This window comes from Methylobacterium longum (assembly GCF_022179385.1).
Taxonomy (GTDB): Bacteria; Pseudomonadota; Alphaproteobacteria; order Rhizobiales; family Beijerinckiaceae; genus Methylobacterium; species Methylobacterium longum.
In genome coordinates this window covers 1-57,671 of sequence record NZ_BPQS01000011.1, presented here as the reverse complement: position 1 = coordinate 57,671, position 57,671 = coordinate 1, and the positions used below count along the sequence as shown (strand labels likewise).

Below are 57,671 nucleotides of genomic sequence, written 5' to 3'. Positions count from 1 at the left end.
TTCGACCTCAAGAGCGTGCTCTGCGGATCCGAAGGGACGCTGGCGCTGATCGCCGAGGCGCGGCTCAACGTGCTGCCGATCCCGAAGGCGTCGGTCCTGGTGGCGCTCTCGTACATCGATTTCGACGCCGCGCTCCGCGACGCACAGGCGCTGCTGCCGTTCGGCGCCGCCTCGGTGGAGACCATCGACTCGACCGTGCTGGCGCTGGCCCGCAAGGATCCGATCTGGGCCGAAGTGCGGGCCTTCTTCCCCGACGATCCGGCCGGGCGGCCGGTGGACGGCATCAACCTCGTGGAATTCGTGGGCGACGACGAAGGCGCCGTCGAAGCCGCGCTCGGGCGGCTCACCGGGTTGCTGGAGGCCGAGCGCGGTACCGACACGAAGCGCCTGGGCTTCACCATCGGGCGCGGCGAGGCGATCGAGCGGCTCTGGACGATGCGCAAGAAGGCGGTGGGCCTGCTGGGCGCCGCCAAGGGCGACGCCCGCCCGATCCCCTTCGTGGAGGATACGGCGGTCCCGCCGGAACGGCTCGCCGACTTCATCGCTGAGTTCCGGGCGCTCCTCGACGGCAAGGGCCTGCGCTACGGCATGTTCGGCCACGTCGATGCCGGCGTGCTGCACGTGCGGCCGGCGATCGACCTGAAGGACCCGGACCAGAACCGCCTGATCCGCGAGGTCACCGAGGGCGTGGTGGCGCTCACCGCCAAGTACGGCGGCCTGCTCTGGGGCGAGCACGGCAAGGGCTTCCGCTCCGAGTTCGTGCCCGCGACCTTCGGACCGCTCATGCCCGCGCTGGAGGCCGTCAAGCGCGCCTTCGACCCGGGCGACCGGATGAATCCGGGCAAGATCGCCTCGGCGAAGGGGCACGACCTGACCCGGATCGACGGGGTGCCGCGCAGGGGCGAGCAGGATCGCACCATCCCGACCCCGGTCCGACAGAGTTTCGACGAGGCGCTCCACTGCAACGGCAACGGCGCCTGCTTCAGCTTCGATGCCGACGAAGCCATGTGCCCGTCGTGGAAGGCGACCCGGGAGCGCCGGCATTCGCCCAAGGGCCGGGCCTCGCTGATGCGCGAATGGCTGCGGCGCGCCGCGGCGGAGGGCGCCGATCCGACCGCCGAACTGGCGCGGCAGCGCGCCGGGTGGCTCCGCGAGGTGGCGGCCACCCTGCGGAGCGCGGTCCGGCGACGGTCCGAGACGGAGGATTTCTCCCATGCCGTCAAGGAGGCGATGGACGGCTGCCTCGCCTGCAAGTCCTGCACGGGCTCCTGCCCGATCAAGGTCGATGTGCCGACCTTCCGGGCCAAGTTCCTGGCCCTGTACCACACCCGCTATGCCCGCCCCCTCAAGGATCACCTCGTGGCGGCCCTCGAGCCGCTCCTGCCGCTGGCGGCGCGGTGGCCGCGCCTGAGCAACGCGCTCCTGAGCAATCCGATGGCGCGATTGCTCCTGGCCAAGGCCGGACTGGTCGAGATCCCCGCCCTGTCGCCGGTCGATCTCAAGGCGCGGTTGGCCGGTCTCGGCGTCACGGTGGCGACACCGGAGGTTTTGGCCCGGCTGGACCCGCAGGAGCGCGAGGCCTCGGTGCTGGTGGTGCAGGACGCGTTCACCAGCCACTTCGACGCGGAGGTCGTGGCCGACAGCTGCGCGCTGCTCATCGCGCTGGGCTTCAAGCCCTGGCTCGTGCCCTACCGCCCGAACGGCAAGCCGCTGCACGTGCACGGATTCCTGGCCCGGTTCGCGGCCGTCGCCCGGTCGAACGCCGCGATGCTCCGGGACTTCGCGCGCCAGGGCGTGCCCCTCGTCGGGATCGACCCCTCCATGACGCTGACCTACCGGTCCGAGTACGCGCAGGCGCTCGGCAGCGGAGACCTGCCGAAGGTCCAGCTCCTGCAGGAATGGCTGGCGACCCGGCTCGACCGGATCGCGCCGCGCCAGGGCGACGCACGCATGCGCCTGCTGCCCCACTGCACCGAGCGCACCAACGCGCCGGGTGCGGTCCGGGACTGGCAGGCGCTGTTCGCCCATCTCGGGCTGCGGCTCGACGTTCCGGCCTCCGGCTGCTGCGGCATGGCCGGGACCTACGGCCACGAGGCACGCCACCGCGCCACCTCGAAGGCGATCTACAACCTGAGCTGGGGCCGACACGTGTCTGAGGCTCCCGGTTGCACCCTCCTGGCCGACGGCTATTCCTGCCGGTCGCAGGCCAAGCTCGTCGACGGCGTGCGGCTGCGCCACCCGGCCCAGGCGCTGCTCGACCATGTCGGCCGGAGCGCCGTGGGCACGGCGCCGTTTCATCCCGAGCGCGCGGCGGCCGCAGCGCGATGAGCCGGACCCGCATGGACGACGCCGTCATGAACGTCGCCGTCGTGGGGGCCGGCGCGGTCGGCTGCTACTACGGATTTGTCCTGGCGAAGGCCGGCCACACGGTGACGCTGATCGGCCGCCCGGCCCTGGTCGCGGCGGTGGGGTCGGACGGTCTGGTGCTGGACAGCGCGGCGGGAACCGCCTCGGTCCCCGTGCGGGCGACCACCGAGGGCAACGGCGTCGCGGGCGCCGATCTCGTGCTGGTCTGCGTCAAGTCCGGCGATACCGAAGCGGCCGGCGCGATGATCGCGCCGCATCTCGATCCGTCCGCCACGATCCTCAGCCTCCAGAACGGCGTCGACAATGCCGAGCGCCTCTCCGCGGTCCTCGGACGGCCGGTCGTGCCGGTGGCGGTCTACGTCGCCACCGCGATGGCCGGGGCGGGCCGCGTCCGGCACAACGGGCGGGGCGACCTGATCCTCGGTGCGTCGGAGGCGAGCGAGGGATTCGCCGCCGCCTTCGCGGCGGCCGGCATCCCGACCACCGTGTCGGCACGCGCCCTCGACGCCCTCTGGGGCAAGCTGATCCTGAACTGCGCCTACAACGCCCTCTCGGCGCTGACGCAACTGCCCTACGGCCGGCTCGTCCAGGGGGAGGGCGTCGTCGCGTCCATGGCCGATGTGGTGCGGGAATGCGTCGCCGTCGCCGGAGCCGCCGGCGTAACGGTGCAACCCGATATCTTCGACGGCGTCATGGCACTCAGCGAGACGATGGCCGATCAGCGCTCGTCAACCGCGCAGGACTTGGCCCGAGGCCGCCCCAGCGAGATCGACCACCTCAACGGCTACGTCGTGCGCAAGGGGGCGGCCCTCGGCATCCCGACGCCGGCCAATCGGATGCTGCACACATTGGTCAAGCTCGCGGAGCGGAGGGGATGAGGCCGCCTCCGGTCGGGCGACCCGCGAGGGCCGCGCGGCTTCGCCGGTGCCGCTCGATCCGTCTCAGGCGCGCGCCGCCGCGTTGGCCTTCCGGGTCGCCGCGGCCTTCCTGGCGGAGGCGGAGCGCTCGGACGGCGTCCGCCCGGCGGATGCCGCGCCCCCGGTCGCGCCGCCCTTGTGGGCCGCCGGATGCCCGGTGGCCTTGCCCCGGCCCGAGCCACCCGGCTTCTTGCCGCCGCCGTCATCCTTATTGACGGTCGCCCACGCGCGCGCCTCCGCTTCCTTGTCGGGCACGCCGCGGGATTCGTAGGACTCGGCGATGTGCTCGGCCTTGCGCTTCTGTTTGTCGGTGTACTTCGACTTGTCGCCCTGGGACATCGACCATCTCCCGACGCTCAGCCCACACCGGTCGGCCCGTCGAGGATCGCCCGCACGCGGCGGACCAGCTCCGTGCGCCGGTAAGGCTTGTTGAGGAGGTCAAACTCCGAACCGCCGATATCGGTTCGCTCCAGGCTCGCCTCCGCGTAGCCGGTCGCCAGCAGGATCTTGAGCCGGGGCTGGCGACGTCGGGCCTCCCGGGCGAGGAGCACGCCGTTCATGCCGCCCGGCATGATCAGGTCGGTGAACAGGAGATCGACCCGGCCGCTGGAATCCAGGATCTCCAGCGCTTCGCGGGCATTGCTGGCCGTCAGCGTCGTATAGCCGAAATCCCTCAGGATGGTCCGGGCGAGCTCTGCCACGTCCTCCCGGTCGTCGACGATCAGGATCGTCTCGGTGCCCTGCCGGTCCACCGTGCGGAGCGCGACCTTGGAGGGCGCCTTCACGGCGCCGTCCGTGGCCGGGAACGACAGGCGCACGGTCGTGCCCTCGCCCACCGTCGACTCGACCTGCGCCGCGCCGCCCGACTGTTTGGCGAAACCGTAGACCATCGACAGCCCGAGGCCGGTCCCCTTGCCCTCCTCCTTGGTGGTGAAGAACGGGTCCATCACCCGCGCCAGCACGGCCGGCGGGATACCGGTGCCGGTGTCCCGGATCGCGATGCTGACGTAGCGGCCATCGCGCAACGGTCCGACGTCGCCACCGGAGGCGACCTCGCTGTTCTCGGTGGTGATCCGCACGGTGCCGCCGTCCGGCATGGCGTCGCGGGCGTTGATCAGCACGTTGAGGATCGCGACCTCCGCCTGGGTGGGGTCGACGCGGCAGTTCCAGAGGTCCTTGGCGAGATCGAGTTCGATCTTCACGGCCTCGCCGACGGAGCGGGCGACCATCTCGCCCATGCCCTCGACCAGGGTGTTGAGGTTGACGGCGCGTCCATCCAGCCGCTGCTTGCGGGCGAAGGCGAGGAGTTGCTGCGTCAGGGTCGTCGCGCGGTCCGCGGCCTGACGGATGTTCTCGGTGGCGCGCCCGAGGCGGGCGCGGTCGGCATCCGCCTTCTCCAGGCCGGCCGCGAGGATGTCGACGTAGCCGACGATCACCTGCAGCAGGTTGTTGAAATCGTGCGCGATGCCGCCGGTGAGCTGGCCCAGCGCCTCCATCTTCTGCGCCTGGCCGAGCGCCTCCTCGGCGTCGCGGCGGCGCGACACGTCGAGCTGGGAGCCGAAGTAGTAAACCAGCTCGCCTTCGGCGTTGTAGACCGGTGAGACGAACAGGGCGTTCCAGAACGTTGAGCCGTTCTTGCGGTAGTTCAGGATCTCGGTGGCGAATTCGCGCTTCTCGGCGATCGCCGTGCGGACCTGAGCGACGGTCCCGCGGTCCGTCTCGGGCCCCTGGAGGAACCGGCAGTTGCGGCCGACCAGCTCCTCGGGCGTGTAGCCCGTCATCGCCAGGAAGGCCCGGTTGGCGAAGATGATCGGATTGTCGGGCTGGCGCGGATCGGTCACGATCATCGGCATCCGCGTGGTCTCGACCGCCGCGAAGAAGATGTCGCTCTTGCGGTCGGTGACGTCGCTCGGCGCCCCGTCCCGGACTTGCGGACTTGGTCCGACCGGCGGGGTTTCTGGTGTCTCGGACATGGAAGGCGGTCTTTATTCCCCGGGCCGTCGAAGCAGAGGGCGCGCCGCTTCCGCCTGGCGCGTGCGACTGTAATTGTCCGGAACGCGAAGTCGACCGCACCGCTGCGTCGGCTGCGCCAGGCCTGTTGAGAGGCCGGGGGAGGCCGGTCGTCTCACGCCGCCGCCGTCCGGACCGGTCTGGGAAGCGCCGCGGTCTGCACCGGCAGGGGGCGTGCGGGGGACGGTTCCCGGCAGGCATTCAGCACGGCCGAGAGCGCCTCGTTCAGCGACGTCACGAGGAAATCGGCCGAGGTCGCCCGGCGCAGGCGGTCGAGGGTGGCCGGGTCGCGCTCCCTCCAGAATCCGACGAGGATCCGGACCCCCGGCACCGCGGCCCGGGCCTGCCGGACCGTGAAGCGGATCTGCGACAGGCTCACCGGCTCCAGGTAGGAGAAGCAGATCAGCGCGACGCCGTCCGGGTTGTCGGGACGCTCGCCGGCGCGGATCGCCGCCATCGACAGGATCTGCGAGGCCAGCCCGTGCCGGCCGAGGATCTGGCTCAGCATCAGGGTCGCAGCCTCGTCGAACGGCCCCCGGCTCGACACGCACAGGACCGGCGCCTCGCTCCGCCAGTTCGGGGCGAGATCCTCCCGGGCCAGCACGATGCCGGCCACCTGCCGGTCGGGCCCCACGGCGGCCAGCGCGGCCGCTGTCTCGGTGTCCGGGCTGCGTCCGGCGGCCCGCCTGGTCCGCCGCGCGACCGGTGCGGTGCCCAGACGGTCCACCACCGTGCGGATCGCCGCGCCGACCTCCGCCTGACGGCCGCGGTCAAGCGTCCCGCGCGAGAGGTCCTCCTGCGCGAGCAGCAATCCGGCCAGGGCGACTTCGTCGTAGTAGGTGACGAGGGCGCGCTCCTTCAGGAACTGCCAGCCCTGGTCGATCGCCTCGACGGGATCGCCGGCCAGCATGCGCTGGTAGAAGATCTCGGGGGGCGAGAGCGCGGGCTGGTCGCCGAGCAGAACGTCGAGATACCAGAGCCGCTCCACATGCCGTCCCAGCACCACGAGGCAGACGGTGAGCGGCGTGGCCAGAACGAGGCCGATCGGACCCCACAGGTAGGTCCAGATCGTCGCCGCCAGGATGACGGCGACCGGCGAGAGGCCGGTGGAATGGCCGTAGAGCAGCGGCTCGATCACGTGGCCGCAGATCGGCTCGACCACCAGGAACAGGGCCGCGGTGGCGATGACCATGCTCCAGCCGGGGTCGACCGCGGCGGCCAGGATCACCGGCAGCAGCGCGCTGATCGCCGCCCCGATATAGGGCACGAAGCGCAGGATCGCCGCGAGCACGCCGAACAGCGTCGGGCTCGGCACGCCGATGATCCAGAGCCCGACGCCGATCACCAGGCCGAAGGCGATGTTGAGGGCGAGCTGCGCCAGGAAGAACCGGCTGAGCCTGCTCGTGGCATCGTCGATCGCCGCCGTTGTGCGGCGCAGGTCGCCCGAGCCGCCCGCGAGCTTGATCGCGCGGTTCCGCAGGTCCTCGCGCTGGAGCAGGATGAAGATTGTGAAGATCAGGATCAGGCCGGTCGTGGCCAGCGGGTGGAGGACCGGGCCCACGAAGGTCTGCAGCGTGTCGACGACGCTGGTGCGGGCGGGCGTGAGCTCCACGGTGAGTGGGTGCGTGCGCGAACCGGGCTCGCCCTTGACCTCCGCGGCTGGCGGCGGCTGCAGGGTTGCGCTGAGATCCTGCACCATGTCGACGATGCGCGAGAGCGTGCCGGTCCCGGCCGTCGCGCCGCGCAGGTCCTTGATCTTCGTGCGCATCACCTGCGTGTAGCGCGGCAGGTCGGAGGCGAGCTGGGACGCCTCGCTGGCGATGAGGCTGCCGATCCCGAACAGGGCGCCGAACACGATCACCACCACAAGCAGCACCGCGGGCGCGCGCGGCACGCGCAGCCGCCGCAGCATGCGGACCGCCGGGACCAGCACGAAGCTGAGGAGGATCGCCAGCGTCACGGGCACGAGGATATCGCGCCCGAGATAGAGCGCCGCCATCGTCCCCACGACGAGGAGCAGCGAGGCCAGCGCGACGATGACCGGCAGGCCCTCCCGCAGGCGCTGGGCTGTGACGGGATCCTCGCTCAACGGGACGCTCCACTCGGCTCGGATCGGAGGACGACCGCTTCCGCGGCGTCGGGACGGGCGGCGCGGGGGCCGGGAACCAGGTCGGGAGTCATATCAGCCCGCCTGCGCGGTCTCGCCCAGGGCGGCGCTGATCTGGCTGAGGAGCTTGGAGAAATCGACGGGCTTCGGATGGTAGTCGTCGCAGCCGGCCTGGATCGCCTTGTCCCGGTCCCCCGACATGGCGTGGGCGGTGAGCGCGATGATCGGGATCGCCCGGGTGTCGGAGCCGGATTTCAGCGCACGGGCGGCCGACCAGCCGTCGAGGACCGGGAGGTTCATGTCGAGCAGGATGACGTCGGGCTGGCCCGACCGGGCTTGGCGGACACCGGCCTCGCCGTCATGCGCCAGGATCACCTCGTAGCCGCGCCGCTTGAGGCGACGGGAGAGGAAGTCCCAGATCTCTTCGTGATCCTCGACCAACAGAATCTTCGCCATCGAAAAAACTCGCACCCCCGGCCCGCGCGGCGCCGGTCGGCACCCCAACGCGCGGCATCGCACAATCGCCCAACGCACCTGCCGCGATTCCGGTCCGTCGCACCACGGCGGCCGGAACCGCGGTTGACCCGGCCCCCGCCCGGTAAGAGCGTGCTGCCGCGCGAATCGACGATACTGGCAGGGACAGTATGGCAAACAAACCCGACATTGAGTTCTATCATTCACCCAATACGCGCTCATCGGGGGTGCGCGTGCTGCTCGAGGAGCTGGGTGTTCCGTACCGGCTGCACGCGCTCAACATGCGCGCCGGCGAGCATCTCCGGGACGCCTACCGAGCGATCAACCCGATGGCGAAGGTGCCGGCCATCCGCCACGGCGAGGCCTTGGTGACTGAGCAGGCCGCCGTCTACCTCTACCTCGCCGATCTGTTCCCGGAGGCCGGTCTCGCCCCTGCGGCGACCGACCCGGCACGCGCGACCTACCTGCGCTGGATGGTGTTCTACGGGTCCTGCTACGAGCCTGCGGTGATCGACCGCCACCTGAAGCGGGAGCCGGGCCCCCGGGGCCTGTCGGCCTACGCCGATTACGACAGCGTTATCGCGGGCATCACGGGGGCGCTGACGCCGGGTCCGTACCTGCTGGGCGAGCGCTTCAGCGCGGCCGACATCCTGTGGGGCGGCGCGTTGGGCTGGACGATGGGCTTCGGTCTCGTCGAGCCCGCGCCGGTCCTGGCCGCCTATGTGGAGCGGATCCGGTCCCGACCGGCGTCCCGGAAGGTCGCGGCGGCGGATGCGCAGCTTGCCGAGACCCATGCCGCCGAAGCCAATGCCGCCGCGGCCGATGCCGCCGCGGCCACGTGAGCGCGCGGCCGGACTCTTGCTGAGGCCATCGGGAGCTCGATCCGGTGCGCGGTCGGGCTCCCGGCCGACGGATCCGGTTCTCCCACCGCGCCACTGGAACAGCCCCGCCCATGCGTCTGCTCGCTCCCGTCCTCGCCGCCCTTCTTCTCGGCACATCCGCCCAGGCGGGCGAACGCACCGGCACTCTCAGGAAGATCCAGGACAGCAACAGGTTGGTGCTCGGCGTGCGGGATACCGCGCCTCCGTTCAGCTACCTCGATCAGAACCAGAAGGTCGTGGGCTTCGCGGTCGACATCTGCCTGAAGATCGCCGAGGCGGTGAAGCGCGAGCTGAAGATGCCCGCCCTCGGCGTCGCCATGGAGTTCGTCAACTCCTCGTCGCGGATCCCGCTGATCACCAACGGAACCGTCGACCTCGAATGCGGGACCACGACCAACAACGCCGACCGCAAGAAGCAGGTGGCCTTCACCAACACCCACTTCCTGACGGCGACGCGCTTCGTGTCGAAGAAGGACCAGAATATCGCCGGGCTGGACGACCTGCGGGGCAAGACCGTCGCGTCGGTGGCCGGATCCACCAACATCCTGATGCTGATCAAGGCCAACAACGAGCGGAAGCTCGGCATCACGGTGATCGCCGCCAAGGATGTTCCGGAGGCCTTCCTCCTCGTGGAGACCGGCCGGGCGGCGGCCTTCGTCATGGACGACGTGCAGCTCAGCGTCGTCGCGGCCCAATCCAAGGATCCCGCCGCCTACGTGGTCAGCCAGGAGACCCTGTCGAACCCGGAGCCCTACGGGATCATGCTGCGCCGGGACGATCCGGCGTTCAAGGCGGTGGTCGACCGGGCGACCGCCGACCTCTACCGCAGCGCCGAGATCGCGACGATCTACGATCGCTGGTTCCTGAAGCCCGTGCCGCCGCGCGGCCTCAACTACAACGTGCCGCTCTCCTCCGCCCTGCGCTGGGCGTTCGCGCACCCGACCGACGAGGCGGATCCGGCGTTCTACGCACGCTGATCTGTCGCGCGGCGGGGTTCCGCTGCGGCGGTGGAGATGCGATGCCGCGAGTCTGGTTTAGACCGCGTCGCGAAGCGTCCCCATGACCGACAGCACCGAATCGGCGCTCACCCCCGCCGCGACGCGTCCCGCGGCGCCGGCCACGTCGATCCCGCGCCTGATCGTCGTGCTGGCCTGCGCGGGGTTCGGCAGCACCTTCGCGCTTCGCTCGGTGGAACCGCTCGTCGGCGTGCTCGCCCGGGATCTCGCGAGCGACGCCCACACGGTGGCGCTGCTCTCCACCGCCTTCGCGCTGCCCTACGCGTTCATCCAGCCGGTGCTCGGGCCGATCGGCGACGCGCTCGGCAAGGAACGGGTGATGAGCACCTGCCTGGCGGTGCTCGCCGTGGCCCTCACCCTGTGCAGCGTCGCCCCGGATATCGGTAGCCTGTTCGGCCTGCGCATGCTGGCGGGGGCGGCGGCCGGCGGCTGCATTCCCCTCTCGTTGGCGCTGCTGGGCGACCGCGTGCCGATGGAGAGCCGGCAGGTGGCGATCGGGCGGTTCCTGGTCGCGGTGATCCTCGGCCAGCTCTCGGGCTCGACCTTCGCGGGCCTGATCGAGGCGGCGATCGGCTGGCGCGGTGTCTTCGCCGTCACCGCTGTGGTGGCAGCCGTCGCCTGCGGGGCGACCGTGTTCGGCTTCGATCGGACCGGCCGGGCTCCCGCCCGGCGGCCGGCCTTCGGCGAGGCGGTGCGGCGCTATCGGACGATCCTGGGCAATCCCCGGGCGCGGGTGCTGTTCTCGGCGGTGTTCATCGAGGCCATCGCGATCTTCGGCGTGTTCCCGCACCTCGCTCCTCTGATCGAGGCCCGCGGGGAGGGCGGCCCCCGCGAGGCCGGGCTCGTGCTGGCGGGGTTCGCGGTCGGCGGCCTGCTCTACTCGGCGCTCGTCGGCCTGCTGGTGCGGCTGCTCGGCCTGCCGCGGATGCTGATCGGCGGCGGCCTGATCTGCGGCGTGTCCCTGACGGTGGTCGGGCTCGCCGGTTCCTGGCAGGTCGATTGCGCCGCGCTCACCGCCATGGGCCTCGGATTCTACATGCTGCACAACACCTATCAAACCCAGGTGACCGAGGTGGCGCCCACCGCCCGCGCCTCGGCGGTGGCGCTCCACGCCTTCTCGTTCTTCTGCGGGCAGGCGCTCGGCGTCGCGGTGATCGGGCAGGCCCTGATCGGCCTCGGCCAGTTCGGAGCGCTCGCGGCCTGTGCCGTCACCATCCTGGCGCTCGGCATCGGCACCGCCATCGCCCTGCGGCAGAAGTCGCCCCCCGTCGCGTTCCCGGGCTGAGCGGATCGTCAGGGCCGCTGCAGCGCCAACGCCTTGAGGTCGAAGGCCGGATCGGCTGCCTGTTCCGGTGTCAGCGGCGTCCCGACCGCGAGGAGCCGCCGGGCGATCATGTGGTCGCCCGCCCGGTCGACGGATTCCACCGCACTCAGGCGCCCGTCGCGGAAGCGGAACACCGAGAAGGCGTTGCCGGAACCGCGGACCACCCTGGCGTCGCCGGCGCCCGACAGCCCGGCGATCTGCAGCTTGTGCGGGCCCTGGTCGCTCCAGAACCAGGGCAGCGCCCCGTAGACGGCGGGTTTTCCGACGAGCCGGGCCGCGAGGCAGCGCCCCTGGTCGATGGCGTTCTGCACCGATTCGATGCGCACCGTGCCGTCCGGCGTGAGCCCCCGGGCGAAGGGGCTGGGGAACCGGGCGCAGTCGCCGATCGCCGAGATGGCCGGGTCGGGTGTGGCGAGGAACGCGTCGACCCGCACCCCGTCCTCGGCCGGCAGGCCCGCCTCCGCGGCGAGCTCCCGGTTCGGCAGCACGCCGATCCCGACGAGGACGAGGTCGGCGACGAGGTCCCGGCCATCGGCCAGCGCGACACCGGCCGCATGCCCGTCCCGCCCGAGGATCGCGGTGACGCCGGCACCGAAGGCGAAGCGCACGCCCATCCCCTCCTGGGCGCCTCGGAAGAAATCCCCCATCTCCGCCGAGACCGCCCGGGCCATCGGACGCTCGGCCGCCTCGATCACCGTCACGGGAAGGCCGCGCGCGGCCGCCACGGCCGCGAATTCGAGACCGATGAAGCCGGCGCCCACCACGACGATCGCCCGCGCCGCTTCGATCTCCGTTTTGAGCGCGTCGGCATCCGCGAGGCCGCGCAGCTGGTGTACGCCGTGGAGGTCGGCGCCCGGGACTGGCAGGGGCCGGTTGCGCGCGCCGGTCGCGAGCACCAGGTGGTCGTAGGGCAGGCTCGCGCCGTCTGAGAGGCGCAGGCGGCGCTCCGCCCGGTCGACCCCGACGGCGCGGATGCTCGGCCGGTGGCCGATCGCGTGCTCGGCGAAGAAGCCCGGCGGCCGCAGGAACAGCCCCGCCTGGTCGGTCTTCCCGGCGAGGTAGGCCTTCGACAGGGGCGGACGCTGGTAGGGGAGGGCGGCCTCGTCGCCCACCAGGGTGATCGGGTCCCTGAACCCGCCCTCGCGCAGGGAGGCGGCGAGCTGGAAGCCCGCCTGTCCCGCGCCGGCGACGACGATCCCGGCCGCGCTCAAGCCCGGACTCCCGTGAGCGCCAAGCCGCTCTGCGCGACGCCCGGCAGGCTGCGCGCGCCCTCCGCCATCAGGTAGGACCAGACCGCGGAAGCCGCCGGGCCCAGCACCTTGTCGGCGCGGCGGACCGCGTACCAGTCCCGCCGGATCGGCAGGCCCTTCACGTTGAGGAGCACGAGGCGTCCGCTCTCCAGTTCGGCCGCCACCGAGTGGACGGAGAGCAACGCGATGCCGAGCCCGGCCATGACAGCCTGCTTGATGGTCTCGTTCGACCCAGTGTCGATGTCGAGCGGCGCCCGCTTCACCAGGACGCCGGCCATGAACTCCTCGAAGACCATGCGGGTGCCCGAGCCCTCCTCGCGCAGGAAGAACGGCTGATCGGCGAGATCCTCCCGGTTCAGGCCGGCCCTGCCCGCGAGGGGGTGATCCGGGGGGGCGATCAGCACGATCGGGTGCGGACCGAAGGTTGCCGCCTCGATCGGGAAATCCCGGGGCGGGCGGCCCATCAGGGCGAAATCGATCTCGTAGCCGCGCAGGGCCTCGACGGTCTGGCCGCGGTTGCGCACCGACAGGCTGATCTCGACGCCGGGATGCTTCTTGACGAACCCGGCGATCACCTGCGGCGCGAAATACTTGGCGGTCGACACGACGCCGAGCGCCACGCGCCCGCCCTCGGCGCCGCGCAGGGTCCGCAGCCGGTCGGTGCAGGTCTCCAGGACAGTGTTGATGCTGTCGATGGCCCAGAGCATCTCGCGTCCGGCATCGGTCGGCTTGAGGCCGCCGGGCGTGCGGTCGAACAGCAGCAGCCCGGCCTCCTCCTCCAGTTGCCGGATGCGCGCGTAGAGCGCGGCGGAGGTGACGTTCAGCTCCTGCGCCGCCCGGGTCATGGTGCCGAGGCGGGCGACCGCAGCGACCGCCTGAAGCTGCTTGAGGGAGAGGTTGCGCATGGCGGACATCTCGTTTTTTTCGTCCTATGGCACAAGACCGAACAGAAATCTTGGCGGTCTGGACGCGGGTTCTTGTCGATCCGGAGACAGAGACCGCTATCTTGGGACCTGGACGGCCGCTACAGAGCCGGCGCGGAACGCACGATCCCGACGGACGGGATCCGAGCAGGAGGAGTAGGCCGATGGCAATTTCAGCGGCGATCGGGACGCCCCTCGAGACGTGCCTCGCGCAGGCCGTGAAAGCGGACCCGGCGCTGACGGACGCTGCCGCGGTGATCGCGGCCGTGGCCCGCTCGGCGGTCGAGATCAGCGAGCGGATCGGGCGCGGTGCGCTCGGGGGCGACCTCGCGGCGGCGGGGGACCATAACAGCGACGGCGACGTGCAGAAGGCCCTCGACGTGATCGCTCACGAGAGCGTGACGGCGGCCCTGCGGAGTGCGCCGGTCGCCGAGGTCGCCTCCGAGGAGGCCGAGGAGGTGATGCGGCTGAACCCGGACGCGCCGCTGGCGGTCGCCATCGACCCCCTCGACGGCTCGTCGAACATCGGCGTGAACATGGCGGTGGGCATGATCTTCGGCATCCGGCCGTCGATCAAGGATCCGGCCAACCCCCTGGCCTCGTTCACGACCCCCGGCTCGGCGCAGATCGCCGCCGGTTTCGTGACCTACGGCCCGGCCACCGCGCTGATCCTGACCCTCGGCGAGGGCACCCAATGCTACGTGCTGGACCGTGCCGAGGGCACGTTCCGCCTCACGAGCCCGGCCATGTCGGTGCCGGCCTCCGCGAAGGAATTCGCCATCAACGCCTCGAACGCCCGGCACTGGGATGCGCCGGTCAAGGCCTACATCGAGGATTGCCAGCGCGGCACCGAGGGCCCGCGCGACAAGGACTACAACATGCGCTGGCTGGCCTCCCTGGTGGCCGACATCCAGCGCGTCCTGACCCGCGGCGGCGTGTTTCTCTACCCGGGGGACGCGCGGAAGAACTACGCTCGCGGCCGCCTCCGGCTGCTCTACGAGGTCGCCCCCGTGGCGATGTTGATCGAGCAGGCCGGCGGCGCCGCCACCGATGGACAGACGCGGATCCTCGATCTCGTGGCCACCGGCATCCACGAGCGGGCGCCGCTGGTCTGCGGCTCCACCGAGGAGGTGGACTGCGTCGCGACCTACTACGGCGGCGGCAAGCCCGATGCCGGCCGCTCGCCGCTCTTCGGCCAGCGCGGCCTGATACGGTCTTAGGCGCAACGCGAAGTCCAGGGAGAAGTCCAGGGACATGTCCGCGCGGCACCCCATCATCTCGGTGACCGGATCCTCCGGGGCCGGCACCACCTCGGTGCGCAACACCTTCGAGCAGATCTTCCGCCGGGAGGATGTGCGGGCGGTGTTCATCGAGGGCGACGGCTTCCACGCCTTCGACCGGGATACGATGCGGGCCATGATGGCGCGCGAGCCGACCCTGTCCCATTTCGCGCCGCGGGCGAACCTGCTGCCGGAACTGGAGGCTGTGTTCCGCAGCTACGCCGAGGCCGGGACTGGCCGGACCCGCCATTACGCCCACGACGCCCACGACGCGCAAGCCTACGGCATCCCGGAGGGCAGCTTCTCCGCGTGGGAGTCCTTCCCGCCGGATTCCGATCTTCTGTTCTACGAGGGGCTGCACGGCTGCGTGGCCGACCCGGACGTCGACATCGCCCGTTACGCCGACCTGAAGATCGGCGTCGTGCCGGTGATCAACCTCGAATGGATCCAGAAGCTGCACCGGGACCGCTCGTTCCGTGGTTACTCCACCGACGCCGTCACGGACGTGATCCTGCGGCGCATGCCCGACTACGTGCAGACCATCTGTCCGCAATTCTCCTTCACCGACATCAACTTCCAGCGAGTGCCGACGGTCGATACCTCGAACCCGTTCATCGCCCGCTGGATCCCCACCGCCGACGAGTCGCTGGTCGTGATCCGCTTCAAGGATCCGAAGGGGATCGATTTTTCCTACCTCGTCTCCATGATCCACGACAGCTTCATGAGCCGGGCCAATTCCATCGTGATCCCGGGTGGAAAGCTGGATCTCGCCATGCAGCTGATCCTGACGCCGATGATCATGCAGCTCGTCGAGCGGCGGCGCCGGCTGGCCTGACCGGGGAGGCGCACCGTGGAACCACCTGAAACGTCGCTCCCACCCGGCACCTCAGGATGAGGGACCAGGTGGGGCCGGCCCGTGCGCCGAACGCCATCTCAGCCCGATTGTTGTTGGAAGATCCGTGATGCTGCCTCCCGTTATCGCCCCATCGATCCTCTCGGCCGATTTCGCGCGCTTGGCGGAAGAAACCCGCGCCGTCGACGCGGCCGGGGCCGACTGGATCCACCTCGACGTGATGGACGGCCACTTCGTGCCCAACATCACCTTCGGGCCACCGGTGGTGAAGGCGCTCCGGCCGCACAGCGACAAGTTCTTCGACGTTCACCTGATGATCGCCCCGGCCGATCCTTACCTCGCCGCTTTCGCGGAGGCCGGCGCCGACGGGATCACGGTCCACGCCGAGGCCGGGCCGCACATCCATCGCTCGCTCCAGACCATCCGCGACCTCGGCAAGCGCGCGGGCGTGGCGATCAATCCCGGTACCCCCGCGACGATGGTCGAGCCAGTGCTTGACCTCGTGGATCTGGTGCTGGTGATGACCGTCAATCCCGGCTTCGGCGGCCAGAAGTTCCTAAAGAGCAGCATGGAGGCTGTGGCCCGGGTGCGGGCCATGGCGGCCGGTCGGGACATCCGCATCCAGGTCGACGGCGGCATTGATGCCGAGACCGTGAAGGCGGCAAGCCGTGCCGGCGCCGACACCTTCGTGGCCGGCAACGCGGTCTTCAGCGGCGGCCCGCAGGCCTACGCGGAGCGCATCGCGGCGATCCGTGAGAGCGCGGAGGGCGCCTCCGGTCGCGACCTCACGTGCTGAGGGCGCTGATCTTCGACGTCGATGGGACCCTCGCCGAGACCGAGGACCTGCACCGGCAGGCCTTCAACCGCGCCTTCGCGGCCGTCGGCCTGCCCTGGCACTGGGATGCGGCGCTCTACGCCGACCTGCTCACCGTGATGGGCGGCAAGGAGCGCCTTGCCCACTACATCGACACGCAGCACGCGGCCGAGGCGGGCGCGCTCCACGCGCTGGCTCCCGAGATTCACGCCCGCAAGACCGCCGGGTATGGCGAACTCCTGTCGGAATGCCGGTTGCCCCTGCGCCCCGGGATTGCCCGACTCGTCGCCGAGGCCCGGGGGGCCGGGATCCGGCTCGCGATCGCCACCACCACCAGTCGGCCGAACGTCGACCAACTCCTGGCCGTCAACTTCCCGCCGGGTGCCCAACCCTTCGACGTGATCGCGTCCGGCGACGAGGCGAAGCGCAAGAAGCCGGCCCCCGATATCTTTCTGCTGGCGCTCGCCGGCCTGGATGTCGCCGCCACGGAGGCGGTGGCGTTCGAGGATTCGACTGCCGGCATCGCCTCGGCCCGCGGCGCCGGCCTGCCGGTCCTCGCGACCCGCAGCCGCTACACCGAGAGCCACCGGCTCGACGGTGCCTTCTCGGCGGTGTCCGATCTCGGCGAGCCGGGTCGCCCTCATCGGCATCTCGCCGGGCTGGCATGGCCGGGTCATGTGGTGACGCTGGCGGCCCTGCAGGACTGGCACGCGGGCCGTCGGTAAACGCGGCCGGCGCGGTCCCGACCGATCCTCCCGGGACGCCCGACGATCGTTCCGACGCCGCAGCTGTGCCGATCATCGACGTGCAGACGGCGATCAAATATTGCTCGAATGGACCGAAAACTTCTGAACATTCGCAGATTGAGTATGGTGACTTATAGCATCAGAATAATTTAGATCCGCGATACCTTATTAGATATCATGAATTTTCTCTTGATGATAAAGATCATTCAAGTTAAAAACATGGGATCGTTGTTGATCCTAAGTTTGTCGGATGATCGCGATGCGCCTCTCGATTCGGTTCGTCCTGATGTCTATTCTGATGCTCGCGAGCGTCATGGCCATCGCGATCGCTGCCTTGGACGTCGCGCGCAGCAAGACACGGCTCGATACTGCGGTCCGGGCGGCCGAATACGTGGAAATCGATCGCAACCTGTTCGCCAGTTTGAATCAGCTCCGCGCCGAGCGGGGCTGGTCCCTGAACGCGCTCCTGCTCGAACCCGATGCCGGCCGTGTCCAGCGCCAGATCGCGCTCGAAGCCCGCGATATCTTCGATGCCGCCGTCGACGATGCGCTGGCTGAATTGGACCGCCTGGGCGATGCCCCCCTGGCGGCGAAGAGCGCCGAACTCCGGATCCACGTGGACGACTTGCGGCGCCTCCGCCCAGCCCTCGACGCAGCGTTCGACCAGCCCGCGGCGGCACGCGATCCGGTATTGCGGCAGACGCTGAGCGACGCCGGACTCAGCGCGCTGGTCGCGTTCGAGGCGGCGTCCGATGCGGCGGAAGCCGAGATCCAGGCGACGGAATCCGATTTCGGCAGTTTCCTGGATGCGCGGGCCGCGACCTGGCTCACCCGGACGACCAGCAGCCGCGTCGCGTCCCAGGTGAGCGAACTGCTGACCATCGGCCGGCCCGCCACGCCGGCCGACTGGACGCAGCTGAATGCGGCCGCTTCCGAAGCTCGGTCGGCCTGGACGCTCGCCCGCCGCGTCGTCGCGACCGCGGACTTCGATCCCGCCGTGAAGGCGGCTTACGACCGGGCGGACGCCGTCAACTTCACCGGGAGGCTGGCCGAGATCCGGCGGGTCGCCCTCGCCGACGTCGCCGCCGGGCGTGAGATCTCGATTGCGAGCGCGGAGTGGGACGAGACGATCCTCGCCCAGCAGACGATCGCCGACGCGGCGCTCGCGGTCATCGATTCGGCCCTGGGCCGGGCGCGGGCGGTTGCGGCCCGGGCCCGCTGGGGCTTGCAGCTCGCCGTCGCGGCCATCCTGATCGCGGCGGGCCTGGTGGTGGCGGCCATCCTGATCGTGCAGTTCCATGTGGTGCGGCGGCTCTTCGGCTTAGCCGACACGATGCGCCGGCTCACCGCGGGGCACCTCGACACGCCCGTGCCCGGCACGCGGCGGAACGACGAGATCGGCGACATGGCGGTCGCCGTGCAGGTGTTCAAGGACAATCTGCTCCGGACCCGAGACCTTGAACGGGATGCGGTCGAGAACCGAGGTCGCGCCGAGGCGCAGCGCCGGGCGGCCATGCACCGGATGGCCGATACGTTCGAGCGGGCGGCGGGCGAGATCGTCGGGATGGTCTCGTCCTCGGCGGGCGCCTTGCAATCCACGGCGCAAAACCTGGCCACCACGGCGGCCGATACCGCGGACCGGTCGACCCAGGTCGCGGCCGCCGCCGCCGAGGCCGCTTCCAACGTCGGAACCGTTGCGGCCGCCGCCGAGGAACTCGGTGCCTCCGTGAAGGAGATCGGCCGGCAGGTCTCCGGGTCGGCCGACCTGGCCCGCGCCGCGGTGGGCGAGGCGGATCAGACGGCTGCCCTCGTGCAGGCTCTCAGCGGGAGCGTCACCAGGATCAGCGACGTCGTGGGGCTGATCTCCGGCATCGCGGCGCAGACCAACCTGCTGGCGCTCAACGCCACCATCGAGGCGGCCCGCGCCGGCGAGGCCGGTCGCGGCTTCGCGGTGGTGGCCGCCGAGGTCAAGGCGCTGGCCGACCAGACCGCGAAGGCCACCGACGACATCGGCCGGCAGATCGGTCAGGTGCAGGGCGCGACCGGCGAGGCGGTCTCGGCGATCGGGGTGATCGCCGCCCGCATCCGAGAGATCAGCACCGTGGCGGCCATGATCGCGGCCGCCGTCGAGGAGCAGGATGCGGCCACGCAGGAGATCGTCCGCAACGTCGAGCAGGCGTCGATCGGCACGAGCGCGGTCACGGGCACGATCGCGGGGGTGGCCGGGGCGGCGGAGAACACCGGGGCGGCGGCCGGAGCGGTGTTGACCTCGGCGACCCAACTGTCGCTCCAGTCCGAGCACCTCACGGACGAGGTGGAACGCTTCCTGGCGACCGTCCGGGCCGCCTGACGCAATGGGGCGCCTATCGGCGGGGAACCTGTCCCCGTTTGCCGCCGCACCCCTGGGCCTCGGTGGCGAACAGCATCGATCCGGCGACGAGCCCCAGGGCGGCCGCGAGCCCGAGCCTCAGCCAGCGCGGGCCGGCCGCGCCCGCGGGCGCGCCGGGATCGGCGGCGGACGGATCGCGGATATCGCCGCGGCTGGCCGTCCAGGTCTTCACGCGCGTCATCCCTCGCTCCCGGTCGGATACCAACGGTTCGATCGGGAACGCCCGGGCGGTGCGATCTTTCCCGCGCGGTCCGATCCGCCGCTCCGTGGGCCGCGTTGCCTCGCCGGAAGGGGGCGTCCTATAACGCCTCGACCTCGCAGCCGCGCGGACGGGGTCTCGGACGCCCGCCCGCGCCAACGAACAAAAGTCTCCCCGCCATGGCAGGCCATTCGCAGTTCAAGAACATCATGCACCGGAAGGGCCGGGTGGACGCAGTCCGCTCGAAGGTGTTCGGAAAGCTCGCCCGCGAGATCACCGTGGCGGCCAAGCTCGGCACGCCCGATCCGGCGATGAACCCGCGCCTGCGCGCGGCGATCATCGCGGCCCGGGCCGAGAACATGCCCAAGGACAACATCGAGCGCGCCATCAAGAAGGCCGCTGGGGCCGACGGCGAGAACTACGAGGACATCCGCTACGAGGGCTACGGCCCCGGCGGCGCCGCGCTGATCGTCGAGGCGCAGACCGACAACCGCAACCGCACGGCCTCGGACGTGCGCTCGGCCTTCACGAAATCCGGCGGCAGCCTCGCCGAGACCGGGGCCGTGGCGTTCATGTTCGACCGCGTGGGGGTGATCGCCTTCCCGGCCAAGGTCGCGGATGCCGACACGATGTTGGAGGCGGCGATCGAGGCGGGCGCCGACGATGTGAGTTCCAGCGAGGACGGCCACGAGGTCATCTGCGCCCAGGATTCCTACGGCGAGGTCGCCAAGGCGCTGGAGACCCGGTTCGGCGAGCCGACCCGCACCGGCCTGATCTGGAAGGCGCAGAACACGATCGACGTGGACGACGAGACCGGTGAGAAGCTGATCCGCCTCGTGGAGGTCATCGAGGATCAGGACGACGTCCAGAACGTCTACGTGAACTTCGCGCTGTCGGACGCGCTGATGGCCAAGCTGCAGGCCTGACAGGCCGCCGCTCGGGCCAAGCGCTCGGATTCCGGGGCCGCCGCGGTTCCGGAATGTGTTGGCCACATCCCATCATGATCGCGGGGCAGCGCAGGGGGCCGGGAAGCGCGGACGGAGCGCCGCCGAGCAGGCTTCGAGGCTCTGGTTCCCGGGTCCTGCCGCGCAAACCCGGACTGACGGGCAGCAGACCGGGGCGTCGCCCGTTCCGGTGGACCCGGAGGACCGGGCGCTCACGCGCCTGCGGCCGCGAGTTCGGCGCCGAAGCGCTCCTGCGCGTAGCCCTCCACCGAGAAGGTGTCGTCGGGCAGCTGGACCATGAAGCGCTCGGCCACCTCGGTCAGCACGATATCGGGCCGAACGCGCTCGACATACGACCAATCGAGCGCGGTGCTCCAGACGAAGTGCACCTCGCGGAACGTCTCCGCCAGCATGATCGTCAGCATGTACGGCATGACGTGCGAGAACGAGTCGCCGAACAGTGCCAGCCGGCGCGGATCGGTGGCTTTGGCGTTGCCGTAGACGACATGGGCGCCGACATGCAGCGTGTGCAGCAATCCGGCCCGCTCCCGCGCCTCGACGATCGGGCTGCCGTAGGTCCGAACCGCGTCCTGCTGCATCAGCACGGTGCGGGACCGGGCCCGGCGGGGCGGATCGAAGGCGCTGCCCAGGTCGCCGTCATGGTCGGCCTCGTAGGACGGGCGGTCCCGGAGATCGACCCGGGGCTCGGTCCCCAGCGCCCGGCAGATTTCCGCGTAGGCGAGATAGCAGCCCTCGAAGGACCAGTGCGTGTCGGTCCGGCAGTACAGGTCGGCCGCATCGCGCTGGGCACGCATCGGCGTCACGAGGTCGATGCAGGTCTCCCGCCAGCGCTTCCGGCGACGCCAGGCGGCGTAGAGGGCAAATGGGCTGCGGCCCAGCGGCGGCTCGCTGTGGAGCAGCCGATAGGCCGGCGACGCGGCCGGCCGGATCGCGATCCCGTCGAGTCGATGGTCGTAGATCATCAGCTTCTCGGGGGCGACCACGTGCCGGTACAGGATGCCCAGGGCGCGCAGGCGCCGTTCGCGGGTGGCGATCAGGCTCCGCCACTGCCAGATCAACTCCGTCGTCGCCTCCGGCCGCTCGTATTGGCCGAGCACGTCGTTGGTCCCGGTCTTAAGGAACAGCCAGCCGTCCTGTCCGACATGGATGTGGTCGGGGATGCTCGAAGCCATGGCGCACTCGCGAGATCGACGGCCCGCCCGGAGGCCGGCCGCCGGATTCGGCAGCAAGGAGCGGGATGCGGGGCATCCGGCGGGGCGGCAGGGTGAGGGACGAACAGCACCCTTCGTCGAGCCTCGTCATGCCCCTCCCCATCGCCCGCGCCAAGCCGCATAGTGCCGACGCCATGAGCCAGGTTCCCGGGCCCGACCCCGAAGACGTTGAGCGCTGGGCGGCCCTCGCCGCCCGGGACGCGCGGGCGGACGGCCGCTTCGTGTACGCGGTGCGCACCACCGGGGTGTATTGCCGCCCGAGCTGCGCGTCGCGGGCGGCGCGGCCGGAGAACGTCACCTTCCACGGCACCTGCGCCGAGGCCGAGGCGGCCGGTTTCCGGCCGTGCCGCCGATGCCGTCCGGACGAGCCGGGCCTGGCCGGACGACGGGCTGATTCGGTCGCCCGCGCCTGCCGCCTGATCGAGGCGGCCGAGACCATGCCGTCGCTCGCGGAACTGGCCCGCGCCGCCGGCCTGAGCGCCTACCATTTCCACCGGGTGTTCAAGGCCGCCACCGGCGTCACGCCGAAGGCCTACGCCGCCGCCCACCGCGCCGCCGTTCTGGCCGCGCGGCTGCCGGGCGCCGCCTCGGTGACGGAGGCGCTGTACGAGGTCGGCTACGGCGCGGCGAGCCGTTTCTACGAAGAGGGCGCCCCGCGCCTCGGGATGGCACCCGCCGCCTACCGGACGGGGGGAGCCGGTCTGCGCATCCGCTTCGGAATCGGCGACTGCTCCCTGGGTGCGATCCTGGTGGCGGCGACCGATCAGGGTGTCTGCGCGATCCTGCTCGGCGACACTCCAGATGCGCTGGTGCGCGACATGCAGGATCGGTTCCCCGCCGCGGCGATCGAGGGCGGCGACCCGATCTTCGAGACCTGGATGGCCCAGGTCATCGGCCTCGTGGAGGCCCCCGGCGGCGGGCTCGACCTGCCTCTCGACATCCGCGGAACCGCTTTCCAGCAGCGGGTCTGGGAGGCGCTGCGCAGGATCCCGGTCGGGTCGACGGCGAGTTACGCGGAGATCGCGCGCGCCATCGGCTTGCCCGCCGCGACGCGGGCCGTCGCCCAGGCCTGCGGGGCCAACCCGATCGCGGTCGCAATCCCCTGCCACCGGGTGGTGCGCTCGGATGGCGCCCTGTCGGGCTACCGCTGGGGCGTCGCCCGCAAGCGTGACCTGCTGGCCCGGGAAGCGGAGCGTTGACGCCTCGCACCCAGCCCGCTTCTTCCCGACACCGTTCAGGAACGCGTCCTGACATGTGCCCGAGAGCGGCTCCCCGAGGCCGCAGATAGGGCGTCCCGGCGCGCGGCGGGGGTGGCCCGGCAGCGCGTCATCGCTGGGCTCGTCCGGCGGGATGGTTTCGTGCGCCTCGCGGCAACGAAGGTGATGGCGCCGCGCCGGCCTTCGCCGCCGGTCCTCGGCCGGACGGGCCCAAGGCCGGCCTGGACCAGGGCTACAGGGACCCGACCGACGGCGCCGTGACGGGGCCGGCCGGTCCGGCGGCGTCCATGGCGGCTCCCACGGGTCCCGCGCACCGGCCTCCCCCTTCGCTCTGCCCGGAACGGACGGGACCAGTCACGCGCCGGGCGGCGGCGTCGAGTGCGCCGCCGCCGGAAGGCTCTTCGGCAAAGTCCAAGCGTTGTATGTCCACCCCGGCCGCGGCTTCACAGGAACGATATACTACAACGCCGCCGCACCGCTGTATTGCAGTGCCGGCAAACAGAATTTGCGTTTCGCTGTGGTGCGCTCCGGTGCGGATTACCGATTTTAGACACTATCGGGTATGTCGGAGCTTGACGGCTCAATCAGGCTGCGTTGCTATCCCGGGTGTTCGGCACCCAGATTCGGCCGACCGCTCGCGCCCCTCCGCGACCGGCGGGGGGATCGCCGGTTCCGGATGCCGCGGGGGTTCGCCCGTGCGGCTCAGGAGGTCTCTCCGACAGGACCGGTCGTGAACGCTCCCAGACCGACCCGCGCCACGACGGCGATTCTCGTCCTCGCGTTCCTGGCGTGCCACGCACCCGCACGGGCACAGGAGATCGTCCCGCCCGGGCCGTCCGGCCGGGGCGCCTTCCTGATCCACGGAAACTTCTGCGGGCCGGGAAACCGGGGTCCCGACTACGGACCGATCGACGCGCTGGATTTGGCCTGCGCGCACCATGACGCCTGCTCGACCGATCCGAATTCGGGGATCCTGACCGCCTGCGCCTGCCACCGGCGTCTTCAGGTCGAGGCGGGGATCGTGGCGCGCGACCCGCGCACGCCTGCCCGAACGCGGCAGACGGCGCAGTTCATCTCCGACTTCGCCTCGACGATGCCCTGCCAGTAGGGCGCGCCGACGCGGTCGTCAGGCGGCGTCGGCCGGGTTGGCAGCGGCCTTCGGGCCACCCTTGGCCACGCCGACCAGGGCCGGGCGCAGGACACGCTCGCCGATGACGTAGCCCGCCTGCACGACCTGCACGACGGTGCCGGCCGGCACTTCCGGGTTCGGGACCTCGAACATCGCCTGATGGCGGTTCGGATCGAACTTCTGACCTTCCGGCTCGACGATCTTCACGCCGTGGCGCTCGAGGGTCTTGCCGAGGTCGCGCTCGGTGAGTTCGATCCCGTCGATCAGGCCCTTCAGCGCACCGTCGGCCGTCGCCTTCGCGTCGGCCGGAACGCTGTCGAGGGCGCGGCGGATGTTGTCGGCGACGTTGAGGACGTCGCGGGCGAAGTTCGTCACCGCGTAGGCGCGGGCATCCGCCACCTCGCGCTCCGTCCGGCGGCGCAGGTTCTCCATCTCGGCGAGGGTGCGCAGCGTGCGGTCCTTCAACTCGTCGCGCTCGGCCGTGAGCAGGGCGAGGGTCTCGGCGATCGGATCGACGGAAGACGCTTCAGCGCCCTGGCCGTTCGGCGCCGTGTCCTGCGAAGCGCCGGCGCCGGCTTCGACCGTCGTCTGGCGCTGGTCATCCTGGGGCATGTCGTTGCTCGTCATCGCGATTCAGTCGTCGGAACGGGGTGGTTCGGGGGCCTTCGGGACCGGCGCTGATATCTGGCCCCGGGCTTGCGAAATCAACCCGCCCGTCACGCTTCGCGCGGCGGCGGCGCCGCGACGAGGGCTTCGAGCCCTTCGGCCTTGAGGGCGGCGACGTCACCGGCGAAGACCTCCATCACGGCCCCGCGGATCGCCGCCTGCCGGTCGGGCTGCGTCACCCGCGTGCCGGTGAGGTCGGTGACGTAGAAGACGTCGACCGCCCGCTCGCCGAAGGTCGCCACATGCGCCGAGGTGATGTTCAGCGACAGCCGGCCGAAGGCGGAGGTCAGCTCGTAGAGCAGGCCGGGCCGGTCGAGGCCCGTGACCTCCACGACGGTTTCCCGGCTCGACAGGGCGTTGTCGATGATCACGTCCGGGGGCACCGGGAAGGTCTTCGCCCGCGCGCTGGTGGAAGGGTGCTTGTCGGCGACGAGATCGGCGATGCGGATCTCGCCCTTCAGGGCGCGCTCGATCGCCGCCGTCACGCGCTTGGTCCGGCGCTGCTCGTCCTCGTCGCGCTCGAAGGCGCGGGAGATGAAGATCGTGTCGAGGGCAAACCCGTCCGTGGTCGTGAAGATCTGCGCGTCGACGATGTTGCTGCCCGCCGCCGCGCAGGCTCCGGTGATGATGGCGAGCAGGCGCGGGTGGTCCGGCGAGTAGATCGTGATCTCGGTGACGCCGCGCACCGGGTCCAGCGCCACGTCGGTGGCGCTGGTGCGGCCGTCGCGGACCGCATTGCGCAGGAACTGCGCGTTCTTGAGCTGCCGCGTCGTGTCGACCTTCAGCCAGTAGGCCTGGCCATGGCGCGCCGCGTAGGCGTCGAACTCCTCCGACGCCCAGCCGGGCAGCTGCTCGCGCAGGCTCATCTGGACGAGGCGAACCCGGTCGGTGCGGGCGATCTCGGAATGACCGCCGGACAGATAGACCTCGGTCTCGTCGTAGAGGGTGCGGACCAGAGTGCCCTTCCAGGCCGTCCAGACCCCGGGACCCACCGCCGTGATGTCGGCGACCGTGAGGATGGTCAGGAGCTTCAACCGTTCCAGGCTCTGCACGCTCGCGGCGAAGCGCTCGATCGTCTTCGCGTCGGAGAGATCGCGGCTCTGCGCGGTCATCGACATCAGCAGGTGATGCTCGACGAGCCAGCACACGGTCTCGGTCTCGGCCTGGTTCAGGCCGAAGCGAGGGCACAGCTTCTCGGCGATGGCGGCGCCGGCGATCGAGTGGTCTTCCGGCCGGCCCTTGGCGATGTCGTGCAGGAGGATCGCGACGTAGAGCGCCGTGCGGTTGTGGATCGTGTGCACGAGGCGCGAGACCAGCGGATAAGTCTCCTGGCTGCGGCCGGATTCGATGTCGGCCAGGACGCCGATCGTGCGCAGCAGGTGCTCGTCCACCGTGAAGTGGTGGTACATGTTGAACTGCATCATCGCGACGATGCGGCCGAAATCCGGAATAAAGCGGCCGAGCACCCCCGCCTCGTTCATCTCGCGCAACGCCTCCTCGGGGGCGTTCCGGGAGGTGAGGATGTCGAGGAACAGGCGGTTGGCCTCCGAATCCCCGCGCAGCGACGGGTTGACGAGGCGCAGGGACCGGCTCGCCAGCCGCTTGGCGTCGGGATGGATCGCGAGGTTGTGCCGGTCCGCGAGCCAGAACAGGCGGATCAGGTTGACCGGATCGCGCTCGAAGGCGTCCTCCGCCCGCAGGTTCACCCGGCCGTGATCGATCCAGAAATCCTCCGCCTCCATGGCGGTGGCGCGGAAGCGGTCGCGGAACCGCCCGATCCAGCGATCGAGCACCGGGGTGCGTTTGGCGTGCCGCGCCTCCAGCTCCGCGCACACGATGGCGGTCAGGTCGCCGACATCCTTGGCGATGCGGAAATAAGCCTTCATGAACCGCTCGACGCCCGAGAGCCCGCCCCGGGATTCGTAGCCGAAGCGCTCGGCGATCCGCGGCTGCAGGCCGAAGGACAGGCGTTCCTCCGCGCGCTTCGTCGCGAAGTGCATGTGGCAGCGGACCCGCCACAGGAATTCCTCGCAGCGCTCGAACAGCGCGTACTCCTCCGGCGTGAACAGCCCGGCGCTGACGAGTTCGATCTGGTCGCGCACCCGATAGGTGTACTTGGCGATCCAGAACAGCGTGTTCAGATCCCGCAGGCCGCCCTTGCCGTCCTTGACGTTGGGCTCGACGAGGTAGCGCGAGGTTCCGGCCTTGGAGACGCGCAGGTCGCGCTCGCGCAGCTTCGCGTCCACGAACTCGGAGGCCGAACCGACCACCAGTTCGGCGTCGAAGCGCGTCACCAGTTCCTCGTAGAGGACCCGCGTGCCGAACAGGTACCGCGCCTCCAGCAGGGACGTGCGGATCGTCATGTCGGCGCGCGCCTCGCGCATGCACTCCTCGACGGAGCGCGTGGCATGGCCGACCTTCAGCTTGAGGTCCCAGAGGACGTAGAGCATGCCCTCCACGACGCTCTCCGACCACGCGGTCTGCTTGTAGGGGAGCAGGAACAGCAGATCGATGTCCGAGCCCGGCGCCATGGTGCCCCGGCCGTAGCCGCCGGTGGCGACCACGGCGAGCTGCTCGCCGGTGGTGGGGTTGTCGTTGGGATAGAGCCGCCAGACCACGGCGTCGTGGATGGCCCGCACGACGGCATCCGTGAGGGCCGAGAGGGCCTGGGCGCAGCGCAGACCGTTGCGGTCTTCCAGGAGCTGGGCCTCGGCGGCGCGGTGGCCCTCCTCGATGACCCGGCGCAGCTGCGGCACCAGCGCGGCCCGGAGCTTGGTGGGCTCGCGGGCCTCGCGGTCGAGATTCTCCAGGACCGTGGCGAGGGCGGCGACGGGATCGTACATGGCTCCCGTTAGCATGATATGCCTACGCCGCCAGCCATGCGGTCCCCCGCTCCGAGTCGCGGGCGTCGGAACCGATCACTATTCCGCTGCCGGTAGGTCGAGGGCCAGTAACCGCGCCGTCCGGTTGCGCTTGGCGGACCGGGGCTCGGCCTCGCTGGTCTGCCGCCGCGCATCGGCGATCGCCGCGTGGACCCCGTCCACCGCCAGGATCAGGGCGCTCACCGTGCGGGCGTCGATGCTGCGCTCGCGGGCGTAGCAGACCACGTCGGCCACGAGCCCATCCGTCTCGAGCGCGAGGGCATCGAGCTCGGCGCTGCTCGTCGCGGTGCGCACCTCGCGCAGGATGTCGAGCAGGCGGTCGAGGACGAAGTCGACGCGCTCCCGCCGCTTGCGGGCGAGCCTCTGCCCGATCCAGGCGAAGCCGGAGCCGATCGTGCCGCCGAAGAAGGCGAACAGGTAAATGTAATCCTCGTAGCGATCGAGGAAGGTCTGCTGCTCGCGCTCGAAGTAGTCCACCGCTCCGGGGTGGTTCGGCAGGCGCGCGGAGGTCGCCGCTACCGTCGTGTCGAAATCGGGGGCCTTCATCAGCTTCGCGACCGGTGCCGCCGAGGCGAGCCGCGAGCGCCACTCGAACAGGTGCTGCGTCGCCGAGGCCACCGCGACCCGGCTCACCGTGCCCCGCGCCATCAGGCGGTAGGACGCTCCCACCGTCTTGACCTCCTCGTCGGGGCGCTTCGGGCGCCCGCCGAAGGTGCCGGCCGGGATGGTCACCGCCTGCAGTTCGGGGAAGCGCTGCAGGATCGCGTCGCCGTCCGGAACCGACACGAAGCCGATCTTCCGCTCCGGAGAACCCAGTTCGACGGCATGCACCATCGCGGCCGCGGTCTTCGAGGCGGGGCTGCCGATCACCGCGACCGCGTCGACGCGCTTCTCGGTGAGCGCCGCCGTCACGTCGCCGATCTTCAGAGGCACCACGGCGACATGGCCGGCCGCGGCCTCGCCTTCGGCGTTTTGACGGTCTCCCGGTGCCTCCGCATCCGAATGGTCCGGCACGAGGTCGTAGAAGGACAGCAGGTTCGTGAGGAACGGCAGGTCGGCGCCGTGGCGTACGACGATGCCGAGGCGCTTGCGCGCCAGCGCGGGGATGTCGTCGATATCGGCCGCTTCGGGCGCCGCGATGATCAGGGCCTCGTCGTGGAGGATCGCCAGGGTCAGGCCGTTCTCGGGCAGGAGCACGTCCGGCCGGACGACGGCGAGGTCGGCTTTGTTCCGCTGCAGCGCCAGGGCGCTGTCGCGCACGTCGCCGTAGCGGACGACCTTGAGGCGCACGTCCTCCCGTGCCCGGTCCAGGGCGTTGGCGTAGGCTTCGATCAGCGCGGCCTCGGGCCCGTCCTGGGGACCCACCGCCACCGTGAGGGTGTTCGGACGCGACAGGTAGACGATCCCGGCCGCGGCGGCGGCCAGCCCCAGGGCCACCAGGACCAGGAGCCACTCGCGGCGCATCAGGGATGCCGCCGCGGCATGCAGGCGCCTCCGCCCCCGGTCCTGCGGGCGATCGGACGAAGAACGGTGGTTCGGGCCATGGCCGAGCCTGTCGCGTTGCGCGCGTTCCATACCCAAGTCATGAAACGCAAACCTGTCGAGATCGTGAAGAACCGGTGAAACCTCCAAACGTTGCAGGATCTGCGCCAGAGCGCCGCGACCGGGAGGTCAAACCATCCGGCCCGGTGAGCCCGGCTTGGCTCGAACGGGCCGCGCTTCACTATCTGGAGCGGTACAGCGCCTCCACGGAGATGCTGCGCCGGACCCTCGCGCGGCGCGTGCAGAAGCGGGCCCGCGCGCGGGGGGAGGAGCCCGAAGCGTTCGCGGATCTCGTCACCGCGACCGTGGCGCGCGCGGTGTCGGCCGGCCTCGTCGACGACGCGCGCTTCGCCGATACCCGCCTCGCCACCCTGCGCCGCCGCGGCACGTCGAGCCGCGGCGTCTCGGCCAAGCTCGCCGCCAAGGGCGTCCCCCGCGACGTGGTCGAGGCCGCGATGCTGGCGGAACGCGAGGCCCTCCCGGACGGGGAGGCGGAGGCGATCGAGGTGCAGGCCGCACGGGCCTACGCCAAGCGGCGACGCCTCGGGCCGCATCGCCGGCCGGAACAGCGGGACGCCTATCGCGACCGGGACCTCGCGGCGCTGGCGCGGGCGGGATTCTCCTACGCCCTCGCGCGGCGGATCGTCGACGCGGAGCCGGACGGGGAGCCCGACCCGCCGGCATGACGGGTGCGGCATCGCGGCCCGGGGTGAATGACGGGGTGGCCTTGCACCTTCGCGTCTGTCGTTCATTGTCTGTTCGATGGACGAGACCCTGGCCAAGAAGCTGCGCATCCTCGCGGATGCCGCCAAGTACGATGCATCCTGCGCCTCCTCGGCGGCGCCCAAGCGGGCGGCCGGCAAGGACGGGCTCGGTTCGACCACCGGGGCCGGGATCTGCCATGCCTACACGCCGGACGGGCGCTGCGTGTCGCTGCTCAAGATCCTGCTGACCAACTGGTGCCTGTTCGACTGCGCCTACTGCGTCAACCGGCGCTCGTCGAACGTGCGGCGGGCGAAGTTCACCGTCGAGGAGGTCGTGAACCTCACCCTGAACTTCTATCGGCGGAACTACATCGAGGGCCTGTTCCTCTCCTCGGGCATCATCAAGTCGCCGGACCACACGATGGAGCTGCTCACCCGGGTGGCGAAGTCGCTCCGGCGCGACCACGGCTTCGCCGGCTACATCCACCTCAAGTCGATCCCCGAGGCGAGCCCCTGGCTGATCGAGGAGGCCGGCCTCTACGCCGACCGGCTGTCGATCAACGTCGAGCTGCCCACCGAGGCGAGCCTGGAACGCCTCGCCCCCGAGAAGGATGGTGCCGCGATCCAGGGCGCGATGGCGCAGATCGGCGAGCGCATCGTGCAGGCGAAGGCCGAGAAGCGCCGCTTCTCGCCCGCTGGCCACTCGACGCAGGTGATCGTCGGGGCGGATGCCACCACCGATGAGGCGCTGATCCGCAAGAGCGCGCTGCTCTACGGCAGCGTCGGCCTGAAGCGCGTCTACTACTCGGCCTTCAGCCCGATCCCGGACGGCTCGGCGATCCTGCCGCCGAAGCCGCCGCCGCTCCAGCGCGAGCACCGGCTGTACCAGGCCGACTGGCTGCTGCGGTACTACGAGTTCACCCCCGACGAGGTCGCCGACGCCTCCGAGGACGGCATGCTCGCCCTCGACATCGACCCGAAGCTCGCCTGGGCCCTGAAGCACCGGGACAAGTTCCCGGTGGACGTGAACAAGGCTGATCGGGAATGGCTGCTGCGGGTGCCGGGGCTCGGCGCCCGGGCGGTGGACAAGATCGTCCAGGCACGCCGCCACGCGACCCTGCGCCTCGACGACGTCGCGCGGCTCACCTCGGGGCTGAAGCGGGCGCGGCCGTTCCTCGTCGCCGCCGATCACCGACCGGTCGGGCTCACCGATCGGCTCGACCTGCGCACGCGGCTGGCCGAGCCGGCCAAGCAGCTGAGCTTGTTCTGATGGGGATCGGGACCTCGCCCCTCCCTCGTCCCTCCGGGGGGCACGGTACCCTGCGCGGCAGCGGGGGAGGGGATCCGCATCGGCCGCGCGCCATCCTCCTGCGCCCGGGAGCCGACCTCGACGGGTTCCGCACCGCCGTCCGGAGCCTCGTCGCCCAGGACGTGCCGCCGGAGTCGGTGACTTGGTCGGTGACGGATTCGCCCGGCCTCTTCGGCGCCGACGCGGAGCAGGCTCCCGGCACGCCGCTCGTCCTGCCGAAGCCCGTCGCCGCGCTCATCCCGCAGGTCATCCCGCATCGTGATCCGGAGCGCTACGGCCTGCTCTACGCCCTGGTCTGGCGGGTCTGCCAGGGCGAGCGGCACCTGATGGAGGTCGGCAGCGATCCGCTGGTGCACCGCCTGCACCGGATGGCAAAGGCGATCGGGCGCGACCTTCACAAGATGCACGCCTTCCTGCGCTTCCGCCGCGCGGAGGACCGCGGAGGCGAGCGCTACGTCGCGTGGTTCGAGCCCGATCACCACATCCTGGAGGCCGCGGCGCCGTTCTTCGTCGCCCGCTTCCGCGGGATGCGCTGGTCGATCCTGACCCCGGAGGGGTCGGCCCACTGGGACACCGAGACCCTCGCCTTCGGCCCGCCCGGCGACCGCGCCCAGCTTCCGGAGGGCGACGGCTTCGAGGCCGGCTGGCAGACCTATTACGAGAGCACGTTCAACCCGGCCCGGACCAACCTGAAGGCCATGCGGGCCGAGATGCCCAAGAAGTACTGGCGCAACATGCCCGAGACCGCCGCCATCCCCGCCCTGGTGCGGGCCGCCGCGGGGCGCACCGAAGCGATGATCGAGAGGGAGCCGACCATGCCCACACGCCGCGAACCCGCCCGGGCCGTCGCCGCGATGGCCGACCAGGATCCCAAGACCCTCGACGAGTTGAACGCCATCATCCGGCGCACCGAGCCGCTGGTGCCGGGCGCGACCCAGGCCGTGCTCGGAGAAGGGCCGGTCGGCGCCACTGTCGCCTTCGTGGGCGAGCAGCCCGGCGACCAGGAGGACCGGCAGGGCCGCCCCTTCGTGGGGCCGGCGGGGCAACTCCTGTCCCGCGCCATGGCGGAAGCGGGGATCGACCGTGGCGCGAGCTACCTGACCAATGCGGTCAAGCACTTCAAGTTCGAGGAGCGCGGCAAGCGCCGCATCCACCAGAAGCCGACGGCCGGCGAGGTCAGCCACTATCGCTGGTGGCTCGATCGGGAGTTGGAGTTCGTGGGGCCCAAGCTCGTCGTCGCCCTCGGCGCGACCGCCGTCCTGGCGTTGACCGGCAAGGCGATCCCGATCACCCGGGCGCGCGGGCCGTTCCGCTTCGATCGGCACGACAACCGCTTTCAAGGCTTCATCACCGTGCACCCGTCCTACCTCCTGCGCCTCCCGGACGAGGCGAAGGCGGACGCCTACGCGGCCTTCGTGGAGGACCTGCGTCGGGTGGAAGACCTGAGGCGCGAACTCGCCGCATGATCCCGCGCGGCCGCGGCCCGTCCCCGGTACGCTGCGGCTGCCGATTCCCCGCGCGGCCGGATCCCCGGATGGGCACGTCGCCATCGACATCCGCCGTACAGTCGGGGCGGAACTCCGCCGCCGGGGCGTCCACCATGCGACCCCCTCCGGCTCGGTCGCGCGGGGCGACGGCGGGACGGAACGTGGGCCCGACCCGAGGATCGCGAATGATCGGGCGCGTGTGCGCGATCTCCTCACATGCGCCGGCCCGTGCCGTTGCATCGGCGATCTGTTCCCGAGGCCGGCCGACGTGGCCGACCGGGGCCGCAGGGCGCCGCGTTGCGGGGCTGACCGTCGACGTGTTCGCCGAAGACCTCCGAACCGGTGGCGCGGTGATCCGCTGACGGGCGATCTTCGCGGCGGCGGGCCGGAATCTGACGGACGACAGGTTGGGCTGGCATCCGGCACTCGCGCGGCATGGCGGGGCATCGCGCGGCGCGACATCGCCGCCGCCGGGAACATCTATCGCTACGGCTATCGCGCGGTCATGCTGGACAACGTCTGGCGGACCGTTCACGAGCGCTTGGCCGACCTCGTCGCGGCCTGCCGCGCCGAGCTGGACCGCGAGCCCGCTCCTTGACCGCCCGAGACGCCTGCGCCCATGAAGCCTGAGACCGCGTCGAGCCCCGAGACCAAGCCCGTCGGCCCCGGCGATCAGGTGATCCTGGTCGACGGCTCCTCCTTCATCTTCCGGGCCTATTTCCAGTCGATCAACCAGGATCAGAAGTATAATTCGCGGCCCTCCGACGGGCTGCCTACCGGCGCGGTGCGGCTGTTCTGCACCAAGATCGCGCAGTTCCTGCAGGAGGGCGCGGCCGGTACGATGCCGACCCATCTCGGCATCGTCTTCGACAAGTCCGAGGGCTCGTTCCGCAAGGAGATGTTCCCGGATTACAAGGGTCATCGCCCCGACGCGCCCGACGACCTGAAGCGGCAGATGCCGCTGATGCGCGACGCGGTGCGCGCCTTCGGCCTGCACGCGGTGGAGCTGGAGCGCTACGAGGCCGACGACCTGATCGCCACCTACACCCGCCAGGCCGAGGCGCGGGGCGCGGGCGTCATCATCGTCTCCTCCGACAAGGACCTGATGCAGCTCGTCGGGCCGCAGGTGCGGTTCTACGATTTCGAATCCGGCGCCAAGGGCAAGGCCGGCTACCGGCCCGAGCGCAACCTCGACGTCGAGGCGATCATCGCCAAATGGGAGGGCCTCCAACCGAACCAGATCGGCGACGCCCTGGCGCTGATCGGCGACACCTCCGACAACGTGCCGGGGGTGCCCGGCATCGGCCTGAAGACCGCGGCGGCCCTGATCAAGGAGTTCGGCAGCCTGGAGGCGCTGCTGGATCGGGCGGGCGAGATCAAGCAGCCCAAGCGCCGCGAGACCCTGTTGGCCAACGTCGATCAGGCCAAGCTCTCGCGAAAACTGGTCGCGCTGATGGAGGATGTGCCGGTCCCGGTGGACCTCGACGATCTCGGCGTGCCCAAGCCCGATCCGGAGAAGCTCGTCGGCTTCCTGAAGGCGATGGAGTTCAACACGCTCACGCGCCGCATCGCCCAGATGCTGCACGTCGATCCCGAGGCGGTGAAGCCCGATCCGCGGCTCCTGCCGGGGGCCAGGCCGCACGGCTACGGCAACGGCGCGGGCGGCAGCGACGCGGTGCCGTTCTTCGGCGATTCCGTGCCGCCCGATCCCGAGACCGCGGCGGCCGGGCCTGAGCGCCCGCCGGGCGCCGCCCCGCCCGAGGGCGGCGAGATCGACCCCTTCGCCGATCTCGACCTGCCCGACGCGCCGGCCAAGCCCCGGGCACCCGTCGAAGCGACGCCCGGCAACGTGGTGGCCGCCCGGGCCGCGGAGTCGGTCGCGCCGTTCGACACCGCCGCCTACGAGACCGTCGCGTCGCTGGAGCAGCTCGATGCGTGGATCGCCGAGGCTGAGGAGGCCGGGGTGATCGCGGTCGATACCGAGACCGACGCCCTGGACGCCCACAAGGCCGGCCTCGTCGGCGTCTCGCTGGCGGTGGCGACCGGCCGGGCCTGCTACATCCCGCTGGCCCACGTGCAGGCCGCCAAGGTCCAGGCCGACGCCACCGACCTGTTCGGCGAGGGCGCCGCGGCCTCCGACGTGGCCGAGCCGGTGCCGGGACAGATCCCGCTGAAGGACGCCATCGCCCGGCTGAAGCCGCTGCTGGAGAATCCCGGCGTCCTGAAGGTCGGCCAGAACCTGAAATACGATTGGGTGGTGCTCGCCCGCTACGGCATCGAGATCGCGCCCTTCGACGACACGATGCTGATCTCCTACGTGCTCGACGCCGGCAAGGGTGGCCACGGCATGGACGAGCTGGCGCGCCGCCACCTCGGCCACCAGCCGATCACCTTCTCGGACGTGGCCGGCACCGGCCGCAACAAGGTGACCTTCGACCGCGTCGCCATCGACAAGGCCACCGCCTACGCGGCTGAGGACGCGGACGTGACGCTGCGCCTGTGGCGGATGATGAAGCCGCGCCTCGTGGCCGAGCACCGGGTCGCCGTCTACGAGACCCTGGAGCGGCCGCTGCTGCCGGTGATCGCCCGGATGGAGCAGCGCGGCATCCGGGTCGACCGCGAGATGCTGAGCCGCCTCTCCGGTGACTTTTCCCAGATCCTCGTCCGCCTGGAGGAGGAGATCCAGGAGGATGCCGGCGAGAAGTTCTCGGTGGGCTCGCCCAAGCAGATCGGCGACATCCTGTTCGGCAAGATGGGCCTGCCGGGCGCGAAGAAGACGCCGTCCGGCCAGTGGGCGACACCGGCTACGCTTCTCGAGGAACTCGCCCAGGCCGGGCACGACCTCCCGAAAAAGATCCTGGAGTGGCGGCAGCTCTCGAAGCTGAAATCCACCTACACGGATTCGCTCCAGACCCATGCCGACCGGGAGACCGCGCGGGTCCACACCTCGTTCTCGCTGGCGGCGACCACGACGGGGCGGCTCTCCTCCTCCGAGCCGAACCTCCAGAACATCCCGATCCGCACCGAGGAGGGCCGGCGCATCCGCCGGGCCTTCGTGGCCGCGCCCGGCAACCGGCTGATCTCGGCGGACTACTCGCAGATCGAGCTGCGGCTCCTCGCCCACATGGCCGATATCCCGGAGCTCCGGAAGGCGTTCGAGGACGGCATCGACATCCACGCAGCGACCGCATCGGCGATGTTCGGCGTGCCGCTGAAAGAGATGACGCCCGACCTGCGGCGCCGGGCCAAGACCATCAATTTCGGCATCATCTACGGCATCTCGGCCTTCGGGCTGGCCGACCGGCTCGGCATCGGCCGCGAGGAGGCCTCGGCGTTCATCAAGCAGTATTTCGAGCAGTTCCCGGGGATCCGCGACTACATCGACACCACCAAGCGGAGCTGCCGGGACAAGGGCTACGTGACCACCCTGTTCGGCCGGGTCTGCCACTACCCGCAGATCCGCTCCAACAACCCGTCCGAGCGCGCCAGCGTCGAGCGGCAGGCGATCAACGCGCCGATCCAGGGCTCGGCCGCCGACATCATCCGCCGGGCGATGACGCGGATGGAGACAGTTTTGGCCGCGAAACGCATCAAGGCCCGCATGCTGCTGCAGGTCCACGACGAATTGGTGTTCGAGGCCGCCGAGGACGAGGTCGACGCCGCGATTCCGGTCATCCGCAGCGTGATGGAGGAGGCCCCGGCGCCGGCCCTGACGCTCAAGGTGCCGCTGGTCGTGGAGGCCAAGGCGGCGGGAAACTGGCAGGAAGCGCACTGACAGGCGCGGGCCGCAGTTCGTCCGACCCGGTCAGCCTCGGCGAGCGGAGCGATCCGGGAGGCGCTTCGTTCGCCGGATTCGCCGGTCTGCCGTCGCCCCGGGGTGCTGGGCCCGCTCGCAGCGCCGGCGGCGCTCGCCCGCCCGTGACCGGAAGCCCTGCGGCGCTTCGACACCGCCGGGCTCCCGGCAGGCTTGGAGTTGACGCCGAAGGCGGTCATACGCGTGCGGCTGATGACCCGCACCGCGCCTAGCCCGTGACCGATCCCCTCTCCTTCCTCGCTGGCGGCGGCGAGGCCGCGCGGATGATCCGGGCGCGCGACTGGTCCGGCCATCCCCTCGGCGCTCCGGAAAGCTGGCCGGCGGAGTTCCGCGCGGCCCTGTCCCTCGTGCTGAACTCGCCGGAATCGATGATCCTGGCCTGGGGGCCCGATCTCCATTTCTTCTTCAACGACACCTACTTCCCTCTGCTGGGGCCGCGCCTGTCCTGGGCCATGGGCGAGCGGTTCGACGTCGTCTGGGCCGATGCCTGGTCGCAGGCCAAGCCGATCATCGACGCCGCCTTGCAAGGTCGCCCGGAGCGCTTCGTCGATCTGCCCTGGCAGCTCGACACCGACCGGGGCGCGCAGGAGACGTGGTGGACCTTCTCGTACTCGCGGGTCCTCGATGCGGCCGGGCAGGTCGCGGGGCTGTTCATCCTCACCAACGAGACCACCGGCCGGGTGCTCGCCGACGCCGCCCTCACGGAAAGCCAGGTCGCCCTGGAGGCGGCCCTGGGGGACCTGCGCAACCTCAACGCCACCCTGGCGCAGCAGGTCGGGGAGCGCACCGCCGACCGCAACGCCGTCTGGACGCTGTCCTCCGACCTGATGCTGCGCTGCCTGTTCGACGGGACGATCACCGCGGTGAATCCCGCCTGGACCGAGGTGCTGGGCTGGCGCCCGGACGAACTCGTCGGGACGAAGCTGATCGACGTGGTCCACCCGGACGACCTGACCCGCACGTTCGAGGGCGCGCAGCAGCTGACCGCGGGCGCGAGCCTCGCCCGCTTCGACAACCGCTATCGCCACCGGGACGGCAGCTACCGCTGGATCAGCTGGGCGGCGCGGCCCGGCGACGGGATCATCAACGCGGTCGGCCGCGACTTCACCGTCGAGCGTGAGCGTGCCGATGCCCTGGCGGCCGCCGAGGAGGCCTTGCGGCAGTCGCAGAAGATGGAGGCGGTCGGCCAGCTCACCGGCGGCCTCGCGCACGACTTCAACAACCTGCTCGCCGGCATCTCCGGCTCGCTGGAGCTGATCCAGACCCGGCTGAGCCAGGGCCGCGTGGCCGATGTCGACCGTTACATCGCGGCCGCGCAGGGCGCCTCGAAGCGGGCTGCGGCCCTGACCCACCGGCTGCTCGCCTTCTCGCGGCGTCAGACCCTCGACCCGAAGCCCACGGACGTGAACCGGCTGGTCGCCGGCATGGAAGACCTGATCCGGCGCACCGTCGGGCCCGCGGTGCAGGTCGAGGTCGCGGGCGCCGCCGGTCTCTGGCCGGCGCTGGTCGATCCGCCGCAGCTCGAGAACGCGCTGCTCAACCTCTGCATCAACGCCCGGGACGCCATGCCGGAGGGCGGCCGGATCGCGATTCAGACCGCCAACGCCTGGCTCGACGCGCGCGCCGCGCGGCGCCACGACATGCCACCGGGCCAGTACCTCTCGCTCAGCGTGACCGACACCGGCACCGGCATGCCCCCCGAGGTCATTGAGAAGGTGTTCGAGCCCTTCTTCACCACCAAGCCGCTGGGCCAGGGCACCGGCCTCGGCCTCTCGATGATCTACGGCTTCGTCCAGCAATCCGGCGGGCAGGTGCGGATCCACTCGGAGGTCGGCCAGGGCACGACCGTCTGCCTCTACCTGCCGCGCCACCGCGGGGCGGTCGTGGCGGAGGATCCGCACGCCGCCCGGTTCGCGCCGCCGCGGGCGACCCCGGGCGAGACGGTCCTGATCGTGGACGACGAGCCGTCCGTGCGGATGCTGGTCACCGAGGTGCTGGAGGATCTCGGCTACACGGCGATCGCGGCCGCCGACAGCGTCGCCGGGCTGAAGGTGCTGCAATCGGACGTGCGCATCGACCTCCTGGTGACGGATGTCGGCCTGCCGGGCGGCATGAATGGGCGCCAGATGGCCGAGGCCGGGCGGGTGAAGCGTCCCGGCCTGAAGGTGCTGTTCATCACCGGCTACGCCGAGACGACGGTGCTGGGGAATGGCCAGCTCGATCCCGGCATGCAGGTCATCACCAAGCCGTTCGTGGTGGAGGTCCTGGGTGCGCGCATCCGCGAGATGATCGGGACGGGTTGACCGCCGGACCGGTTCGGGCCTCATCGGCACGGACAACCGGAGGACCGACGCGATGCGGGCGCTGCTGTGCACGAGGCTCGAGGGGCCTGAGCATCTGGAGGTCGTGGAGCGCCCGGACCCGGTTCCGGGGCCCGGCCAGGCCCTGGTGCGGATACGGCTGGCGGCGCTTAATTTCTTCGACACGCTGATCGTCGCCGGGCGCTACCAAGTGAAGCCCCCGTTGCCGTTCTCGCCCGGCGGCGAGGGCGTCGGCGTGGTCGAGGCGCTGGGGGAGGGGGCCTCGGGCGTCGCCGTGGGCGACCGGGTCATCGTCCATGCCGGACACGGCTGCTGCGCCGAGCGCATCGCCATCGATGCCGCCAAGCTCACCCCGGTGCCGGACGGTGTGCCGGACGAGCAGGCCGCCGGGCTCACCATCACGTACGGCACCTCGCTCCACGCCCTGGCCAACCGGGCGCGTCTGCGGCCCGGCGAGTGGATGGCCGTCCTGGGGGCCTCCGGGGGCGTCGGCCTCGCCGCGGTGGAGCTCGGGCGGCTGATGGGCGCCCGGGTGATCGCCTGCGCCTCCTCGGAGGAGAAGCTTGCGGTTGCCCGCGCCCACGGGGCCGAGGCGACGCTGGTCTACGACCCGGCGACCCTCAAGGACGCGTTGCGCCAGGTCAGCGGCGGCGGTGTCGACGTGGTCTACGACGCGGTGGGCGACGCCTACGCGGAACCGGCCCTGCGGGCGCTCGGCTGGCGCGGACGTTACCTCGTCATCGGCTTCGCGGCCGGCGCCATCCCGCGGCTGCCGCTGAACCTGATTCTCCTCAAGGAACTCGACGTGCAGGGCGTCCACTGGGGCGCCTTCCTGGACCGCGAACCCGCGGCCCATCAGGCGGACCAGCGCCGGCTCCTCGGCTGGGTCGCCGAGGGCAAGCTCACCGCGCAGGTCCACGGCGTCTACCCCCTGGCGGAGTTTCCGGAAGCCTTCGGCCTGCTGACCCGCCGGGCCGCGGTCGGGAAGGTGCTGCTCCGGCCCTGAAGCCTCAGAGCAGCCCGCGCGCCTTGGCGAGGCCGACGAGGTCCGCCTGGGGGCGGGCGCCGATGTGCTGGATCACCTCGGCGGCCGCGAGCGTGCCGAGGCGGGCGCTCGTGACGTTGTCGAGGCCGCGAGCGTGGCCGGCCAGGAAGCCGGCCGCGAACAGGTCGCCGGCGCCGGTCGTGTCCACCACGTCCCGCACCGGGCTGGCCTCGACGGCGCGGATCTCGCCACCTTGCACCACCAAGGCACCGTCGGCCGAGCGCGTGACGAGCCCGAGAAGGTGCCGGCCGCGGGCGTTGCGCTCGTCGCGGAGCGCGGCCACGGCGGCCTCGGGATCGTCCGTCTGGTAGAGGCTCTGGAGTTCGCCCATGTTGGCGAACAGGATATCGACGCTGCCGTCGCGCACGAGGCCCAGGAATTCGTCCCGGTAGCGGCCGACGCAGAACGCGTCCGACAGGGTCAGCGCGACGGCGTTCCCGGCCTGATGGGCGATCTCGGCGGCCTTGCGGAACGCGTCCTTGGCGGCCGGCGGATCCCAGAGGTAGCCCTCGAGGTAGACGACCTTGGCCGAACGCACGAGCGCCTGGTCGACATCGTCGGGCGAGAGCCCCTGGCAGGCCCCCAGATAGGTGCTCATCGTGCGCTCGCCGTCCGGCGTCACCAGCACGAAGCAGCGGGCGGTGGCCGGGCCCTCCTCGGCGGCCGGGACGGTGAAGCCGACCCCGGTGGCCTTCAGGTCGTGGCTGAACAGGCCGCCGAGCTCGTCGTCCCGGACCTTGCCGACGAAGCCCGTCCGGGCTCCGAGCAGGGCCGCCCCCACCGCCGTGTTGGCGCCCGAGCCGCCCGAGACGATCGTGGCCGGCCCCATGGCCTGGAACAGGGACTCGGCCCGCGGCTCGTCGATGAGCTGCATCGCTCCCTTGGTCACGCCCTGTGTGGACAGGAAGGCGTCGTCCGTGCGTGCGATCACGTCGACGATGGCGTTGCCGAGCACGAGGAGATCGAGGGGTGCGGTCATGCGGGCGTCCTGATTCGGGTTCGCGCCGCTGTGGCATCCGCCTCGAACGGGATCAAGCTCCGTCGCCGACCGCCGGGGGATCGGCGAACAGCCCGGTCACGGGCAAGCTCAGGCGGGGCGGTATCCGATCGAGGCGGCCCTCGATCGCGATGCGGGTCTCGATCAGGCGGCGTCGCGCGCGGCGGTGATGGAGGAGGGCACGCTTCCCCGGATCCACGATCAAGGCGCGCCTCACGCCCGCGGGGCGGAAACGGCGGGTCGGCTTGCGACCCGGATCGTCCGCGCGCCCGCTCGGTGACCGTACCGCGGCGGCGATGACGAGATCGGGCTCCTCGCCGGCATCGCGATCCGTCAGGCGACCGCCGAGCGCGGCGCGGGCGGTCGCCCGGTGGGGGCCGTCCGAGCCGCGTCCTTCCCCCGCGCCTTCCCCCCGCGCCTTTCCCCGCGCCTTCCCCCCACGCCTTCCCCCGCGCCTTGGCCCGCGCGGGCACGGCCCGCTCGGTCGACGTCGCGTAGACCTCGCCGTCGACCGGCTCGAAGCATCCCCGCCGGTCCCCGGCCGGGGCCAGGACCGCGTCGACGTTCATCCGCGTTTTGGGCCCTGCGGCCACGCCGCGATGCGGACACGGACAGGGGGCGGGCGAGAGCCGGTGCGGGTGTCGGGGCGTCGGGGGGCGGCGCAGCAGCCCCATGGCGCGCCGCCCCGGGCCCGGCGCGCCCTCGCTCGCTGCGATCCGCCGCCGAGCCGGCGAGGACGCTCACCCGGCGATCGTCTCCAGCGCCACGTTCCGCGTGCGCGGGCCGAGGAGGCCGACGAGGAGGCCCGCTGCCAGCATGGCCATTGAGATGAACAGGAACACGCCCGGCGTGCCGGCCTGACGCAGCACGAAGGCGATGATGAACCCCGTGAAGATCGCCGAGAAGCGGCTCCAGGAATACACGAAGCCCACTGCCCGGGCCCGGATGCCGGTGGGGAACAGCTCGGCCTGATAGGCGTGGAAGCTGTACGACATCACGTTGGAGGCGAGCGTCAGGCCGATGCCGAGGACCACGATGGCGCCGACCTCCGTCGTCCGCGCGAAGGTGAGCCCGCAGGCGATGTAGACGCAGGCGGCCGCCACGATCACGTGCTTGCGCTCGAACCGGTCGGCGATGACAAGTCCGAGCAGCGGCCCGACCGGGGCGGCGAGCGCGATCAGCGCCGTGTAGGCGAGGCTCGACGTGACCGTGATGCCCTGCGCCACCAGAAGGGTCGGGACCCAGTTGGCGAAACCGTAGAAGCCTACGGTCTGGAACACGTTGAAGCCCGCCATCATCAGCGCCCGCCGCCGGAACGGCGGCACCCAGAGGTCGCGGAACGCGCTGCGCGGCTGGACCGGCTCCGCCGCGGCGGGCGCCGGCAGCGGGCGTCCGGATTCGGCCGCCACCTGCGCCTCCAGACGGCGCAGCACCGCGTCCGCCTCCGCGAGACGTCCCTGCTCCACCAGCCAGCGCGGACTTTCCGGCAGGCCCGCGCGCAGCCACCAGACCACGAGGGCCGCCGAGGCTCCGATCAGCACGACCCAGCGCCAGCCGTCGATGCCCAGCGGGGCTGTCGGGATCAGCAGGTACGACAGGAACGCCACCACCGGCACGGCGGTGAAGCCGATGCCCTGGCACAGGGCGAAGGCGCGGCCGCGGACCGCCTTCGGCACCAGTTCCGAGAGGTAGCTGCCGATCGTCACCATCTCCAGCCCGAGGCCGATCCCCGCGACGAGCCGCCAGAGATTGAGGCCGAAGGCCTCGGTCTGGCAGGCCATCACGACGTTGGCCGCCGTGTAGGCCAGGAGCGACCACGTGAAGATCGCCCGCCGCCCGAAACGGTCCGCGAGCCAGCCGCACAGCAGGGTGCCGATGAACAGGCCGGTGAACAGGGCGGCCACGAAGCTCGCGACGCCGCTGGCGCCGAACAGGCCGGGCGTCGTCGGCGTGAGGATCCCGGCCTTGACGAGGCCCGGCGCCACGTAGCCGGTGAACAGCAGGTCGTAGAGTTCGAAGAAGAAGCCGAGGCCGAGGAGGATCACGAGGCGCCAGACCGCCCGGGTCGGCGGCAGCCGGTCGAGGCGCGCCAGAATGAGGCCGGGATCGAGGCCGTCCCGCGCTTCCGTCGTCGCCATGCGCTCCCGCCCCGGACTCAGATGTCGGATCCCCCGCTCGCAACTGCCCTGGAACGGCCAAGCCGGCAAGGGCACCCGGCCCGGTCCCGGGCGGGGCGGCTCACGCCCCGAACACCGACCAGCCCATGCGCTGGGTCAGCCGCTCCAGGGCGATGCGGCCGAGATGGGAATTGCCGGCGGCGTCGAGGCCGGGAGACCAGACCGCGATCGAGGCCCGGCCGGGCGCTACCGCCAGGATGCCGCCGCCGACCCCGCTCTTGCCCGGCAGGCCGACCCGGTAGGCGAACTCGCCCGAGCCGTCGTAGTGGCCGCAGGTCAGCATGATGGCGTTGATGCGGCGCGCCCGCTCCGCCGAGACCACCGAGTGGCCGGTCGCGGGGTTGCGGCCGTTATGGGCGAGGAAGCGGCCGGCCGTGGCGAGCTGGCGGCAGTTCATCGCGATGGCACAGTGGTGGAAGTAGACGCCGAGGATGTAGTCCACCGGATTGTCGATGACACCGAAGGACTTCATGTAGTTGGCGAGCGCGGTGTTGCGGAAGCCCGTGCGCTTCTCCGAAGCCGCCACGGTCTCGTCGATGGCGATGCCCACGTCCTGGGCCAGAAACTGCAGGAAGCGCAGGATCTCGCCCAGCGCCTCGCGCGGCTCGTGACCCGAGAGGATCACGTCGGTGACCGCGATGGCGCCCGCGTTGATGAACGGGTTGCGCGGCACGCCCCGCTCGCGCTCCAGCTGGACGATCGAGTTGAACGGGTTGCCCGAGGGCTCGCGCCCGACCCGCTTCCACAACCGGTCTCCGACCATGCCGAGCGCCAGGGTCAGCGTGAACACCTTCGAGACGCTCTGGATCGAGAACGGCGTCTCGCTGTCGCCGCCCGCGAAGACGCAGCCGTCGGCGTCGATCACCGCGATCCCGAACTGGTTCGGGTCGACGCGGGCGAGTTCGGGGATGTAGTCGGCGACCGCGCCCCGGTCGGAGCGCTGGGCCATCTCCTCGGAGATCTCCCGGATGACGAGGGCGAGTTCGGGCACGGTGAAGCTCACGCGTCGAGATGCGTCGGAACCGGACCGGTTGGCGACGTCTCGGGTGATGCAAGGTCCAGTCCGGCCGCCGCGTGATCTAGCAGCGCCGACGGGTCAAGAGAACCGGTTCGCCCGGCGCCGTACCGGCCGGGCGGCATCGCCGTCCTGGCGCGCGGCAATCCCGGCCGCGCCGCGCGTACGGATGTCAGGCCGCCCCGGATGCTCCCGCTGCGCCGGCGCGGACCGGGAGGGCGTTGAGGGAGGCCGTGTCAGGCGGCGGCGAGCGCCGTGCCCATGGATTCCTTCTTCATCAGCTCCCGGAAGAACCCGTCGAGATGGGTCAGCTTGTCGGGCGAACCGTCCTGCGCGATGCGGCCGCCCTCCAGCACGACGATGCGGTCGAAGTCCTGCAGGGTCGACAACCGGTGCGCGATGGCGATGACGGTGCGGCCCTTCATGAGGTTCGCCAGGGCGTGCCGGATCGCCTGCTCCGACTCGGCGTCCAACGCGGAGGTCGCCTCGTCGAGGAGCAGGATCGGCGAGTTCTTGAGGATGGCCCGCGCGATGGCGATGCGCTGGCGCTGGCCGCCCGAGAGCTTGACGCCCCGGTCGCCGACCATCGTGTCGAACCCTTCCGGAAGGCCCTGGATGAAGTCGGTGCAGTGGGCCGCTTCGGCCGCCTGCCAGACCTCCTCGTCGGTGGCGTCGGGCCGGCCGTAGCGGATGTTCTCGCGCAAGCTGCGGTGGAACATCGACACGTCCTGCGGGACCACCGTGATGGCCTCGCGCAGGGATTCCTGCGTCACCCGGTCGATGTCCTGACCGTTGATCCGGATCGTCCCGCTCTGCACGTCGTAGAAGCGCTGGATCAGCGAGAACAGGGTCGACTTGCCGCCGCCCGACTTGCCCACGAGGCCGACGCGCTGGCCCGGCTCGATCACGAGGTCGAAATCCGTGAAGACCGGGCGCCCGTCCGGGTAGCTGAAGGCGACGTGGTCGAAGGCGATCCGGGCCCCCTGGCCGGTCAGCGGCTTCGCCTCCGGATGGTCCACGAGATCGTGCGGCTGGAGCAGGGTGTGGAGCGCCTCGGACAGGCGGGCCGTGTGCTGCGTGGCGTCGACCAGCGCCACCGCAAGGTCGCGGGTGGCGGCGAGGATGCGGATGCCGAGGGTGCAGACCAGCACGACCTGACCGTTCGTCGCCTGCCCGGCCTCCCACATCTGGATCGCCCAGTAGAGCAGGCCGAAGACCGCCAGGACGGTGAGCACCGCGTGCACGATGCGCAGCTTCTCGAGGTAGAGCAGCGACGAGCGCCGGGCCCGCATCTCGGTGGCGATGGTGCCCTCGAAGCGCTGGCCCTCGCGCTTGAACGCCGAGAAGGCGCGCACGAGGGACATGTTGCCGACGAGGTCGACCATCTCGCCGTCGACGGAGGCGGCCTTGGCGGCGAAGTCGTGGTGCAAGGGCCGGCCGGCCGAGGCCATCTTGAACATCAGAATGACGACGGCGGCGAAGACGCCCGCCAGGATCCCCGCCATGGTGAGGTTGACGGTGGCGATGTAGGCGATCGACCCGAAGGCCGCGACCGTCGGCGGCATCACGTTGAACACGAACATGTTCTCGACCGTGAAGATCGCGTTCGAGGTCGCCGTGATGCGCGAGGCCAGCGTACCCGGCTGACGGTCCGAGAAGAAGGTCGGCGAGTGGCCGGTCAGGTGCCGGAACAGGTCCCGCCGGATGTCGCCGGTGATGCCCACGAAGGTGAAGGCGCCGGTCAGCGCCGCCACGCGCCAGAGCATGTTGTCGGCGGCGATGAAGGCGATCAGGACCCCTAGCGCACCCCAGATCACGGTGTTGCCGGGGCCCGGGCCCTTGGTCAGCGCGTCGACCACCCCCTTCAGGGCGTAATCGGTCGAGACCGAGAAGCCGACGGCGCCCAGCACCGAGACCAGGATGACCAGGTGCGGCAGCCAGCGGCGGCGGAGATAGCGCCCGACGAAGGCGAAGGGCCTCTCGGCGTATCGATGCAGCTCTTCCATCGCGGTGACCATTCCGTATTCGCGCGGCTTTGGCTTACGGGCTGAGGCGGAGTGCAGCGCGGGGGCAGTCTGACCCGCAGCGGCAACGCGAGAGCGTTGCCATATGTTTCACCGGTCCGCACCGTCGTTGCGCTTTTATCCGCACAATCTGAACGCCGCTTGAGCGGCGCGGAAACATGAAGCGAATTCGGTGCCGCGGCGCGTCAGCCCGCCGATGGCGGCTGGCGCGTCTCCGGCATGATCAGCGCGACCAGCATGAAGGCCAGGAAGCCCACCACGGCGAGGCCCAGGAAGGCGCTGTGGCTGCCGAGCCGGTCGGCCATGATCCCCGCCAGCGAGGTCGAGAGGGCGGCGCCGATGCCCATGGCGGTGCCGACCGCGCCGAGGGCGAGGTTGAAGCGTCCCGTGCCGCGGGTGAGATCGGACACGACGAGCGGCACCATCACGCCGAGCACCGAGGCCGAGATCCCGTCGAGGACCTGGATGCCGACCAGGCCGTAGGGGTTGGTGGTGTAGGCGAGCAGCAGGCCGCGGACGGGGAGCGCCGCGAAGCCGAACAGGAGGACCGGGTAGCGCCCGAACCGTTCGGCCGCCCGGCCGACCGCCGGGGCGCTGACGGCCAGGACCGCCTGCGGGACCATGATGCAGGCGGCGACCAGCGCGGTGGCGGTCTCGCTCGCCCGCAGGGTCAGGACGCTGCCGACCAGCGGCAGCATCGCGGCGTTGGCCAGGAAGAACAGCACCATGCAGGCCGCGAAGCACAGGAGCCCGCGGTTGGTCAGCAGCGCCCGGATTCCGTCCGATCCGGCCGGGGCGGGCGGCGCGGCCAGGGACGGGGCGGCCACGGGTGCTTCCCGGAACACCTCCGGGTCGATGTCCTGGGCGCGGATGCGGGCGAGCGCGATGATCGTCGGCACGACGAGCGCCGCGGTCAGGTAGAACACGGCGCCGTTCGACAGGTAATAGCCGATGGCGCCCATGCCGGCGGCGCCGAGCGCGTTGCCGACCGCCGCGAAGCTCGCGTTGCGGCCGAGGCGCTCGCCCGCCCGGGCCCGCCCGACGAGGCCGATGCTGATCGCCGCGATGGCCGGCGTCAGCACGCAGCTCGCCGCGGAGTGGACCGCCATCGCCAGGAGCACGACGAGGAAGCTCGGCCAGACCGCCAGCGCGAAGGCGCTGCCCGAGATGCCGATCACCGCCACCGCGGCGGCGAAGCGCTTCGAGCGCACCACGTCGACGAAGGCGCCCCCGGGCACCTGCCCGAGCAGCGCGACGAGGCTTCCGACCGTGAGGGCGAAGCCGATGTCGGACTGCGTCCACTTGGCCTGCGAGAAGTAGACCGCCAGGAAGGGCCCGAACCCGGTCTGCAGGTTGGCCACGAAGAACGCGAAGGCGTCCAGCCCGTAGCGGCTCGCCCCCGCGATGGCGCGTCCCGGCGCCGCGGTTCCGGCCGGCGGCGCAGGCTCGCGCGGGCGCTCGGCCGCCGGATCCTTCAGGCGGAGGGGGCGGGTACGGGGATCCTGCCGGGACACCTCGCGCTCGCGGGGGGAAGCGGCGGGTCTGACCTTCAATCGGGCCACCGTCATTTATCCGGCGCTTTCTCCGGCGGTGTCGCGGCCGGGGCCGTGACGGCGGGCGACGCACCGACGGGGGCGGCCTGCGGTGCGGAGGAGCCGGCGGGTGCGGTGCCGGGAAGGGGGGGGCCGGCAGGAGGCGCGGCGGCCGGCGTCGCGGCCTGTTCGCCCTCGGAGACGGGGGCGGCCGGACTCGCGGGACCGAGAACGACGATCGGCTCGCCGGCCTTGTACTCCGGCGAGACGCGGACTTGGTTGCGCGTCAGCGCCACGGACAACTTGCGCTCCTTGCCGCCCTCCGCCGAGAAGCGCAGCGCGCGCCAGTCCACGGCGATCTTGCGGGTGCCGACTCCGAGGAACCCGCCGAAATCGATGATCGCGGCGCGGGGATGGCCGTCCTTGTCGATGATGATGTCGATCACCCGCCCGAGTTCGTCGCCGCCGGCGCTGCGCACGCTGCGGCCGAGCAGGCTCTCGTAATCCTGGGTGTCCAGCACCGTGGCCGGGGTGCCCTGCTGCTGGGCCTGCGGTGCAGGCGTCGCCGAAGGCGGCGGCGGGTTGGCGGGCGGCGGGCTCGTGGGCGGCGGGCTCGCGGGCGGTGCGTTGGCGGTGGCGGGCGGGGTGGCCGGGGTGTTCGGAGCCGGCACGGCGGCCGGGGCCTGCGGCTGAGCTTGGCCGGACGCGCCGTCGCCGCCGGCGGGCTGGACCTGCGCCGCAGCTCCCGACGCCCAGAGGGCGAGCGTCACGGCCGCGATCATCCGGTTGGTTCTGAACACGCTTCGTCCTCTGAGGAAGGGCCGGGCCGGGCCGGCACGCCGACGCAACCGCGACCGTATCGGCCGGTTCCAGGTCCGCCAGCGACGGGAGCCCGCCCGCGGTGAGCCGTCGTGACGCAGGACCTGGGCGAAGTTATGGACCCCACCGGGCCGGCAGCAAGGTCCGGACCGCCGCGCCGGCGTCCCCATGGCGGCTGCGACAACGTCTGGTTTTCGCCGCAACCCCGGCGTAGGAAGCGGTGCAAAGCCGATACGGGCTGCGGATGGCACCGCGGCCCCCTGCGAGGACTGAACGATGTCGACCCACCCCACCTCGAGAAGCGCCGCGGCGCGCGGGCTCGTGCTCGGCACGGCCCTGGCCGGATTGGTGGCGGGTTGCCAGGCGCTCGGCGGCGGCGGCGGCGTGATGCCGGACACGCAGGTCGGGCTGCCGCCGTCCCTGAGGGGCGCCCTTCCCAATCGCGAGCCCCAGAATGCCGGGGTCGACTCGGAAGGCCGGCCGCTTCAGACCGCGCCGACGCGGCAGCTGGCGCTTCCCAAGAGCGCCGGCGCCGGGACCCGGACCGCGGATGCGGGTGAGCGGCGGATCCGGCGCGACGAGCTTGACGGCGGCAACGGCGCGGTCGGGGGCAGCGCCGGCGGCGGTGCCATGGGTCCGATGCTGTCGCCGGGCGGCAGCGTCGGTCTCGGCGGGAAGTTCTGAGCCGGGGCGATCGAGCGCGGGCGCGGCCGTTCACGCCGTAGGGGCGCGCCCGCCGTAGAAATCCTCGATCCGTCCGCCGTAGGTCGGGTCCGTGAACCCGTCCTCGCCCGATCCATGGTTGGGCGCGCCGGCGAGGTCGGCCGGGTCGATGTCGATGACGTATCCGCCGAGTTCCGTGCTGTAGGTCAGGGCCTTCCACGGCAGGGGGTGATGGTTCTCGCCGAGGCCCAGGAAGCCGCCGAAAGCCAGCACCGCGTAGGCGACCTGTCCCGAGATCTTGTCCACCATGAAATTGTGGACGGCGCCGAGGTGGCGACCCGTGCTGTCGTAGACGGCCGTCCCCTCGACCTTGTTGGACGCGATGAGCCGGCTGGTCTCGTCGATGGCGACACCGGGTCCGGTCGGATCCAGTTCCAGGCTGCCGGGTTTCCGCACAGCGCGCTCGTTGGGCAAGTCCGTCGGCATGCGCACTCCCAAATCGCGGATGCGGCGGGGCCGCATCCCGTAGTCCCTGCGGACTAAGCGGATCGGCGCACGCAGGTTCCGCAGGCCGGCCACGGCTCCGCGGCCGGGCCGCACGTCGGCCGCCCCGGAGATCGGATGGTCAGAGATCGGTCGGTAGGCCCGCGCTGGCGCGCCGCTGGTTGATCCGGTCGCGAACCGAGCGGCTGGCCAGGAACATCTCGAAGCCGAAGGCGACGAGGGCGCACAGCGTGCACAGGATCGCCGAACCGAACAGGCCGAACAGCAGCGTCGCCACGGTGCTGTCGCGCAGGGCGCCGACGAACAGCGTCAGCACCGATCCGCAGGTCGCGACGCCGCCCAGGGCGGCCAGGAACACGGCGGCGTCGAGGGCGAGCGAGCGCCGGTACAGCCGGTCGAGCCGCCGGCCCAGGAGGTGACGCTCCGCATCCCCAGCGCCGGCCAGCAGGCCGGTGACGCGGTCCGCCTGATCCGCTACGCGGGCGAGGCGCGTGCCGAAGACGTTGAGCAGCGTGGCGATCCCGGACAGCAGGAACACGGGGCTCAGCGCCACCTGGACGACGTGGGCCGTGCTCTCGAGGGTCGCGGGGAGGATCGGGTCGGTCATGCCGCCCGGCAGATGCACCGGAGCGAGGACTGGGGCAATCCCTGGGGCCATTGCGGCCGTCTCAGACGAGGCCGCGCCCCTGTTCCGAGCCGTGGGCGGCGGGCTCGGCGCGGATGCCGAACCCGAGCGCCGCCACGAGCCCGGTGGCGAGCAGAAGCGCGAGCGTGAGGGCTGGAGCAAACATGACTGTACTTCAGGCGCGGGATTGTTAAGAGCAGGTTTCGCGCTCGCGGATTTGATGAATAATCTTCCGGGCCGCGCGAGTCGGCGGCTTCCAGTGTGGATTTCCGCGCGTGCCTTGTGGATGAGCGGCCCGCGAAGGCAATTTCCCCTTGGAACGGCGGCATCACCGCTTAGTTGCTGCTATGCTGGCTCGGCCGTGGGGCGATCATGCCCCGGCCTGCGGCCCGAGAACCGGAGGAAGTTTATGGCCACGAAGACCGAGAAGGCTGCACCGAAGGCGGCCAAGACCACCACCAAGCCTGAGGCGAAGGCCGCTCCGGCCAAGGCCGCGAAGCCCGCCGCTGCCAAGGCCGCCGGCACGAAGCCGAACGCCCTGCAGCAGCCGCTCAAGCCGTCGGCCGAACTCGGCGCCATCGTCGGCACCAGCCCGCTCGCGCGCGGCGAGGTGGTCAGCAAGGTTTGGGATTACATCAAGAAGAACAACCTTCAGAATCCGCAGAACAAGCGCGAGATCGTGGCCGACGACAAGCTCAAGAAGGTCTTCGGTAAGGACAAGTGCTCCATGTTCGAGATGAACAAGCATCTCGCCGCGCACCTGAAGGCCTGAACGTATCCTAGAGCCGCGCCCGAGACCTCGTCCGGGCCGACGGCTCTAGAACGGTCACGCTCCACCCGTCGGACCAGACCATCGGCACCGATTGCTGGGTTCGCCACAGGCGAGAGCCCGGAATCCCCTACCGCGGATGCTGACACCGGATCCGGCGGGCCCGCCCGCCCCGATCGGGTGGGCTCGGCGGCGCGGGATTTCGGGCTTCGCTGTGCGAGACCGGTCGAGGCCGAAAACCCGGGCCGGCAGGGGGCCGGTCGCGCCCCGCGGGCGATGGCCTCCGCCGACGATCCGGAGACCGTCGGCGTCGCGCCGGCCTATGCGAGACCCTGCAGGACGCCGCCGTCCACCCGAAGCGCGGCGCCGGTGGTCGCGCTCGCCGCCGGGCTGCACAGGTAGGCGACGAGGTTCGCCACCTCCTCCACGTGCGCGAGCCGACGGATCAGCGAGGACGGGCGGTGCTCGGCGACGAAGGCGCGGCCCATGGCGTCGAGGTCGGCGTCGGCCTTGCCGCCGGCCATCTGCTTCATGAATTCCGCCACGCCCTCCGAGAGGGTCGGGCCGGGCAGCACGCTGTTCACGGTGACGCCGGAGCCGGCCACGGTCTGGGCGAGGCCGCGTGAGATCGCGAGCTGCGCGGTCTTGGTCATCCCGTAATGGATCATCTCGGTCGGGGTGTTGATGCCCGACTCGCTGGAGATGAAGATCACCCGGCCCCAGCCGCGCTCCGCCATGCCGGCCGCGTAGGCGCGGGACAGGCGCACGCCGCTCATCACGTTGACGTCGAAGAAGCGCTGCCAGTCCGCGTCCGGGATCTCGAAGAACGGCTTCGGCTCGAAGATCCCGGTGTTGTTGACGAGGATGTCCACCGCCGGCAGGGCCTGGACCAGGGCGGCGGCGCCCTCAGCGGTGGCGACGTCGGCCGGCGCCGCGAAGGCGCGGCCGGCCTTGGCCTCGCCCCGCAGCCTCGCCAGCGCCGCCTCGACCCGCTCCGGCGAGCGGCCGTTGATGCCGACCTCGGCGCCGAGATCGCAGAGTTCCTTGGCGATGGCGTAGCCGATGCCGGCGGTCGAACCGGTGACGAGGGCCTTCCGGCCGGTGAGGTCGAGATCCATGGGGCTCTCCAGCACTTGAACCGAGGCGTCAACGCCTGCGGGCCCGGTCGGTGGCAGGCCGCGGCCGTCTAGCCGCTTCGACTCCGCCGCAGAACGCTGGCGCAGCCGCCGATGATCGCGAGGGCGACGGCGCAGGACAGCGAGAGGGTCACGGGACGCTCGGGTCCGAGGCCGTGCGTCAGGCCGAAGATCACCGCCACCAGGGCCGCGCCGAGCGACTGGCCGGTGAGCCGCGCCGTCGACTGCATCCCGCTCGCCCCGCCGGCGCGCTCGCGGGGCGCCGAGGTGACGATCACCTTGTTGTTGGGGGACTGGAACAGGCCGAAGCCGAGGCCGCACAGGGTCAGGCGCCAGGCGATGTCGAGGGTGCCGGGGGCCGCAGGCAGGAGGGTCACGCCGACGAGGCCGGCGGCCATCATCGCCAGCCCGATCCCGCCGAGGATGCCCGGCGGGTAGCGGTCGGCGAGGCGTCCGGAGATCGGGGCCATCACGGCCACCGCGATCGGCCAGGGGGTGAGGAGGAAGCCGGTCTGCGTGCTGGAGAGGTGCAGCACGTCCTGGAAGTAGAACGGCAGCGTCACGTAGGAGACCATCTGGGCGCAGAACGACGCGACCGAGGTCGCCATCGAGAGGGCGAAGGCCGGAATCCGCAGCAGGTCCACCGGCAGGAGCGGCGCCGGCAGCCGCATCTGGCGGCGGACGAAGACCGCGCCGATCACCAGGGCGCCGACGAGTTCGGCGACGGCGATCCGCTGTCGGTCCGGGTCGCCCAGACCGTCGATGCCGATGATCAGCAGGCCGAAGGTCAGCGCGTTGAGCGCGGCGCTCACGAGGTCGAAGGGCCGGCCGCTGGCCGGCGTGGCCGGCAGGGTGCGGGAGGCGACCGCCAGGGCCAGCAGGCCCACCGGGATGTTGACCAGGAACAGCCAGGGCCAGGTCGCCACCGAGAGGATCGCGGCCGCCACCGTCGGGCCGGCGGCCGAGGCGACGGCCACCACCAGCGCGACGTTGGCCACGCCCTGGCCGATCATCCGATGCGGATAGATGAAGCGCACGAACCCGATGTTGACGCTCATGATCGCGGCGCCGCCGAGCCCCTGGACGATGCGGGCCGCGATGAGGAGGGGCAGGCTCGGCGCGACCGCGCAGGCGAAGGAGGCGGCGACGAACACCGCCAGCCCCGGCAGGTAGACCTTCCGGAAGCCGAAGATGTCGCCGAGCGCCGCGAAGGGCAGCAGGCTCGCCGTCACCGCGACCTGATAGGCGTTGACCACGAAGATCGCGTCGGCGGGCTTGACCGCGAGGTCCTTGGCCATCACGGGCAGCGCCACGTTGACGATCGCCCCGTCGAGGACCGCCATGGTCATGGCCAGCGCGATCGCCGCCATGGCCAGCACGCGCTCGCGGGGCGGCAGGCCGTCACTGGAGCTGTCCCGCGTGGCGCCGCCGGGACCGTGCGGAACCTGCGCCATGCTCGCGCGCTCCTGCGGCGTCCCGGCCGGCGACGTCGATGGCTGGGGTGATCCGGGCGCGGGTGCGCCGCGGATGCCGTTCCCTGTCGCGCAGGCGGCGCGGCCCGTCGAGGGTCGCGATGTGTCCTATGTCACGGCGCGGACGGATTTGCCCGCGGTGCGGAGCCGGGGCTGGAAACGGGGCGGCCCCCGACGAGGTCCGCGCCGGGTTCCCGGCACCGCGGTGCCCCGGGGGCTGATCCGGGAACCCGCGCGCGGAGCGCCGGGCAGCGGCTCCGGAGCCCCCCCTGTCGGCCCCCTTCAGGGGACGCCCGTCACGCCAGCAGGTAGGTCAGCAGCGAGCGGAGCTGCGCCGGCTTGATCGGCTTGCGCACGAGTTCGGCGCCGGCCGCCGTCACCCGCTCCTCGACGTCGTCGGTGTGGTCGGCCGTGGTGACGATCGCCGGGAGCGGCGTGGTCCGTCCCGCCCGGAGATAGGCGGCCACGTCGAGCCCGCAGGCGCCGTCGTCCAGATGGTAGTCGAGCACCAGGATGTCCGGCGCCGAGAGGCCCGCCTCCACGGCGGCGCGCACGCCCGCCACATCCCGGAAGGTCGAGACCCGGGCGTCCCAGTTCTGCAGGAGGCGCGCCAGGGCGTCCGCCGTGGAGGCGTCGTTCTCGACCACCACGACATGCGCCCCCGACAGCCGCGTCGCCACTGGGGCCGGTGGTGCCGCCGCGGCCGGGATTGCGCTCACGGGCAGCGCCAGGGTGACCCGCGTGCCGTGGCCCGGCCGCGAGGCGAGGGTCAGGGGATGATCGAGCGCCTGCGCCATGCGGCGGACGATGGACAGACCGAGGCCGAGGCCCGGCTCCTCCCCCGTGCAGGCGAGCGCCGTGCCGCGGAAGAACTCGTCGAAGACGAGCTCCCGGTCCTCGGCGGCGATGCCGCAGCCGGTATCGGTCACCTCCACGCGGACGCCGCCGCCCCGGCGCCGCGCCGCCAGGATGATCCCGCCCGCGCGCGTGTACCGGACCGCGTTCGAGACGAGGTTCTGCAGGATGCGTTGCAGGAGCACCCCGTCGGTGGTGACGGTCACGTCCGGACAGCGCACGGAGAGCCGCAGGCCCTTGCGCTCGGCGAACGGCTTGAAGCTCTCCGCCAGCTCCGCGAGTAGGCCGGGCAGGAACGTCGGCTGCAGCTGCGGCCGGACCACGCCGGCGTCGAGCTTGGAGATGTCGAGCAGCGTCTTGATCAGGTCCTCGATGGTCTGCAGGCCGCGCTCGACCTGACCGGCGATCGCGCGCGCCTCCGGCGGCACGTCGAGATCGGCCATCGCCGAGATCGAAAGGCGGGCGGCATTCACCGGCTGGAGCAGGTCGTGGCTCGCCGCCGCCAGGAACCGGGTCTTCGAGCGGTTGGCGGTCTCGGCCTCCTCCTTGGCGACCGCGAGCGCCGCGTTGGAGCGCTCAAGCCGGTGCATGAGCCCGGTCAGCTCCTCGGTACGGGTGCGAACCCGGCCTTCCAGCATGATGGCGGTCTGGAACAGCGAGTAGGCGCTGCCCCGCTGGTCCATGGTGCGCTCGACATGGGACATCAGCGCGGCATTGATGCGCTCGAGCTTCTCGATCCGTCGATGCAGCGACGCGTCGGTCTCGAGGCCGTTCGGGTGTACGGTCACGACACGGCCGGAGCCGGGGCCGGGCCCGGCGCCTCCTCCGCCAGGGTCTTGCCGATGGCGATGCCCGTGAAGGTCTGGTTCAGGTGCATCGCCCGATACTGCTCGCCGAAGGTCTCGAAGCCGACGACGTTGTAGCGGCGGTAGAGGTCGGCGATGCCGTGGCGGACCTGCCGGCTCTCGGCGTCGAGGCGGCGCAGCACGCACTCGAAGCCGATGATCAGATCGACGCCGCCCAGCGCCGCGTCGAGGCGCGCCAGCTCGGTCCGCGTGGAGGCCACGATGTCCTGAGGCTCGGCCAGCGTGAGCACGACGCCCTCGTCCACCGCGCAGAAGAAGCTGAGCGACCCGTCCTCGTTCATCCGGCGGATCGAGCGGCAGAAATACTCGCCGCCGACCTTCACGGCCAGCGGGTAGGCGGCGAAGCTCATCGGCGACAGGCCTTCGGGATCGAGGCCGATCGCCATCGCGTATTCCCGCGCCGCCGGCTCGGCGTTGAGTTCGTGCACGGTGCGGCGCTCGCCGTCCGAGGCGGTGACCACGAACTTCGTCTGCGTCGGCTCGAAATTGTCGCTCTTGAAGATTTCCACGGAAAAGTCGGTCTCGACGAGGATCAGGACCGCCGCCTTGCGGTGGATCCGGCCGCCGTGGAGCAGCACCGCGTCCCGGAAGCGAAGGTCGTCGCCGGCCGAGCCGCCGACGATCGGGATGCCGTCGAGCGCCCAGGCGATGGCGGAGACCACCGTCTCCTCGGCGTTGGCGAGCCCGTCGATCAGGGACAGGGCGAAGCGGCGCCCCGCGACGGTGGGCTCGCCGTCGCGACCCCGGTCGGACGGGTCGAGGGTCCGGCGCAGCGCCCGCACCGCCGAGGCGGTCCGCTCCACGTCGAGATGATCGATGGCATCCAGCACGGTGGAGACGATGCGGAACCGCTCCGCCGGGAACGCGATGGCGACGAGGCCGCGGTCGAGACCGCCGGCGGGCGCGATGCCGCCGGACATCGAGCAGCCGGCCACCGGCACGCCGGGGAAGCGGCTCTCCAGCGCGTGCGCGAGGATCTCGGCGTCGTAATCGGCGGAGAAGAACACGACGATCTGCGACAGGGCGGCGTCGGCGACGGCCTCCGCGACATCCGACACCGCGTCGACGGCCGAGGCCGCCTCCGTCCAGGCCGTCCGGATGCCGCACAGATGGCGGCACACTCCCGATCCCTGAGCCACGTTTCCCCCTGACGACCCCCTCGGCGGGCTTGGCGCTCGCTCTTCAGTGTCCTCAGGCGAGTATGTCGTGCGCAACCAACCGGTGCAACCGGGCGTCCGAGGTCCGATCTTCGCGGGCGGCTCCGGAACGAGGGGCCGGAAGGCGGACCCGGCCTCGCCGGCCTCACTTCATGCAGGCGTCCTCGGCCTTCTCGAAGGCGGCCGGCTTGGGCTCGTGCTCGGGCGGACGGTTGCGGCCGAGGGCTCCCTCGGCGCGGGCGCGCAGATACGTGTAGATGTCGGGCATGTAGCACATGACGTTCCGGTTATCCCCGAAGGCGGGCATCACCAGTTCCTGCGCGGCGTTCACGTCCTTCTTGCCGCCCACGACGATGCCGGCGAACTGCGCGTAGCTCATGCCCTTCAGGGCATCGACCAGCGAGGGCGCGTAGGTCGAGCCCATCCCGTCTGGACCGTGGCAGACGATGCAGTTGGCGCTGTACCGGAGGTAGCCGGACATCGTGTACCAGTCGACCTTCTTGCCGGCGTCGGTGACGTGATAGGTCGGATCGCCGTTCTGATCCGTATATTGACCGTCCTGCACTTTGGCCGGCTGGGTCGAGCCGTCGCTCTTCAGATCTCCGGGCGTCGTGCCCGTCGCGGAGGGCTGGGTCGGCGGCGTGGCGGCGGCCCCGGGGGTCACCCCGAGTAGACCCGCCGTGATCCCGACCAGCACGATCTTGGCGAATGGTTCTGCCGCGCACCGCATGAGCGTTCCTCCGGCCGCCCACAGACATTTGTCGGTGGCGCGACGGGGGGATAACGAGGTGCGCCCGCATCGATCACAGCGGAGGATGTTCACGTTTCCGCGCCTGAGCCGCAGCGTGCCGCCGGGCCCGAGTGCCGCCACGGCTTATCCGCGTTGCGCACAGCATTAACCTTCTGTTAATCGGCGCATTGCGGCCGGCCCTCCGGCGTGAGAGCTTTCGTTAACGAGAGCTTAACGGTTGGGTCACGGCGATGCGGTTCGCGGCTTCCAAGGTGCAGGGACTGGTTTCCGGTGCCGCATCGCGTCGGCTCTCCCGCGCTCGTCGCGCCGTGGCCGTCCTCGCTTTGGCGGCCCTCGGCTTCGCCGGCGGCGCCGAGGCACAGACGCTGGCGAGCCTTCCGACGGAGGCGGGTGCGCGGGTTCAGGGGGACGCCAAGCCGCTCGCCGCCTGGGTGACGTTCTGCCAGGCTTACGCGGCGGAGTGCACG

At 71.2% G+C, this 57,671-nt stretch carries 47 protein-coding genes (1 of these 47 running past the window's edge); 22 read left to right on the top strand and 25 right to left on the bottom strand.

Annotated features, from left to right (window positions below; all coding sequences use genetic code 11):
• Both ydiJ and MFF58_RS12485 read left to right on the top strand, forming a co-directional pair.
• Positions 1-2,328, top strand: the 3' portion of a protein-coding gene (ydiJ, locus tag MFF58_RS12490; protein ID WP_238287756.1) for a D-2-hydroxyglutarate dehydrogenase YdiJ. 759 nt of this gene lie to the left of the window's left edge; only the last 2,328 of its 3,087 coding nucleotides appear in the window; its start codon lies beyond the left edge, outside the window; the stop codon is at positions 2,326-2,328.
• A 26-nt stretch (positions 2,329-2,354) separates the two neighbouring features.
• Positions 2,355-3,245: a ketopantoate reductase family protein gene (locus MFF58_RS12485; RefSeq protein WP_238287971.1), complete on the top strand. Its 891-nt coding sequence runs from the start codon at positions 2,355-2,357 to the stop codon at positions 3,243-3,245.
• 63 nt (positions 3,246-3,308) lie between these two features.
• On the opposite strand, the gene MFF58_RS12480 is transcribed toward MFF58_RS12485, so the two are convergent.
• The 4 genes from MFF58_RS12480 to MFF58_RS12465 form a co-directional block, all read right to left on the bottom strand.
• Complete coding sequence (locus tag MFF58_RS12480) at positions 3,309-3,623, bottom strand: plasmid stabilization protein (protein ID WP_238287754.1); 315 nt, start codon at positions 3,621-3,623, stop codon at positions 3,309-3,311.
• Positions 3,624-3,640: 17 nt separating this feature from the next.
• A complete protein-coding gene (locus MFF58_RS12475) occupies positions 3,641-5,257 on the bottom strand; it encodes a hybrid sensor histidine kinase/response regulator (RefSeq protein WP_238287752.1) in 1,617 nt (538 codons plus the stop codon).
• A 152-nt stretch (positions 5,258-5,409) separates the two neighbouring features.
• Positions 5,410-7,383 carry an AI-2E family transporter gene (locus MFF58_RS12470; protein WP_238287751.1) on the bottom strand — a complete coding sequence of 658 codons (1,974 nt, stop codon included), beginning with the start codon at positions 7,381-7,383 and terminating at the stop codon, positions 5,410-5,412.
• A gap of 93 nt (positions 7,384-7,476) precedes the next feature.
• Positions 7,477-7,857, bottom strand: coding sequence for a response regulator (locus MFF58_RS12465; RefSeq protein WP_238287748.1), 381 nt, complete (start codon positions 7,855-7,857; stop codon positions 7,477-7,479).
• A 188-nt stretch (positions 7,858-8,045) separates the two neighbouring features.
• Here MFF58_RS12465 and MFF58_RS12460 point away from each other — a divergent pair, with 188 nt between their 5' ends.
• The 3 genes from MFF58_RS12460 to MFF58_RS12450 all read left to right on the top strand — a co-directional run bounded on the left by MFF58_RS12460 (position 8,046) and on the right by MFF58_RS12450 (position 11,057).
• The gene (locus MFF58_RS12460) at positions 8,046-8,717 is read left to right on the top strand and encodes a glutathione S-transferase family protein (protein ID WP_238287744.1); all 672 of its coding nucleotides are present in this window, start codon (positions 8,046-8,048) and stop codon (positions 8,715-8,717) included.
• A gap of 110 nt (positions 8,718-8,827) precedes the next feature.
• Positions 8,828-9,733, top strand: coding sequence for an amino acid ABC transporter substrate-binding protein (locus MFF58_RS12455; protein ID WP_238287743.1), 906 nt, complete (start codon positions 8,828-8,830; stop codon positions 9,731-9,733).
• An 82-nt stretch (positions 9,734-9,815) separates the two neighbouring features.
• Positions 9,816-11,057, top strand: a complete 1,242-nt coding sequence (locus MFF58_RS12450) for an MFS transporter (RefSeq protein ID WP_238287742.1) — start codon at positions 9,816-9,818, stop codon at positions 11,055-11,057.
• An 8-nt stretch (positions 11,058-11,065) separates the two neighbouring features.
• On the opposite strand, the gene MFF58_RS12445 is transcribed toward MFF58_RS12450, so the two are convergent.
• Positions 11,066-12,307 (bottom strand): NAD(P)/FAD-dependent oxidoreductase, encoded by a 1,242-nt coding sequence (locus tag MFF58_RS12445; RefSeq protein ID WP_238287741.1) that lies wholly within the window; start codon positions 12,305-12,307, stop codon positions 11,066-11,068.
• Positions 12,304-13,251, bottom strand: coding sequence for a LysR family transcriptional regulator (locus tag MFF58_RS12440; RefSeq protein WP_238287739.1), 948 nt, complete (start codon positions 13,249-13,251; stop codon positions 12,304-12,306). The genes MFF58_RS12445 and MFF58_RS12440 overlap by 4 nt, the downstream gene beginning before the upstream one ends.
• A gap of 182 nt (positions 13,252-13,433) precedes the next feature.
• Between MFF58_RS12440 and MFF58_RS12435 the strand changes: the two genes are divergently transcribed.
• The 5 genes from MFF58_RS12435 to MFF58_RS12415 all read left to right on the top strand — a co-directional run bounded on the left by MFF58_RS12435 (position 13,434) and on the right by MFF58_RS12415 (position 19,312).
• Complete coding sequence (locus tag MFF58_RS12435; protein WP_238287738.1) at positions 13,434-14,489, top strand: class 1 fructose-bisphosphatase; 1,056 nt, start codon at positions 13,434-13,436, stop codon at positions 14,487-14,489.
• Positions 14,490-14,523: 34 nt separating this feature from the next.
• Complete coding sequence (locus MFF58_RS12430; RefSeq protein ID WP_238287736.1) at positions 14,524-15,384, top strand: phosphoribulokinase; 861 nt, start codon at positions 14,524-14,526, stop codon at positions 15,382-15,384.
• A gap of 127 nt (positions 15,385-15,511) precedes the next feature.
• Complete coding sequence (rpe, locus tag MFF58_RS12425) at positions 15,512-16,198, top strand: ribulose-phosphate 3-epimerase (protein WP_238287735.1); 687 nt, start codon at positions 15,512-15,514, stop codon at positions 16,196-16,198.
• On the top strand, positions 16,192-16,941 hold the full coding sequence (locus MFF58_RS12420) for an HAD-IA family hydrolase (protein ID WP_238287732.1): 750 nt from the start codon (positions 16,192-16,194) through the stop codon (positions 16,939-16,941). The genes rpe and MFF58_RS12420 overlap by 7 nt, the downstream gene beginning before the upstream one ends.
• A gap of 280 nt (positions 16,942-17,221) precedes the next feature.
• Positions 17,222-19,312, top strand: coding sequence for a methyl-accepting chemotaxis protein (locus MFF58_RS12415; RefSeq protein ID WP_238287731.1), 2,091 nt, complete (start codon positions 17,222-17,224; stop codon positions 19,310-19,312).
• 13 nt (positions 19,313-19,325) lie between these two features.
• Here the strand turns inward: MFF58_RS12415 and MFF58_RS12410 are convergent, their stop codons facing one another.
• Complete coding sequence (locus tag MFF58_RS12410) at positions 19,326-19,532, bottom strand: hypothetical protein (RefSeq protein WP_238287729.1); 207 nt, start codon at positions 19,530-19,532, stop codon at positions 19,326-19,328.
• 197 nt (positions 19,533-19,729) lie between these two features.
• Here MFF58_RS12410 and MFF58_RS12405 point away from each other — a divergent pair, with 197 nt between their 5' ends.
• Complete coding sequence (locus MFF58_RS12405) at positions 19,730-20,476, top strand: YebC/PmpR family DNA-binding transcriptional regulator (protein ID WP_238287728.1); 747 nt, start codon at positions 19,730-19,732, stop codon at positions 20,474-20,476.
• Positions 20,477-20,706: 230 nt separating this feature from the next.
• On the opposite strand, the gene MFF58_RS12400 is transcribed toward MFF58_RS12405, so the two are convergent.
• Positions 20,707-21,687, bottom strand: coding sequence for an alginate O-acetyltransferase AlgX-related protein (locus tag MFF58_RS12400; RefSeq protein WP_238287726.1), 981 nt, complete (start codon positions 21,685-21,687; stop codon positions 20,707-20,709).
• Between the two features lie 173 nt (positions 21,688-21,860).
• On the opposite strand from MFF58_RS12400, the gene ada reads away from it, so the two are divergent.
• Together ada and MFF58_RS12390 are read left to right on the top strand one after the other, a co-directional pair.
• Positions 21,861-22,925, top strand: coding sequence for a bifunctional DNA-binding transcriptional regulator/O6-methylguanine-DNA methyltransferase Ada (ada, locus tag MFF58_RS12395; protein WP_238287961.1), 1,065 nt, complete (start codon positions 21,861-21,863; stop codon positions 22,923-22,925).
• A gap of 748 nt (positions 22,926-23,673) precedes the next feature.
• Positions 23,674-24,051: a phospholipase A2 family protein gene (locus MFF58_RS12390; protein WP_238287725.1), complete on the top strand. Its 378-nt coding sequence runs from the start codon at positions 23,674-23,676 to the stop codon at positions 24,049-24,051.
• A gap of 18 nt (positions 24,052-24,069) precedes the next feature.
• Here MFF58_RS12390 and grpE read toward each other — a convergent pair whose 3' ends face one another.
• From grpE to MFF58_RS12375, 3 genes are all read right to left on the bottom strand, one after another.
• On the bottom strand, positions 24,070-24,684 hold the full coding sequence (grpE, locus tag MFF58_RS12385; RefSeq protein WP_238287723.1) for a nucleotide exchange factor GrpE: 615 nt from the start codon (positions 24,682-24,684) through the stop codon (positions 24,070-24,072).
• 104 nt (positions 24,685-24,788) lie between these two features.
• Positions 24,789-27,581 carry a [protein-PII] uridylyltransferase gene (locus tag MFF58_RS12380; RefSeq protein ID WP_238287944.1) on the bottom strand — a complete coding sequence of 931 codons (2,793 nt, stop codon included), beginning with the start codon at positions 27,579-27,581 and terminating at the stop codon, positions 24,789-24,791.
• Positions 27,582-27,659: 78 nt separating this feature from the next.
• Positions 27,660-29,084 (bottom strand): TAXI family TRAP transporter solute-binding subunit, encoded by a 1,425-nt coding sequence (locus MFF58_RS12375; RefSeq protein ID WP_238287721.1) that lies wholly within the window; start codon positions 29,082-29,084, stop codon positions 27,660-27,662.
• A 224-nt stretch (positions 29,085-29,308) separates the two neighbouring features.
• On the opposite strand from MFF58_RS12375, the gene MFF58_RS12370 reads away from it, so the two are divergent.
• The 7 genes from MFF58_RS12370 (at position 29,309) to MFF58_RS12340 (ending at position 39,803) form a co-directional block, all read left to right on the top strand.
• On the top strand, positions 29,309-29,848 hold the full coding sequence (locus MFF58_RS12370) for a regulatory protein RecX (protein WP_238287720.1): 540 nt from the start codon (positions 29,309-29,311) through the stop codon (positions 29,846-29,848).
• A 76-nt stretch (positions 29,849-29,924) separates the two neighbouring features.
• A complete protein-coding gene (locus tag MFF58_RS12365; protein ID WP_238287719.1) occupies positions 29,925-31,136 on the top strand; it encodes a putative DNA modification/repair radical SAM protein in 1,212 nt (403 codons plus the stop codon).
• Entirely contained in the window at positions 31,136-32,641 is a 1,506-nt protein-coding gene (locus MFF58_RS12360; protein ID WP_238287718.1) for a UdgX family uracil-DNA binding protein, read from the top strand. Before MFF58_RS12365 ends, MFF58_RS12360 begins: the two co-directional genes overlap by 1 nt.
• Positions 32,642-32,861: 220 nt before the next feature.
• Complete coding sequence (locus tag MFF58_RS12355) at positions 32,862-33,260, top strand: hypothetical protein (protein ID WP_238287716.1); 399 nt, start codon at positions 32,862-32,864, stop codon at positions 33,258-33,260.
• Positions 33,261-33,281: 21 nt separating this feature from the next.
• Entirely contained in the window at positions 33,282-36,437 is a 3,156-nt protein-coding gene (gene polA, locus MFF58_RS12350; protein WP_238287715.1) for a DNA polymerase I, read from the top strand.
• 254 nt (positions 36,438-36,691) lie between these two features.
• The gene (locus tag MFF58_RS12345) at positions 36,692-38,779 is read left to right on the top strand and encodes a hybrid sensor histidine kinase/response regulator (protein WP_238287713.1); all 2,088 of its coding nucleotides are present in this window, start codon (positions 36,692-36,694) and stop codon (positions 38,777-38,779) included.
• A 52-nt stretch (positions 38,780-38,831) separates the two neighbouring features.
• Positions 38,832-39,803, top strand: a complete 972-nt coding sequence (locus MFF58_RS12340) for an NADPH:quinone oxidoreductase family protein (RefSeq protein WP_238287711.1) — start codon at positions 38,832-38,834, stop codon at positions 39,801-39,803.
• 4 nt (positions 39,804-39,807) lie between these two features.
• On the opposite strand, the gene MFF58_RS12335 is transcribed toward MFF58_RS12340, so the two are convergent.
• The 6 genes from MFF58_RS12335 to MFF58_RS12310 form a co-directional block, all read right to left on the bottom strand.
• Positions 39,808-40,821, bottom strand: coding sequence for an adenosine kinase (locus tag MFF58_RS12335; RefSeq protein ID WP_238287707.1), 1,014 nt, complete (start codon positions 40,819-40,821; stop codon positions 39,808-39,810).
• A 758-nt stretch (positions 40,822-41,579) separates the two neighbouring features.
• Positions 41,580-42,977 carry an MFS transporter gene (locus MFF58_RS12330; RefSeq protein ID WP_238287705.1) on the bottom strand — a complete coding sequence of 466 codons (1,398 nt, stop codon included), beginning with the start codon at positions 42,975-42,977 and terminating at the stop codon, positions 41,580-41,582.
• Positions 42,978-43,077: 100 nt separating this feature from the next.
• A complete protein-coding gene (locus MFF58_RS12325) occupies positions 43,078-44,007 on the bottom strand; it encodes a glutaminase (RefSeq protein WP_238287933.1) in 930 nt (309 codons plus the stop codon).
• Positions 44,008-44,267: 260 nt separating this feature from the next.
• Complete coding sequence (locus MFF58_RS12320) at positions 44,268-46,037, bottom strand: ABC transporter ATP-binding protein (protein WP_238287704.1); 1,770 nt, start codon at positions 46,035-46,037, stop codon at positions 44,268-44,270.
• A 203-nt stretch (positions 46,038-46,240) separates the two neighbouring features.
• Positions 46,241-47,623, bottom strand: coding sequence for an MFS transporter (locus MFF58_RS12315; protein ID WP_238287702.1), 1,383 nt, complete (start codon positions 47,621-47,623; stop codon positions 46,241-46,243).
• Entirely contained in the window at positions 47,620-48,369 is a 750-nt protein-coding gene (locus tag MFF58_RS12310) for a PRC-barrel domain-containing protein (RefSeq protein WP_238287931.1), read from the bottom strand. The genes MFF58_RS12315 and MFF58_RS12310 overlap by 4 nt, the downstream gene beginning before the upstream one ends.
• Before the next feature lie 313 nt (positions 48,370-48,682).
• Between MFF58_RS12310 and MFF58_RS12305 the strand changes: the two genes are divergently transcribed.
• Positions 48,683-49,090, top strand: a complete 408-nt coding sequence (locus MFF58_RS12305) for a hypothetical protein (RefSeq protein WP_238287700.1) — start codon at positions 48,683-48,685, stop codon at positions 49,088-49,090.
• A gap of 30 nt (positions 49,091-49,120) precedes the next feature.
• Here MFF58_RS12305 and MFF58_RS12300 read toward each other — a convergent pair whose 3' ends face one another.
• From MFF58_RS12300 to MFF58_RS32260, 3 genes are all read right to left on the bottom strand, one after another.
• Positions 49,121-49,555 carry a PRC-barrel domain-containing protein gene (locus MFF58_RS12300; RefSeq protein ID WP_238287699.1) on the bottom strand — a complete coding sequence of 145 codons (435 nt, stop codon included), beginning with the start codon at positions 49,553-49,555 and terminating at the stop codon, positions 49,121-49,123.
• A 139-nt stretch (positions 49,556-49,694) separates the two neighbouring features.
• Positions 49,695-50,180 (bottom strand): DUF2721 domain-containing protein, encoded by a 486-nt coding sequence (locus tag MFF58_RS12295; RefSeq protein ID WP_238287915.1) that lies wholly within the window; start codon positions 50,178-50,180, stop codon positions 49,695-49,697.
• 61 nt (positions 50,181-50,241) lie between these two features.
• Positions 50,242-50,364, bottom strand: coding sequence for a hypothetical protein (locus MFF58_RS32260; RefSeq protein ID WP_279603239.1), 123 nt, complete (start codon positions 50,362-50,364; stop codon positions 50,242-50,244).
• A 243-nt stretch (positions 50,365-50,607) separates the two neighbouring features.
• Between MFF58_RS32260 and MFF58_RS12290 the strand changes: the two genes are divergently transcribed.
• Complete coding sequence (locus MFF58_RS12290; protein WP_238287697.1) at positions 50,608-50,970, top strand: SWIB/MDM2 domain-containing protein; 363 nt, start codon at positions 50,608-50,610, stop codon at positions 50,968-50,970.
• A 317-nt stretch (positions 50,971-51,287) separates the two neighbouring features.
• Here MFF58_RS12290 and MFF58_RS12285 read toward each other — a convergent pair whose 3' ends face one another.
• The 5 genes from MFF58_RS12285 to MFF58_RS12265 form a co-directional block, all read right to left on the bottom strand.
• Positions 51,288-52,085, bottom strand: coding sequence for an SDR family NAD(P)-dependent oxidoreductase (locus MFF58_RS12285; protein ID WP_238287696.1), 798 nt, complete (start codon positions 52,083-52,085; stop codon positions 51,288-51,290).
• 68 nt (positions 52,086-52,153) lie between these two features.
• Complete coding sequence (locus tag MFF58_RS12280; RefSeq protein WP_238287695.1) at positions 52,154-53,557, bottom strand: MFS transporter; 1,404 nt, start codon at positions 53,555-53,557, stop codon at positions 52,154-52,156.
• A 314-nt stretch (positions 53,558-53,871) separates the two neighbouring features.
• Positions 53,872-55,218, bottom strand: a complete 1,347-nt coding sequence (locus MFF58_RS12275) for an ATP-binding response regulator (protein WP_238287694.1) — start codon at positions 55,216-55,218, stop codon at positions 53,872-53,874.
• On the bottom strand, positions 55,215-56,435 hold the full coding sequence (locus MFF58_RS12270) for an FIST signal transduction protein (RefSeq protein ID WP_238287692.1): 1,221 nt from the start codon (positions 56,433-56,435) through the stop codon (positions 55,215-55,217). Before MFF58_RS12270 ends, MFF58_RS12275 begins: the two co-directional genes overlap by 4 nt.
• A 163-nt stretch (positions 56,436-56,598) precedes the next feature.
• Positions 56,599-57,183, bottom strand: coding sequence for a c-type cytochrome, methanol metabolism-related (locus MFF58_RS12265; protein WP_238287690.1), 585 nt, complete (start codon positions 57,181-57,183; stop codon positions 56,599-56,601).
• Positions 57,184-57,671: the final 488 nt, after the last annotated feature.

Bases quoted from the DNA above. Each gene is read 5' to 3' on its own strand.
- MFF58_RS12330 (WP_238287705.1), bottom strand. From the start codon at position 42,977: ATGGCGACGACGGAAGCGCGGGACGGCCTCGATCCCGGCCTCATTCTG.
- MFF58_RS12375 (WP_238287721.1), bottom strand. From the start codon at position 29,084: ATGCGCCGCGAGTGGCTCCTGGTCCTGGTGGCCCTGGGGCTGGCCGCC.
- MFF58_RS12365 (WP_238287719.1), top strand. From the start codon at position 29,925: ATGGACGAGACCCTGGCCAAGAAGCTGCGCATCCTCGCGGATGCCGCC.
- MFF58_RS12440 (WP_238287739.1), bottom strand. From the start codon at position 13,251: ATGCGCAACCTCTCCCTCAAGCAGCTTCAGGCGGTCGCTGCGGTCGCC.
- MFF58_RS12315 (WP_238287702.1), bottom strand. From the start codon at position 47,623: ATGACGGTGGCCCGATTGAAGGTCAGACCCGCCGCTTCCCCCCGCGAG.
- MFF58_RS12305 (WP_238287700.1), top strand. From the start codon at position 48,683: ATGTCGACCCACCCCACCTCGAGAAGCGCCGCGGCGCGCGGGCTCGTG.
- MFF58_RS12450 (WP_238287742.1), top strand. From the start codon at position 9,816: ATGACCGACAGCACCGAATCGGCGCTCACCCCCGCCGCGACGCGTCCC.
- MFF58_RS12455 (WP_238287743.1), top strand. From the start codon at position 8,828: ATGCGTCTGCTCGCTCCCGTCCTCGCCGCCCTTCTTCTCGGCACATCC.
- MFF58_RS12290 (WP_238287697.1), top strand. From the start codon at position 50,608: ATGGCCACGAAGACCGAGAAGGCTGCACCGAAGGCGGCCAAGACCACC.
- MFF58_RS12430 (WP_238287736.1), top strand. From the start codon at position 14,524: ATGTCCGCGCGGCACCCCATCATCTCGGTGACCGGATCCTCCGGGGCC.
- MFF58_RS12460 (WP_238287744.1), top strand. From the start codon at position 8,046: ATGGCAAACAAACCCGACATTGAGTTCTATCATTCACCCAATACGCGC.
- MFF58_RS12340 (WP_238287711.1), top strand. From the start codon at position 38,832: ATGCGGGCGCTGCTGTGCACGAGGCTCGAGGGGCCTGAGCATCTGGAG.
- MFF58_RS12475 (WP_238287752.1), bottom strand. From the start codon at position 5,257: ATGTCCGAGACACCAGAAACCCCGCCGGTCGGACCAAGTCCGCAAGTC.
- MFF58_RS12300 (WP_238287699.1), bottom strand. From the start codon at position 49,555: ATGCCGACGGACTTGCCCAACGAGCGCGCTGTGCGGAAACCCGGCAGC.
- rpe (WP_238287735.1), top strand. From the start codon at position 15,512: ATGCTGCCTCCCGTTATCGCCCCATCGATCCTCTCGGCCGATTTCGCG.
- MFF58_RS12310 (WP_238287931.1), bottom strand. From the start codon at position 48,369: ATGATCGCGGCCGTGACGCTCGCCCTCTGGGCGTCGGGAGCTGCGGCG.
- MFF58_RS12360 (WP_238287718.1), top strand. From the start codon at position 31,136: ATGGGGATCGGGACCTCGCCCCTCCCTCGTCCCTCCGGGGGGCACGGT.
- ada (WP_238287961.1), top strand. From the start codon at position 21,861: ATGAGCCAGGTTCCCGGGCCCGACCCCGAAGACGTTGAGCGCTGGGCG.
- MFF58_RS12485 (WP_238287971.1), top strand. From the start codon at position 2,355: ATGAACGTCGCCGTCGTGGGGGCCGGCGCGGTCGGCTGCTACTACGGA.
- MFF58_RS12480 (WP_238287754.1), bottom strand. From the start codon at position 3,623: ATGTCCCAGGGCGACAAGTCGAAGTACACCGACAAACAGAAGCGCAAG.
- MFF58_RS12380 (WP_238287944.1), bottom strand. From the start codon at position 27,581: ATGTACGATCCCGTCGCCGCCCTCGCCACGGTCCTGGAGAATCTCGAC.
- MFF58_RS12400 (WP_238287726.1), bottom strand. From the start codon at position 21,687: ATGGCTTCGAGCATCCCCGACCACATCCATGTCGGACAGGACGGCTGG.
- MFF58_RS12295 (WP_238287915.1), bottom strand. From the start codon at position 50,180: ATGACCGACCCGATCCTCCCCGCGACCCTCGAGAGCACGGCCCACGTC.
- MFF58_RS12415 (WP_238287731.1), top strand. From the start codon at position 17,222: ATGCGCCTCTCGATTCGGTTCGTCCTGATGTCTATTCTGATGCTCGCG.
- MFF58_RS12285 (WP_238287696.1), bottom strand. From the start codon at position 52,085: ATGGATCTCGACCTCACCGGCCGGAAGGCCCTCGTCACCGGTTCGACC.
- polA (WP_238287715.1), top strand. From the start codon at position 33,282: ATGAAGCCTGAGACCGCGTCGAGCCCCGAGACCAAGCCCGTCGGCCCC.
- MFF58_RS12410 (WP_238287729.1), bottom strand. From the start codon at position 19,532: ATGACGCGCGTGAAGACCTGGACGGCCAGCCGCGGCGATATCCGCGAT.
- MFF58_RS32260 (WP_279603239.1), bottom strand. From the start codon at position 50,364: ATGTTTGCTCCAGCCCTCACGCTCGCGCTTCTGCTCGCCACCGGGCTC.
- MFF58_RS12335 (WP_238287707.1), bottom strand. From the start codon at position 40,821: ATGACCGCACCCCTCGATCTCCTCGTGCTCGGCAACGCCATCGTCGAC.
- MFF58_RS12265 (WP_238287690.1), bottom strand. From the start codon at position 57,183: ATGCGGTGCGCGGCAGAACCATTCGCCAAGATCGTGCTGGTCGGGATC.
- MFF58_RS12280 (WP_238287695.1), bottom strand. From the start codon at position 53,557: ATGGCGCAGGTTCCGCACGGTCCCGGCGGCGCCACGCGGGACAGCTCC.
- MFF58_RS12405 (WP_238287728.1), top strand. From the start codon at position 19,730: ATGGCAGGCCATTCGCAGTTCAAGAACATCATGCACCGGAAGGGCCGG.
- MFF58_RS12465 (WP_238287748.1), bottom strand. From the start codon at position 7,857: ATGGCGAAGATTCTGTTGGTCGAGGATCACGAAGAGATCTGGGACTTC.
- grpE (WP_238287723.1), bottom strand. From the start codon at position 24,684: ATGCCCCAGGATGACCAGCGCCAGACGACGGTCGAAGCCGGCGCCGGC.
- MFF58_RS12320 (WP_238287704.1), bottom strand. From the start codon at position 46,037: ATGGAAGAGCTGCATCGATACGCCGAGAGGCCCTTCGCCTTCGTCGGG.
- MFF58_RS12435 (WP_238287738.1), top strand. From the start codon at position 13,434: ATGGCAATTTCAGCGGCGATCGGGACGCCCCTCGAGACGTGCCTCGCG.